Below are 57671 nucleotides of genomic sequence, written 5' to 3'. Positions count from 1 at the left end.
CTATGGTACAAGCAGGCAATCCAATTGCTTATGCTTACAATTTAGATGATTTATATGTAACTGCAAATATTGACGAAAAAGACATTAAAGATGTTGAAGTTGGTAAAGATGTTGATGTGACTATTGACGGTCAAAAAGCTTCTGTTAAAGGTAAAGTTGATAGTATTGGAAAAGCTACTGCTGCTAGTTTTTCATTAATGCCATCATCAAATAGTGATGGTAACTATACTAAAGTATCTCAAGTTATACCTGTTAAAATTACGTTAGATTCAGAACCGTCTAAACAAGTTGTTCCTGGAATGAACGCTGAAGTAAAAATTCATAAAAATTAAGGGGGTCATTAAATGACTACGGCCTTCATTATTAGCTACATTGTTTTAGCGCTCATTATTGTTGGGGTTATCAATTTATTATTAATAAGATCAAGAAGAAAAGCAAAACGCCAACAAAAGGAACAACATTTTGCGACACGTCAATCAAATCAATCTAAATTTAAAGCAAGTGATTTAGACAGAACAACTGATCAATCGTCACAACATTCAGCGCGTGAAGAGGCGCGTATTGACAATAAAGATAATCAGAATCAAATTAGTCTAACTGATCATGCGAAAGGGTCTGAACAAGATCAAGAATTATTCAATGATAATAAGGATGATGAAGCATTTGCTGCTAAAAATCCTGATTCTGAAGAATACAAAGTAAATGAGAAAATTAAAAAAGAACATACAAATTATATTTTTGGTGAAGGTGTTTCACGCGGTAAAATATTAGCGGCATTATTATTCGGTATGTTTATTGCGATTTTAAACCAAACATTATTAAATGTTGCTTTGCCAAAAATTAATACGGAATTTAATATTTCTGCGTCAACAGGGCAATGGTTGATGACGGGATTCATGTTAGTAAACGGTATTTTAATACCAATTACGGCGTATCTATTTAATAAATATTCATATCGAAAATTATTTTTAGTTGCGTTAGTACTCTTTACAATTGGTTCATTAATATGTGCGATTTCAATGAATTTCCCAATCATGATGGTTGGACGTGTATTACAAGCTATTGGTGCAGGTGTACTAATGCCATTAGGTTCAATTGTTATTATTACAATTTATCCACCTGAAAAACGTGGTGCTGCCATGGGTACAATGGGTATCGCAATGATTTTAGCACCTGCAATCGGTCCAACATTATCAGGCTATATTGTACAAAATTACCATTGGAATGTGATGTTTTACGGTATGTTCATTATCGGAATTATTGCAATCTTAGTTGGTTTTGTATGGTTTAAGTTATATCAATATACTACAAATCCTAAAGCTGATATCCCAGGTATCATTTTTAGTACAATTGGTTTTGGTGCTTTGTTATACGGCTTTTCAGAAGCGGGGAACAAAGGCTGGGGTTCTGTTGAGATAGAAACAATGTTTGCGATTGGTATTATCTTTATTATTCTATTTGTAATAAGAGAATTAAGAATGAAAGCACCAATGTTGAATTTAGAAGTATTGAAATTTCCAACATTTACACTAACAACAGTAATTAATATGGTTGTAATGATGAGCTTGTATGGGGGTATGATTTTATTACCAATTTACTTACAAAATTTACGTGGTTTCTCAGCATTAGATTCCGGATTGTTATTATTACCTGGTTCTCTAATTATGGGTCTACTAGGGCCATTTGCTGGTAAGTTGTTAGACACGATTGGCTTAAAACCTTTAGCCATTTTTGGTATTGCTGTCATGACTTATGCAACATGGGAATTAACTAAATTGAATATGGATACGCCATATATGACAATCATGGGCATCTATGTACTACGTTCATTTGGTATGGCATTTATTATGATGCCAATGGTAACAGCAGCTATTAATGCGTTGCCGGGACGACTTGCCTCCCATGGTAATGCCTTCTTAAATACGATGCGTCAACTAGCTGGTTCTATAGGAACAGCGATCTTGGTTACTGTAATGACAACGCAAACTACACAACATTTATCAGCTTTTGGGGAAGAGTTAGATAAAACGAATCCTGTTGTACAAGATCATATGCGTGAATTAGCATCGCAATATGGTGGTCAAGAAGGCGCAATGAAAGTGTTATTACAATTTGTAAATAAACTAGCAACAGTTGAAGGGATTAATGATGCATTTATAGTTGCAACGATATTTAGCATCATTGCTTTAATTTTATGCTTATTTTTACAAAGTAACAAAAAAGCAAAAGCTACGGCTCAAAAGATAGATGCAGATAATAGTATCAATCATGAATAAATAAAATAAATTAATTAATTGAAGTGTGACTAATCAAAAATTATGTTGTGGGGACATGATTTTTAAAGTATCGGTGCCAATATATGGTTATCGATACTTTTTTTATTTGTTGATTTGTAGAATGTTAGAGGAATTATATTAAAATTTGGCATTGACGTAGTAGGTTATTAATAAAGAAAAAGCAGGAAGTGGGTCAACGAAATGAATTTTGTGAAAATAACATTTCTGTCCCAATCCCTACTATATAACATTATTTTAAACGAGGCATGCGATTACGGAAGAATAAGCTTATAACAAGTAAACCGATGCTACAGCCCAGTAAAATGATGCCGTTATGAATAGCGTCAGCTTCTGTTATTACTTGATCTGGTGGTACATTTAAATAATATTTTTTTAAAGCATCTGCAATTTCTTGTGCGAGTGCTTTAATAATATAACTGAAATACAATGTAATGACTAACATAATTGTTAACACTAAAATATTTACCACTTTTAGAACTGTGCGATTAAATACAATTGTCAGTATTGTTATGACTAGGCTAACGATACATAAAATAAAGAAACCGTTAAAGACCAAAATTAAGCGATCGATTCCTTGTTGTAAATCATTGATATTACCCAAATTAATATTTAATTGATGCATTTTTCCAATTGTCTCGTTAAAATTTTTAATGCCATCAAAATCTACAGATTCTTTGGTGAAGACAATATTAAAAATGGGTTGTTTCCACATGCTGTATCCAGCGATTGCGGTTAATATAACAACAATGATTTGAATAATCATGCTTACCAATGAACGTTTTTTCTTACCATATCGCTTACCACGATGAATATTCGGTTGTTGAAATGTCTCATCAAATGGTTCTAATCGTTGATTTGGGTTTGTCATGCAAGGTACCTCCGTATAAAGTTCTTTTCTTTACTTATCAATATGTCTAGTTGTCTGTTATAATGATGAAAAATCACTGTTCAATTGTAGTCTTAAATTTGAAAGTGAAAAAGAAAATATCTTCTACATTATATACTTTTTTTGGCAAAGAATGTAGGGGATAGACAATCATTGGATACATAAAATATATAAAGGTAGGTTAAGACATTGATTAGAAACCGTGTTATGAATAGCGTTGTCAATAAATATTTGCTTCACAATCGCTCGATTATGTTTAAAAATGATCAAGATGTTGAAAGATTTTTTTATAAAAGAGAAATTGAAAATAGAAAAAAACATAAGCAGCCTTCAACATTAAATGTTAAAGCAAATTTAGAAAAATTATCATTAGATGATATGCAAGTCTTTCGCTTTAATTTCAGACATCAAATTGATAAGAAAATTTTATATATTCACGGTGGATTCAATGCACTACAACCATCACCGTTCCATTGGAGATTGTTGGATAAGATCACTTTAAGTACATTATATGAGGTTGTACTGCCTATCTATCCAAAGACACCAGAGTTTCATATTGACGACACTTTCCAAGCGATACAACGTGTTTATGATCAATTAGTATCTGAAGTAGGCCATCAAAATGTCGTAGTCATGGGTGATGGTTCAGGTGGTGCACTGGCATTATCCTTTGTACAATCTCTTTTAGACAATCAACAGCCATTACCGAATAAATTGTATTTAATCTCACCAATTTTAGATGCAACACTATCTAATAAAGATATTTCAGACGCTTTAATCGAACAAGATGCGGTTCTAAGTCAGTTTGGTGTCAATGAGATTATGAAAAAATGGGCGAATGGTCTACCATTAACAGATAAGCGCATATCGCCAATTAATGGCACAATAGAAGGATTACCACCAGTTTATATGTTTGGTGGTGGACGTGAAATGACACATCCTGATATGAAGCTATTCGAACAAATGATGTTGCAACATCATCAATACATTGAGTTTTATGATTATCCTAAGATGGTACATGATTTTCCAATTTATCCAATTAGACAATCACATAAAGCTATTAAACAAATTGCCAAATCGATAGATGAGGATGTAACACAAAATAACTAATAACATACAATTGACCCAGTTACGATTTCATGGAAGATGATATTTGACATGAAAACGCAATTGGGTTTTGTTTTTGAAAATATAGCAAGGATTATATAGACTAATTGTTAATGAGCTTCTGAGTGAAAATCACCAATAAGTGTATTGATATGTGTGATGATAAAGTATTGCCCTTTAATTTGATAAAATTGATCTAAAAAATTATCGAATTGACGTGGAATATCACTAAGTTCTGCAAAGTTAGCTGTTTTATCATAATTGCGATGAGCAACCTCATTTTGAAATTTATCATAATGTTCTAGGAAATGTTGATCTTCAAGCTGTTGTTCCACAATAGTCATAATATTATCGATAGCTTGCTTTTGTCCTTGAACATAAGCCATATGCACGCCACGCTTAAGTAGCTGATTTGCTGGTCCGTTAATGTATAACCCTTTTTGTGCATTTAATTCTGTTAATTCAAACTTAACATCATCTAATAAATCTAGTAATTCGATATGAATCTTTTGTTGTAATGCATCTGTCATTTTAATGCTCCTTTGTGTGGAATTGCTATTTTATGTCCTAATTGTTCAGGCCAAGTGATAGTTGGTTGATTTTTATAATAGTGTGCTATTTGTGTTGAAAATGATTCAGGAAAAGCATCAGAACGACGTGTGTGCTGATTAATTCCCATCATCATTACTTCGTTTGTTGATGCTAGTGTACCATCTTCTTTAGTTAATGTTAAAAATAAATGCAACCGCTTATAATCGTAATCATAAATATATATAGTAACAGTAAATACATCGCCAAGAGACAATTCTGAGAGGTATGTCGTATGTTCTTCTAGTGTAAATAGCGTATATGCTAAATTTTCGCGTTCTTTTAAAGAAAGACCGTGGCTGTAATTAAAACGATTCACGACGTCACTAAAAATGATATTATAATTTGCATCATGCATATGATTGTTATGGTCAATGAATTCAGATGTTACGGTTTGAGTATGTGTAAAAAGTTGTTTGATAATAACCATCTCCTTAGTGACTATCATACTAAAATAAATTAAGACATACACGTTATTTAATTCATGATAAAATAATAGAGAATTCGTTATTTAGGGGGAGTATCGATGGCTTTAACGATACGGTATCAAACTACATATGAACCTTTTAAAGTAGTTGATGATATCAAAGAGATACCAAAAGATGCGACTATTGTTTGGTATGATTTTGATGAACCGAATGAACAAGAAAATGAATGGTTTAAAGCACATTTTAATTTTAATGATTTAGAAGTGGATGATGCAATTAACGGTATGCCACGAGCTAAATATAAATCTTATAAAGATTATCAATACTTAGTATTCCATAGTATTATGGGGTCAAACTATTCACCAATAGCACTAAATATTTTTATACAAGACAACGTATTAGTAACATATCATCATCAAACGTTGGAATCATTAAATAAAGTAGTCTATAAGTATATGAATGCATTAGATGCAGAATTAGATTGTGCAGATGTCGTTATATTAATTTTAGATATGATGGTTGATAAATATTTCAACTTTGTATATGCACTTGAAGATAGTGTTTATCATTTTGAAGACCGCCATGTAGATGATCGCTTTAATAAAATGGTCATGGATAGTGTCTTTAAGTTACGTTCGGATTTGATTAAAGTAAAACGTGTACTGTTTCCTATGCAAGAGCTAATTGATACAATGAAACAAAATGGTGATTTGATTATAGATAATAAACATTCGCTATACATTCAACATATCGATGACCACTTGATTAAGCAACGTAATATCATTCGTACTGCTCAAGAAATGACAAACGAAATACGAGAAAATTTTGAGTCATACACGTCATTTAGAATGAATAGTATTATGCAAGTATTAACGTTAGTATCAGTTATATTTTCACCGTTAACATTCATAGCTGGGATTTATGGTATGAACTTTGTAAATATGCCGGCATTACATTTACATTATGGATATTATATTTGCTTAGCTGTAATGTTTGTTATAGCTGTCGTATTAATCATCTTTTTCAGACGTAAAAAATGGTTTTAAATTAGAAATGACGAAAAGGTAGGTTTAATCATGAGTGATTTCCAAAGAGAACAGAGAAAAAATGAACATGTTGAAATAGCAATGGCTCAATCTGACGCAATGCAATCAGATTTTGATAAGATGCGTTTTGTGCATCATTCTATCCCATCAATTAATGTAAATGATATCGATTTGACATCACAGACGCCTGACTTAACGATGGCATATCCGGTTTATATTAATGCAATGACGGGTGGTAGCGAGTGGACGAAAAACATCAATGAAAAGCTAGCTGTAGTTGCAAGAGAAACTGGCTTAGCGATGGCAGTTGGGTCAACACATGCGGCATTGAGAAATCCACGCATGGCTGAGACGTTTACGATTGCGCGAAAAATGAATCCTGAAGGCATGATTTTTAGCAATGTTGGTGCGGACGTACCAGTAGAAAAGGCTTTGGAAGCAGTTGAATTACTTGAGGCACAAGCGTTACAAATCCATGTTAATTCTCCTCAAGAATTAGTTATGCCTGAAGGGAATCGTGAATTTGTGACTTGGTTAGATAATATAGCGTCGATTGTATCACGAGTGTCTGTTCCAGTCATTATAAAAGAAGTTGGATTTGGTATGAGCAAAGAATTAATGCATGACTTACAACAAATAGGCGTTAAGTATGTCGATGTTAGTGGCAAAGGTGGTACTAACTTTGTAGATATTGAAAATGAACGTCGTGCAAATAAAGATATGGATTACTTATCATCATGGGGACAGTCTACAGTTGAGTCATTACTTGAAACAACGGCTTATCAAAGCGAAGTTTCAGTTTTCGCGAGTGGTGGTTTACGTACACCACTCGATGCAATTAAAAGTTTAGCACTTGGTGCAAAGGCAACTGGTATGTCACGTCCGTTTTTAAATCAAGTTGAAAATAATGGCATTGCACATACAGTAGCTTATGTAGAATCATTTATTGAACACATGAAATCAATAATGACGATGTTAGATGCTAAAAATATTGACGACTTAACACAAAAACAAATCGTATTTAGTCCGGAAATATTGTCATGGATAGAACAACGTAACTTGAATATACATCGAGGATAAATAAAAGAGGAGGCGAAGGCCTCCTCTTTTATTTATGAGTTTGGTGTTTAACTAAACCATTGAATGAATCCCATAATGACTATAACACCAATTAAATCGATTAAGAATGCACCAACAATAGGTACAACTAAATATGCTTTAGGTGAGTTTCCATATTTTTTAGTAATAACATCTAAATTTGCCATGGCATTTGGCGTTGCACCAAGCCCATGCCCGATAAAACCACCTACCATTACTGCAGCATCATAATCTTTTCCTAAACCTCTAAATAAAATTAAAACAGCAAATAAAATCATAACGACAACTTGAACTAAAACGATAATAATAAGAGGTATAGCAAGTTTATAAATTTCGATTAATTGAATGCTCATTAGCGCAAGAGATAAGAAAATACCTAATGCGACATCGCCAATTTGATTAGTAATTTTTAAATCTACAATATTAAAATTAAAACTTTCAGAGATATTTCGGACAATAACAGCTACAAATAATGAGCCAACGTAAATTGGAACATTAATCCCTGTTTGAGCTGTAAACAAATGACTGAAATAACTTCCAACTGCCATACAGAATACAACGATTGTAAATTGAATGAAGAATACTTCAGTGGCATTAAATTTACTATGTAAATGTTCGTTATATGCTACTTGACTATAATCTTTAAATGTATCGTCACTATGTTGAGGCTTTAAGTTATAACGTTTGATTAAAAATTTTACAACTGGTCCACCGATAAGCCCTCCAAATACAAGACCTAAAGTTGCAGCTGCAAGAGCCGCTGTCAGTGCCGAGTCAATGCCTAAATCTTGGATTGTCTTACCATAAGCGGCAGCATTACCGTGACCACCTTCCATAGACATAGAACCAGCTGTTAATCCTAGTAACGGTTTAATATTTAATACTTTTGCTAGTGATACACCAACTATGTTTTGAATGACTGAAATGATAGCACAAAACATAAAGTATAATAGCAAGACTTTGCCACCTAATTTAAATAATTTCAATGATGCACCAAGACCGATTGTCGTAAAGAATGCTAACATGAAGAAATCTTGAATGAATGAAGCATCTAATTTAATCTTAACCATGCCAAATGAATCCAAAGCCGCAACTAAAATAGCAAAGATTAAGCCGCCAATCACTGGTGCTGGTATACAAATGCGTTTTAAAAAATTAACGTGATTAACGATAGCTTTACCAAGTAAGTAAAGTATACAGGCTAAACATAATGTTGTAATTGCATTAAGTTCTATCATTTTCAAATCCCCCTTGTTGAATATCCCTCTCCCTAAATAAGCTTTTATATGTAAGCGTTATAAAAGGGCACTTTTAACATTATACATGCAACAAATCAATATTTCTAGTTTTTGAAAATAATATCAATAATATTAATGCATCTAAATTTAATAATTATAAATAATTCTATTGTTATATTTTATAATTAAGAACAAGTTCAATAAGAGGAGATGAATCAAAAAATATGATGGACACAAAGAAAAACAATCAACCCATCCGTATGTTGACGGCTGATTGATTGACTTATAAGGAGATAGATTTCATTTTCATGATAGTAATCAATGAAAGATGGCATTTATTTCCAAGTATCTTCGGGAAACATACAATCTGATTTACGCATGCGAGACACAAATGGATTACCTTTCACTGTGTAACGTAAAGATTTATGTGTCCAATCACCTTTATTTGGAATACCGATTCGTGGACTAGCAATAATATCTTTAGGATATTTACGATTCTTAGTATCAATAGACAATCTACAGTCATTTAACGTAGCGCCATCGATAGCCCGTGGAATGTTAAATGCCTTAGTCCATTTTCCTGGGCCATTCGTTACCTCGTAGCCTTTCTTACCTCTGTTACGGAACATAGCAGATAAACCGTCTTCTGGTTCAATTGCGCGGATAAGTACGCCTTCAGGTATACCTTCAGATTTTGTTACAAAATTAATGAGTAAATGCGTATGCATGACATGTGCATAAATTGTACCACCACGTTTATATAATGACGTAACTTTAGGTGTTATTTTACCGCCATAGCCATGAGCCGCACGATCATTCAAACCTAAGTATGCTTCAGTTTCCACGATGTAGCCTGTATACGTTTGAGTGGTATCCTGATAAATCACTTTGACACCTAATAAGTTTTTAGCAATTTGTCTTGTATCATTATTAACGAAATCCATAATATTCTCCTCGCAATTATATGATTAATTTAAATAAAAATGAAAAAGATATTTTTATTGTGGTAAATGTTTGATAAAATAGTATTGTTAAGAATTATAAAAATGTAAAGTATATACTTTGTTATGGAATATTTTATTTGCAGAGATTGAGTCTCTTTTGAACGCGAACATTGCAGTGTGACATATTTTTAGTATAGTTAACGAAGCGTTGACTTTCAAATGAGTCTCCATATAGATGCGTACTTGTAGCGGGTTTTCATTTAACTAGTGATGAAATATAAAGTTCATTTTCCAAAGTGAACGACGATTGAAATGAAGTGGCTTGATAATGAATCTTGTATATTATAACGGTAATAATAATTAAAAATATAAATATGATTAATGAAAGGGAGATTACAATGGAACAATTACCTCAAGTAGGTTTTATGAAATCATTCGTATTATTTTGGAAAAATTATGTAAATTTTAAGGGGAGATCAAGACGTAGTGAATATTGGTATATGATGTTGTGGCATTTAATATTTATACTTCCTGCTTTCTTCGTGTTCTTTATGGGAGCAGTATTTGTGGGTATAGGTGATGAAATAGATGCTAAAGTATTATCTATGTTTGGTGTGATGATATTAATACTTACAGTTATATATATGCTTCTTTATTCTTTAGCAACCTTTATTCCCAATTTGGCATTAAGCGTCCGAAGATTCCACGATATATCAAGAACAATGGTATTGCCTATTATAATGTGTGCATTTAGTATTGTATTCTCTATAGTGGTGCAGTTTATCGAATCATATTATGATAATGATTTTATGTTTATGCCAATTGGAATTGTTATTTTGTTAGTACTTCTATATCTTATTTATTTTGGACTTACAGTTACAATGATAGTATTCCTATGCTTTGACAGTAAGCCGGCAAATAAATATGGCGAAAGCCCAAAATACCCATCTTCAATTAAAAATCAACCAGTGACATCTGAAACACCGGAAAAAGCGGGTACATCTGAAACACCGAAAACACCGGAAGAAACAGATAATCAATTGTAAGGATATAAATATCTCGGCACAATGATGCTGGGATATTTTTTTACCAACAAGGCAATAAAGGCATGGAAAATGGGGAGTTAACGCTCATGATACTTAACATGCAAAGAAGATACTATTTAAATATTTCAATTTCAGAAATTTTAAAAATAAATTCACTTTAAAAATATTGCATTTATAGAGAATAGAAATGTTATATTAAGATAAATACATATTGTTTTAGGAGGCAAAGTATGGGACTTGTAATTGAACATGTTACGAAACGTTTTGGCAAGATGACGGCAGTAAATGATATGTCATTAGAGTTAGAATCAGGCAAAATGTTAGGTTTTCTAGGAAGAAATGGTGCAGGTAAAACAACGACATTTCGTATGATTTTAGGCTTAAGTGAACCAACAGAAGGACACATTACGTATAACGGTAAAAAACTAGATAAAACAATGTACAATCGTATTGGTTATTTACCGGAAGAACGCGGTTTACATGGGAAATTGACAGTTGAAGAAGAATTGAAATATTTGGCAACTTTAAAGGGAATGTCAAAAACAGAAATACAACAGCAAATATCGTATTGGCTTGAGCGTTTTGATATTACTGAAAACCGCAAAAAACGAATTGATAGTCTATCAAAAGGGAATCAACAAAAAATTCAGCTGTTAGCAAGTATGTTACATAAACCAGAATTACTAATATTAGATGAGCCTTTCAGTGGTCTAGACCCAGTTAATGTTGAGTTATTAAAAGAAGCAGTTAAAGACTTAAATGATTGGGGCAGTACAATCGTTTATAGTTCTCACCGTATGGAGCATGTTGAAGAATTATGTGATGATGTTTGTATTTTAGATAAAGGTCAACTTGTTGTTTCTGGTGATATCAATCATGTACGTGCATCTAATGGTAACAAGAAAGTTGTCATTGAGTCAGAAACAACACTACCAGATTTAACACACATTAGAGGCATCATTCATAGTGAAAACATGAAGCAAGGTCTTCAGTTGACGATTGAGAATGAAGACGTAGCCAAAGATATTTATCAAGTTGTGGCACATCAAGGTTATGTTAAACGATTCCAAGTTGTAGAACCATCATTACAAGATATATTCATTGAGAAGGTTGGTGGCAAGGATGCATAAGTTTTGGGCGACATTTAGTTTGACATATATCAAAAAAATTAAAGCTAAATCATTTGTAATTTTTATGATTATTATTGCTGCCTTAATGATTGGCCTATCTAACATTGATAAGATTATTAACATGTTTGATGATGGTCCAGATAAAATTGGTGTAGCAGCACCGAATGAACAAATATATAAGGTTTTCAAGCAACAGTCGAATACATTTCATAGTGATGCTAAGTTTACTAAAGTTTCTATAGAAGATGCTGAAAAAGAAGTAAAAAAACATAAACTTGATAAAGCTTATATTATCAAGGTGAATCAAAATCGCACGTTACAAGGGACAATCATTAGTGAGAAGCGAGTAAGTCATGAAGATTCACAAAAAGTACAAGCACTGCTTACAGCTATTCAAACAAATATGGTAGCCGGGGAATTAAATATCAACAAAGAAGACTTACAAAAATTACAAGCACAAAGTAAAGTTGATAATAAGGTGATTTCTAATGATGAAGTCGATAAAGTATCAGAAGGACAAAAGATTTTCAACTATGCTTTAGCTTATGGCATTATCTTTCTAATGTTCTTTATTGTTTTAAATTATGCATCTCAAATAGCTATGGAAATTGCTAGTGAGAAAACATCGCGTGTCATTGAAATGATTATTACAAGTATTTCACCAATCCAACATATTTTTGCTAAAATTTTAGGCGTTATAGCAGTTGCCGTGACTCAGATTATTTTAATTGTATTGATGGCAGTTATATGCATTTTTGCCTTTGACTTAAAAGACTTGCTACAAGGTTTTAACGTGGAAATGAATCAATTGTCTTGGCAAATTATTATTGTCGGAATTATAAGTAGTATTGTTGGAATTATGGCGTATGTATTACTTGCAGCCATTCTCGGATCATTAACATCTAGAATAGAAGATTTAAATCAATCTTTGATGCCAATGACATTACTTGGTATGATTGCATTTTATATCGCGATATTCACGATAAATAATCCTGATGGGCGACTTGCTTTAATCATAAGTTATATTCCGTTTTTAGCGCCATTTCAATTAGTTGTACGCGCTCAAACTTCAGGGCTTCAAATACATGAAGTCATCTTAAGTTCATTAATCTCAATTGTAATGGTAGCTGTCTTGATATGGATTGCAATTAAAACATATAAAGATTCAGTACTTACATTTGAACGTGGCTTATTTAATTCATTGAAACGTGTATTTAAAAAATAAAATTGATGAGAGTGACACACATTTATCATATAAAATGATGATGAAAGCGTGTTACTCTTATTTTTTTATATTTAGCTATAGAATAATGTCTAAAAAAGTGTACAATATGAATGTGAAAACGAACTTTTTAAAATGGGAATGTGAAGTAAGAAGAAATGTAAACAAATGATGTGTAGCCGATAGATTATTGGTAGCAAATGTGTGATGGAGTGATTTCATGTTATATCCGATTTTTATATTTATATTAGCTGGCTTATGTGAAATAGGTGGGGGATACCTGATTTGGCTGTGGCTTAGGGAAGGACAGTCTTCACTTGTTGGGCTAATAGGCGGTGTGATACTCATGTTATATGGTGTCATTGCGACATTCAATCATTTCCATCATTCGGAAGAGTATATGTAGCATATGGTGGCGTATTTATCATCATGAGTTTGATTTTTGCGATGGTCGTAGATAAACAAATGCCAGATAAATATGATGTTATCGGTGCAATCATTTGTATTGTAGGTGTTTTAGTAATGTTGCTACCCAGCAGAGCTTGAACACTTGTGGTTAGAAGGGAGAAGTAAAAATGATAGTTGAAGTTGAGCACCAAAGACAAGGTGTAGATTTAATCAAAATTGATAATGATGAAACTAAAATTATTTTTACGAATTATGGAGCAAGAGTAGTGTCTTGGAAATATCATGATAATAATATTGTTCTTGGAAATGTTGTTGAAGCGGATGAATTTTATCATAGTAATCCTTTTAAATTTGGTGCTTCTATAGGAAGATATAGCGGTAGAATTGATAATGCTAAATTTAAGATGAAAGGTAAAGAATATCAGTTAGAAAAAAACAACGGCGAACATCATTTACATGGTGGATGTCATGGTTTGGACAATAAGTTATTTGATTATGAAATTAGAAATGAAATTGCTCAAATTAAAGTGATATTTAAGACGGTGTTGAAATCAGCTGATGATCATTTCCCGGGTGATATCGATGTGACGATTACACATATTTATGATGCGGATCACCAATGGTCGATTGAATACGAAGCAGTTGCATCAGAAGACACATTGTTTAGTCCTACGAATCATGTGTACTTCAATTTGAATCGAGATAATAATGTCGTTGATAATCATCGCATTTCAAGTAATCAATTAGATATGTATGTATTAGATGAGCGAAATATTGTTACAGGCGATATTCTAGATTTACATGAAGTGTTTGAAGATAACAAGATAAAATTGAGTGATATTTTTACATCACAACATGCGCAATTAAGCCAACAAATGACACGTTTTGGTGGTCTTGATCACCCATTTACAGTTGGTGAACATAAAATGTATGTTGAAAATCATGAATTTATGTTAGAGGTCGATACAGATATGCCTCATGTTGTATTCTTTACTTTTAATCAGCCTGATGAGTGGGATAGTCCATTTAATATTTATAAACCACATTCTGGCTTTACATTAGAAACACAATTTTTACCAAATGATATTAATTTATATGGAGAAAAAGCACCGTCAATTTTAAAAGCTGGTGAAGTGTTCAATTCGAAAACAAGTTTCCGTATCGAAGAAAAAGTAGAAAATGATTAAAAGTATCGGCATTTATATAATATTTATGTTATTTGGCAGAATTTTGAATAGGTTATCAAGAATCGTATCAAATGAAGTGACATCTTTAATATACAGTTTGAAATAAAGAAAATATATAACATTAAAAAGGAATCAATAGCATCAGTAGTTATAGATAAGACTATTATACAAACGATGTGTAAGTTGATTCCTTTTTGTTTTGAAAAGTTCATTTAACACTTATAATGAAAGGTAATTATTTCAATGTTCTGTTATACATTTTTTGAAGTTTATCGCGTCTTGTTGGTGACAGAAATGGATTGTTTAGTGCATATCGTAACATATCTTGATTTTGTCTATCATTATAATAAAGGTCATTAAGCTGTTGTACAGATAAACGATGTTCGATTGGTGCTTCTTGTATTAAGTAAAGCTGATCATTTGGAGATACATAGCCTTGTTTTAATACCCGGAAATAGAAACCTGTTTTACCAGATGTAGACATGCGCTTCACTAAATCAGGAATATTATATTTTGCTTGAATTTTCCAGCACGGTTCTCTAATTTCAGAAACCTCAATTAACGCTTCACCTAAACGATATTGATTACCAAAGTAAACATCAGATTCGTCTAAATAATCAAATGTTAAATTCTCTCCAAACATCGCATGAGTAGGTAGTGAAGGTAAATCATCTTGATACAGTGCATAGTTATGTTTACTAAACCCACAAACTGCTTTATGTGGCCCACCATGATCTTTATAAGCCTGTTCATCACCAGTGAAACCAGTTGAAGATAACCATGTTGTTTGTGAAATCTTAGTTTTATCTAAAGCAGAGCGCATCGGTCTTTTCGAGCTATAAGGCAAATCTTGGATTTTTCCTGTCGAAATTGCGTGAATTGATATCATATCATTCTCCTTAACGTTAAGTTAAAGTATATTGTACTATAAAACATTTTTAGAATTGTAAATTCTGATTGATATGTTTAAAAAAATGTTAGAAATAAGGGTATGTTAATTTATATGAGTCATGTAAAATATGAATTGAATAGATTACATAAATATGGGAGGCTACCTTCATGAAAGATGTCAAAGCACTTAAGTTAATGACATTAAATGATGTTTTAAGTCAAATCAATGGTGACATGACGCTGGGAATTGGTACAGGAAGTACAATGGAATTACTCTTACCTCAAATGGCGCAACTAATTAAAGAACGTGGTTACAATATTACAGGTGTATGCACTTCTAATAAAATTGCATTTTTAGCAAAAGAACTAGGTATTAAAATATGCGAAATCAATGATGTTGATCATATCGACTTAGCCATTGATGGTGCTGATGAAGTAGATCCATCTTTAAATATAATTAAAGGTGGCGGTGGTGCGCTGTTCAGAGAGAAAGTTATAGATGAAATGGCATCGCGTTTTGTTGTGGTTGTCGATGAAACGAAAATGGTTCAATACTTAGGTGAGACGTTTAAGTTACCAGTAGAGGTGGATAAATTTAACTGGTATCACATATTACGTAAAATTGAATCATACGCTGATATAAAAGTGGAACGCCGTGTAAACGAAGATGTCGCATTTATAACTGATAATGGCAATTATATTTTAGATTGTAAGTTACCAAAAGGAATTGACCCATATAAGTTCCATGAGTATTTAATTCATCTGACAGGTGTGTTTGAGACAGGATACTTTTTAGATATGGCAGATCAAGTTATTGTAGGCACTCAAGAGGGTGTTAAAATTTTAGAAAAATAATAATAGTATAGAAAAGCGCTTGCTAGCATCATCTTCTTAAGAGGTACTAGCAAGCGCTTTGTTATTATATGTTTTTATCTGAAGATTGTTCTTCAGTTTTTTCGATATGTTTTTCTGCATCGATTACAACTGATGAACGTCTGTCTTCTTTATAAGTCGCAGGTTCTTTTAATGATTGTATTTCATCTTCATTTGAATCGTTTGTTAAATCGTCACTTTGTGGTGCATGTTTAACTGATTCTGCTGATTCTACTGACTCCGAAGTGATGTCATGATCTTCATCATGATTAGATTCAGTTTGATTATCTATGTGATGTTGAGGTTCTGTTTTTTCAGTACCTTCATGAATGTTTGGTTCGTCAGTCACTGTATTTTCAGTATCATTTTTAGCAATACCGACCGTTGATGCAGTAGCTACACCTGCTTTTTCAGCATCTTTAATATTTGAAGAAGATTTTTCAGCCTCAGTATGATTAGTTTCTTCATCGTCATTGACATGGTCTAAATAATTATTAGGCTCAAGTTCTTCAAGGTTTCGTCTTGTTGTTAAATATGCAATACCTCGGATAATTAAGCTTAAACCAATGTATCCTACTGCAACGATTGCTGTTGAAATGGCGATGACTTTGATTGAAAATAGATCGCCGATTTCTTCGCTAAACAAGAAAATAAGTCCAAATGTCATTGAAGCATGGAATGTCGTTGCAATATAAATTGTACGTCCTTTAGTCGCTCTAATTAATTCACCAAGAATCATAGAGAATGAGAATGTATAAAGGAAGTTATAAGCAGCAAATTCTGTACCATAAGTTGTATTTGCTGAGAAAACTGAATACATCAAACCAACAACAATACTTGCAAAGAACGTGTTCATTTTCGTTTCAACAATATTTTGTAAGTATGAACGGAATCCGAATTCTACTACGAACGCCATTAGAATATGTCCAATCAGAATGTGTGTAATAGGTACTGATAAGCCTGTTGATTGTAATAAAATAAAGCTATCTGCAAATGTATTAAAGCTGTACATACTAATAATTAGAATAATTAAAGGTAAAATTAAAGCTAGCAATAGACGTTCAATTACTTTCAGGCTGATTGAGAATTTTAAACCTGCAAGTTGGACCTTTTTATATTTGAAAACGAGTATACAAATGATTGCAGCAATTAATGGTGCTAGATCTGTAACTTCAAATATAAAGTGTTTGACACCAATTATAGACTGGAAATCTCTGAGCATAATGGATAACGCCATTGTAATGACAAAGAAGACGAAAATCGTCATTGCCCATTGAAAACCAGAAATTTTATTGTTCTTCATTATATGTAACCTCCATTAGGTAACAAGCAAAATATCTTTTAGTAACAATTATACATATTACAAGCCGAGAGATAAATTGTCTATGTCAATATTAATGAAAATGTAATAGTCTTGACGTATTTTATTAACATAAATCAGCTAAGTATTCGTTATTACATAGAAAATAGGGGTAAAAGAAATGTAGTTAACTATTTTTAAGATACGGATTTAACTATGAATTGAATTCAAAATTTCCTATACGTTATACTTTAATTGTTAATAAGCCACATAAATAAGAGGGGGAAATGCTGTGTACAAGCAAGGTGAACCAAATTTATGGACTGGAAGGTTAGATAGTGAAACAGACCCGAAAAAATTTAGACATTTTCAAACAGTAACATTTGAAGATTTGTCTAAGCTGGAAAAGAGTAGTAGGCCATCAGGGGTTGGTATATTAGGCTATGCTGTTGACAAAGGTGTTGCTTTAAACAAGGGGCGCATTGGTGCAAAAGAAGGACCAGATGCGATTAAACAAGCATTTGCAGGTTTGCCGGATTTGAATCAATGTGAAGCTTTAGTCGATTACGGAAATGTTTATCATGATCATGAGGAATTAATTGATACTCAAAAAGAATTTGCTATGCTTGCAGCGAAGTCAATTGCTAATCATAGACAAACATTTTTATTAGGTGGGGGACATGATATTGCGTATGCTCAATATTTAGCAACACGTAAAGTCTATCCAACACAATCTATTGGTGTGATAAATATTGATGCGCATTTTGATACACGTGCTGAACAACAATCTACATCTGGAACGAGCTTTAGACAAATTTTAGAAGAAGATGAAAACACAGATTATTTAGTGCTTGGTATTGCTCAAGGTGGTAATACGCAAAGTTTATTTGATTATGCTAAAGAGAAAAAGATTGATTATGTCTTTGCAGATGAATTATTGAGTCACGTATCACCAACAATTAAAGATATGATTGAACGTTTTGTACATGAACATGATGTCATTATGTTTACGATTTGTATGGATGTCATTGATAGTGCGTTTGCGCCTGGGGTAAGTGCGCCGGCAGTGTTAGGTTTGTATCCACATACTGTTCTTGAATTGGCAAAACGTATTATTCCAAGTGATAAGGTGTCTTCAGTTAGTATTGCTGAGATGAATCCAACATATGACGCTGACAATAGAACTGCGAAGCTCGTTGCTAATTTAGTGCATCATTTTTTAAAATAATTAAAAATATTTATATGTGACGAAATTTGCATTGCAGGGCAGAATGTGAGTATTTCGTAATAGAAGTTATATTAACGTTGATATATTTGAAAAATAATTGCAGTAAGAAGACTCTTAAGTTGTAGTCATCTTACTGCTTATTTATGTTTGTTGGTCTGAATGTAATGATTTATACATGGAAATCATAAAATTGGGTGTGAAATTCTTATACAGTTGACTGCGCAACTGCATAAGAGGCACTAATAACTTAAGTTAAAGGCAAATGATATACAGTTGATTGAGCAACTGCATAAGAGGCACTAATAACTTAAGTTAAAGGCAAAAGGTATACGATGATCTGCGCAACTGCATAAGAGGCTCTAATAACTTAAGTTAAAGGCAAAAGGTATACAGTTGACTGAGCAACTGAATAAGAGGCTCTAATTACTTAAGTTAAAGGCAAAAGGTATACAGTTGACTGAGCAACTGCATAAGAGGCTCTAATAACTTAAGTTAAAGGCAAAAGGTATACAGTTGACTGAGCAACTGAATAAGAGGCTCTAATAACTTAAGTTAAAGGCAAAAGGTATACAGTTGACTGGGCAACTGCATAAGAGACTCTAATTACTTAAGTTAAAGACAAAAGGTATACAGTTGACTGCGCGACTGCATAAGAGGCTCTAATAACTTAAGTTAAAGGCAAAAGGTATACAGTTGACTGAGCAACTGCATAAGAGGCTCTAATAACTTAAGTTAAAGGCAAAAGGTATACAGTTGACTGGGCAACTGCATAAGAGACTCTAATTACTTAAGTTAAAGACAAAAGGTATACAGTTGACTGCGCGACTGCATAAGAGGCTCTAATTACTTAAGTTAAAGAGCCTCTAAAAGTCCATATAAATAATCTTGGCATTGTTGTACGAATGTATGTACTTGTTCGGAGTGTTTGCGCTTTTTATGATAATTGATATAAATTTTTCGGCCTAAGTTTGGACGAATTTTTTTATATTCTAAATTGGACGTGTGAAATGATTGGTAATAAAATCTCGGAATGATAGCGTAACCTAAGCCAAGATGAACAAATCCAACTGCTGATTCGAATCGATCTGTTTCTACAACGACATTTGGACGAATATTTCTTCTATTAAAATAGTCATCTAAGTGTTTGCGCACTTGAGAATTTTTGTTTGGCAATATGAGTGGCAAATTTTCAACATCTACCCAATTTTGATTTTTAAATGTTTCTTTAGGTGCTAATAAAATGTAAGATTCCTCATATAAAGGAATGGATCTTATATCTTCGTGGGTTATTTTTTCATTTGTTATAGCTAAATGAATATTAAAATTCAGTAATTGCTCTATAGATTGATGTTTATCATGTATTTCATATAAACGATATTGCTGTTCAGGGTAGTCGGAATGGTGCTTTCGAATTAAATTAGCAATCCATTGATTCGTAGATTCAAGAGTCCCAATTTTTATCCTTGGTTCTGATGTAACGCTTAAATCATACATTTTTTCCATCGTGGATCGATATTGTTGAACTAATTCGCTCGCATAACGATAAAACTGTATTCCTTTTTCGGTAATTTTGATGTCTTTTGTTGAACGTGTAAATAAGTCATAACCTAAATCTGCTTCCATTTTTTTAATCGTAGCAGTTAAAGATGGCTGGCTAATATGTAAAAATTGTGCAGCTTTAGTAAAACTATTATATTTCACGATAGCCAAGAAATATTCTAACTGAATAATTTTCATGTGTTTTGCTCCTTTTATTTATAGATTCAAGCTATGGATAATTAGTTTATTTATATTTGTTGGCTATATTTTAACATACTATAATGAATATTGAAGATAATAATGTAAGCGTTTTAAATTTAGTGGAATTAACTTCTAAAAAGAACAGGAGCGAATTTTATGAGAAAAATTCAAGCAAAAAAAGGTTTGAGTATTGAGTGTAAAGGTTGGGAACAAGAAGCAGTACTTAGAATGTTATACAACAATTTAGACCCAGAAGTTGCTGAAAGACCAGAAGATTTAGTTGTTTATGGTGGTATTGGAAAAGCAGCTCGTAATTGGGAAGCTTTTGAAGCAATAGAGAAAACGTTACGAGAATTAGAATCAGATGAGACAATGTTAGTACAATCAGGAAAGCCAGTTGCTGTATTTAAAACACATGAAGAAGCGCCACGTGTATTAATTTCAAATTCAGTATTAGTGCCTGAATGGGCAAACTGGGATCATTTTAATGAATTAGATAAAAAAGGTTTAATCATGTATGGACAGATGACAGCCGGTAGTTGGATATATATTGGTTCTCAAGGTATTGTGCAAGGTACTTATGAGACATTTGCCGAGCTAGGTAATCAACACTTTAATGGAGATTTAGCAGGCACTGTTACACTGACAGCAGGTTTAGGTGGTATGGGTGGTGCGCAACCGTTAGCAATTACTATGAATCATGGGGTAGCAATTTGCGTGGATGTTGATGAAACACGTGTTGATAAGCGAATTGATACGAAATACTGTGATGTTAAAACAGCTGATTTAGATGAAGCATTAAAATTAGCAGAAGAGGCGAAAAAACGTGGAGAAGGATTATCAATCGGGTTAGTTGGAAATGCTGTAGACATCCATCAAGCGATTCTAGAAAAAGGATTTAAAATTGACATTATTACTGACCAAACAAGTGCACATGATCCGCTAAATGGATATGTGCCACAAGGATACTCTGTAGAAGAAGCGAAAGTATTGCGTGAAAAAGATCCGAAAAAATATGTTGAACTGTCACAAGCTTCAATGGCAAAGCATGTTGAATTAATGCTTGAATTCCAAAAACGTGGCGCTGTAGCATTTGATTATGGTAACAATATTCGTCAAGTAGCCTTCAATAACGGAGTGAAAAATGCTTTTGACTTCCCAGGTTTTGTACCAGCTTACATTAGACCATTATTCTGTGAAGGTAAAGGGCCATTCCGCTTTGCTGCGTTGAGTGGTGATCCAAAAGATATCGAGCGTGCGGATGAAGAAATGCGCAAACTTTTCCCAGAAAATGAAAAGTTATTAAGATGGCTTGATTTAGCTGAAGAAAAAATTTCATATCAAGGACTACCATCACGTATTGCTTGGTTAGGCTATGGAGAAAGAGCGAAAATGGGCTTAGCTTTAAATCGTCTTGTACGTGACGGTGAAATTTCAGCACCAATTGTTATTGGACGAGACCATTTAGATGCTGGTTCAGTTGCTAGTCCTAACCGTGAAACAGAAAGTATGAAAGATGGTAGTGACGCGGTTGGTGATTGGGCTGTACTGAATGCACTAATTAACACAGCTGCAGGTGGTTCATGGATTTCATTCCATCACGGTGGCGGTGTTGGCATGGGATATTCACTTCATGCGGGTATGGTTGTTGTAGCAGATGGATCAGAGCGTGCTGAAAGAAGATTGGAACGCGTATTGACTACTGATCCAGGCATGGGTGTTGCCCGACATGTTGATGCTGGCTATGACATCGCTATTCAAACAGCTAAAGAAAAAGGTATTCATATTCCAATGATTGATAAAGCAGGTGATAAGTAATGAATGATTTAATAATTAATCATATAGCAGAATTAATTTTACCGAGGTCAACAGATAAACCTTTGAAGGGTAAGGAATTAGATGAATTAAATGTTGTGAAAAATGGTACAGTTGTCATTAAAGATGGCAAAATTGTATATGCTGGACAACATACAGATGACTACGATGCGACTGAGACGATTGATGCTAGTGGAAAAGTAGTTTCTCCGGCATTAGTAGATGCTCATACCCATTTAACATTTGGTGGATCTCGAGAACATGAGATGTCATTAAAACGTCAAGGTAAGTCTTACCTTGAAATATTAGAAATGGGTGGTGGCATATTATCTACCGTTAATGCTACTAGAGAAACATCCGAAGATGACTTGTTTAAAAAAGCAGAGCATGATTTGCTTACTATGATTAAACACGGCGTGCTTGCAGTTGAAAGTAAGAGTGGTTATGGATTAGATAGAGAAAATGAACTGAAGCAATTGAAAGTGTCTAATCGTTTAGCTGAGAAATATGATTTAGACATGAAACATACTTTCCTAGGGCCTCATGCTGTACCTAAAGAGGCAAGTTCAAATGAGGCATTTTTAGAAGAAATGATTGCGTTACTTCCGGAAGTAAAACAATATGCAGATTTTGCGGATATTTTCTGTGAAACAGGTGTATTTACAATAGAACAATCGCAACATTATATGCAAAAAGCCAAAGAAGCAAATTTTAAAGTGAAAATACATGCGGATGAAATTGATCCGTTAGGCGGACTGGAATTAGCAATTGATGAACAAGCAATATCAGCAGACCACTTAGTAGCTTCTAGTGATAAAGGAAAAGAAAAGTTGCGAAATAGTGATACTGTAGCTGTCCTCTTACCTGCAACGACGTTCTATTTAGGTAAAGAAGATTATGCAGATGCAAGAGGCATGCTAGACAATAACGGTGCGATTGCATTAGCAACTGATTATAACCCTGGTAGTAGTGTCACAAACAACTTACAACTTGTTATGGCGATTGCAGCCTTGAAATTAAAGCTATCACCTAATGAAGTTTGGAATGCTGTTACGGTCAATGCTGCTAAAGCAATAGACATTAACGCGGGTACAATTAACACAGGTGATAAGGCTAATTTAGTAATTTGGGATGCACCAAATCATGAATATATTCCATACCATTTTGGTATCAATCACGCAGAAAAAGTTATTAAAGACGGTAAGGTCATCGTAGATAACACATTATCTTTTAAAGCATAAAATAATTAGAAAGCTCTAAGCATTGGTTTACACTAATGTTTAGAGCTTTTTGTGGTTTGTAAAAACAAGTTAATTCGAGAACACGTTTTTTATATAGATTCTTAATTATAAAAGTTAGAATAGTTTGACAATAGTGTTACGATATTATTAAACAATTGTCTATCATTAGCGAAAGTAATTAACAAGAGTACATTGTTGTGAAATCATTGTTTAATAGTCAAAGACGATCATCGTAGGGTAGACAACATATCATTGACTTAAAGAAGGGGGAATGACCGATGGGATTAAAAGATCAAGCTGTTGCCTGGAGAAGGTATTTTCATCAATTTCCAGAACTATCCGATAAAGAATTTAAGACTACACAAAAAATTAAAGATATTTTAACAGAATATCATATTAGAATATTAGACTTACCACTTGCGACTGGGCTTGTTGCTGAAGTGGGACAAGGACCGAGTTGTATAGCTGTTCGGGCTGACATTGATGCTTTACCGATTCAAGAGCTTGTTGAACAGGATTTTAAATCTGAAAATGAAGGTGTTATGCATGCGTGTGGTCATGATATTCACATGGCTAGTATTTTGGCTACAGCTGTAAAGTTAAAAGAAATTGAGGGCACTCTTACTGGGCGTGTTAAATTCATTTTTCAACCAGCAGAAGAACTAGGACATGGCGCTTTTAAAATTATTGAAACACATGCATTAAAAGATGTACAAGCAGTATTGGGTTTTCATAATGACCCATCGCGTCCGGTAGGTACATTTGCAATCAAAATAGGGGCAATTACATCAGCAGTAGATCGTTTTGAGTTTCATATTAAAGGCGTGGGTGGTCATGCTGCAAAGCCAGAACAATGCAACGATCCAGTTATTGTGTTGGCGCAATTGATTAATAGTATTCAATCCATAGTTAGTAGAAATCTATCTGCATTTGATGAAGCGGTAGTAACAATTGGGCAAATATCATGTGGTAATACTTGGAATGTCATTGCTGATCATGCGTATGTACAAGGCACAGTGCGGAGTTTTGACCCTGTGGTGCGAAAGCTTATAGAAAGACGATTACAAGATGTTGCGGACGGGTTAGCTCAAGCATATAATATGAAAATTAATTTAAATTATACACATTTACCTGGCGCTGTGATGAATGATGAGGTATTGACGCATAAAGCAATAGCAGTAGCCCAACATGTTGGATATAAGGTGGAAATGATGGAAAAGCCGCTTACGATTGGAGAAGATTTTTCAGGTTATAGTCAACATTTTCCTAGTGTATTTGCGTTAATTGGTTCTCATAGTGAATATGATTTACATCATCCTCAATATAAACCAGATGAAAGGATTCTGGAAAAAGTACCTGAGTATTTTGTTGAATTTGTAAAGAGACTATTGCATGAGTAATTCGAGCTTGTTTTTATAAAGAAGAAAGTAATTTTTAGTGTAATCATGATTAAGTTCCTAGGAAGATTGGGTAAATAATAACCATTAAGCGAATAAGGAGATGTTAAAAAATGGCAGCTCAAGATCCTAGAACAAAATTTAAAACAACGGATTATGAAAAACAAGAACAAGAGGTACCGGGTTTACAATCTGAAATGACGCCAGCACCTGATTGTGGCGAAGCGTCTTACCAAGGTCATCAACGCTTACAAGGCTATAAAATGTTAGTTACAGGTGGTGACTCAGCAATAGGGCGTGCAGCAGCGATTGCGTATGCTAAAGAAGGTGCAGATGTAGCGATTAACTATCTTCCGAGTGAAGAACAAGATGCACAAGAAGTACGCCAAGTGATTGAAGAAAGTGGTCAAAAGGCAGTGTTAATTCCTGGTGATATAAGAGATGAGCAGTTCAACTATGACCTTGTTGAACAAGCATATCAACAATTAGGTGGCTTAGATAATGTTACTTTAGTTGCTGGACATCAACAGTATCATGATGATATTCATGGATTTACAACTGAGGCATTTACAGAAACATTTGAAACGAATGTCTATCCGCTATTTTGGACAGTTCAAAAAGCTTTGGAATATTTAAAACCGGGTGCGTCAATTACGACGACATCATCTGTACAAGGTTATAATCCTAGTCCTATTCTTCATGATTATGCCGCTTCAAAAGCAGCAATTATTTCATTAACTAAAAGTTTTTCAGAAGAATTAGGACCAAAAGGAATTAGAGTGAACTGTGTAGCGCCTGGTCCATTCTGGTCACCATTACAAATTTCTGGTGGACAACCTCAAAGTAAAATCCCAACATTTGGTCAAAAAACACCTTTAGGTCGTGCAGGTCAACCTGTTGAGTTATGTGGAACTTATGTGCTATTAGCGTCAGAAGAATCAAGTTATACAACTGGACAAGTGTTCGGTGTTAGCGGTGGAGTGCAAATAGATTAGGTTTGTATGAAGCTTTTAATTGAACAACATAATATTAATTTAGCCACTTCAATCAAGTAAATTAAAATGAATTAGTGAAGTGTATTTTAAATAGTCGGTAAAGGTGTGTATCTTTATCGGCTTATTTTAATACTTTGTCATAAGGAGCGTTTGCTCAGGGTGTGGATTATAAGTTTTAAGCAGAATAAACTTTCTTAATGAAGATGTCAGGACAACAACGAAAAAGTTAAAAACTGTTGCGGGATTGGGTTTAGGGACGGTTAGTGGAAGAAAGTTAAATTCATTAACAAGTGAAATGCCTAAGGTTAGATATTAGACGTCAGAATGGACAAAGAATAATAGGATATGTTTTCAATTATATAGCGAAGTATTTATATGTTAAGATGATGTAAATTACATAGAAATGCTGCCCGTAGAAGTACTGATCATAGAAATGCTGATAAACGTAAATTTGCAAACTCGATATTAAACAAAGGGGTTGTTATTATGGCATTAATAGTATCTAGAGCTATCTTAATTTTGATTTTAGCATTAGCTTTTGGAATAGTGACTGTTTTTCCTGAACAAAAGTTGCCATTATATATATTATTCACACTGTTTGTAGTGGTTGCGATTGTTTCGAATGTATGGCTTACACATCAAAACGTTAAAAAGAATATCATTAAGTTTAACAAATACGTCGCATACTTTTTAGCCTTTGTCTCAGGGTTACTTTACATTGGATTTGTAATTTATACATTAACTATAGGGACCTATGATGTTTTACCAATTATTATATTTGCAATAAGTATCGTATTGGTTCAAATATTAGAAAATATACTGGGAATCAGTATAAGAAATACGCGTCCATCAAACAAACAGCTAAAAGTTATTTCTGAACAAAGCGCACAGCAATTTAAAGTCATATCATTAATATTAGTAAGTGTGTCTATCGTGTTCATTTTTATTGCATTAATGCTTAAATGGTGGCTTTTACTTGTTATTAGCATTATTGTTTTGATTATTATTACAGTAGCAATGATTGTTTATGAAAAATATTATACGACTCCTGATTAATTTATGATTGACGTACTAAGGATTATCTTGTAACGTAAACGTAAATAAGCATCACTTATCTAGAGAGGTGGAGGGACTGGCCCTATGAAGCCTCGGCAACATCTCGAATGTGCCAATTCCAGTAACCGTAATGGTTTGAAGATAAGCAGGTAAAGCACATGGAAACCTCTTTCTTCATCGTTTGTGAGAAAGAGGTATTTTTAATTGGAAAGCAGGTAAAAAGGATGGAAGTACATAAAAAGAGCAATGCTTGGGCATTATTCCCCTTGTTATTATTTGTGGCGTTGTTTTTAGGCGTAGGTATTATCACAGGTGATTTTACTTCAATGCCATTAAATGTTGCAATTATGATAACGGTAATTGTGGCGTTATTAATGAATCGAAAAGAATCATTTGCTAAAAAAGTTGAGGTCTTCACGAAAGGTGCAGGCCATTCAAACATTATTTTAATGATGTTGATTTTTATTTTAGCAGGTGCATTTTCAAATACAGCTGAAAAAATGGGTGGCGTAAAGTCGACAGTTAATTTAGGCATATCATTAATCCCTGAAAATTTAATTATTGTAGGATTGTTTGTGATCTGTATGTTTGTTTCTATATCTATGGGAACGTCAGTAGGGACTGTTGCTGCAATAGCACCTGTTGGTTACGGATTTGCACAAGCGACAGATGTACCAACTGCACTAGCAATGGCTACAGTTGTTGGAGGTGCAATGTTCGGCGATAATCTATCAATGATTTCAGATACAACAATTGCTGCGGTTAGAACACAACATACGAAAATGAAAGATAAATTCAGAGTAAACTTTAAAATTGTATTGCCAGGTGCTATTTTAACGATTATTATTCTGTATTTCTTAACGAATGGCATTTCTTTAAATCATGCTAAAAACTATGATTATAATCTAATTAAAGTTGTACCGTATATATTAGTATTAGTATTGGCATTATTAGGTGTAAATGTCATTATCGTATTGATTGGCGGAACATTATTAGCCGGAATCATTGGTCTCATAGATGGTTCATTCGGTTGGATGGGGCTACTAGATGCAGTGTCCAAAGGTATTATAAGCATGGAAGATATTGCTATGATTGCGTTGCTAATTGGTGGTTTAGTCGGTATTATTCAACACAATGGTGGTATTGAATGGTTGTTGCAATTTGTTCGCTCTAAAGTGAAATCAAAGCGTGGCGCAGAATTAGGAATTGCGAGTTTGGTAAGTGTCGCAGATATTGCCACGGCAAACAACACCATCTCTATTATTATGTCAGGTCCTTTAGCTAAAAATATTGCAGATGAATATGATGTAGATTCAAGGAAATCAGCAAGTATTCTTGATATATTTGGAGGCTGCTTCCAAGGTTTATTACCATATAGCCCGCAAGTCATTTCAGCGGCTGGTGTAGCTGGTATTTCACCGTTAATGTTATTCCCATACAGCATTTATCCTATATTATTAGGTGTATGCGGACTTATTGCGATTTTATTTAATTTTCCAAAGCTAAAAAAGAACACTAGTCAAGAAATGAAACATTAATGCTTAACAATATATCGATGTAGCCAAGTAAGGTGGCTTGTTATATTAACAGATCATGTTGTACTCACCGTATAACGCTAATCTTTTAAAAATGATGATCATCTATGTTTGGAACTGAGCAAAAATACGTTAAAATAAAAGTAAGAGCGAAAGTGGGTGGACAACAGTGGCAAAATTTAATGTAGAGAATGAACATGTCGAAGTTGAAATTGAAAAGCTTTATAAATTTTCTCCAGAGTTAGTATACGAAGCTTGGACAAAGAAAGATTTGTTGAAACAATGGTTTATGACATCAGCCAGAACGAATAAAGAGATTGAAGCGGATGTTAAAGAAGGCGGTAAATATCGTATTGTAGATCAACAACGTAATGGCAAAGTAAATGTGATTGAAGGTATTTATGAATCTTTAGTTATGGATGAATACGTTAAGATGACTATCGGTATGCCTGGACTAAGTGAAACACAAGATGTCATTGAGGTAGAATTTTTTGAACGTGAAACAGGTGGCACCCAAATGCTATTTTATTATCGTTCATTAGTTGAAAAAGAAAGACGATTTACTAATTTAGAATACAAGCAAAAGAAAAAAGAATATCATGATGCCATGGTGCATGGTTTCGAATTGATGTTTGATAAGATGTACCACGTTATCGAAACATCAACACAACAATAAAATGATAAAAGGAAGTTATGATAGGCTCAAGGCCATTAAATCATAACTTCCTTTTTTCTAATTTGAAATATCATTATGTAGTAAATACTCATTATATTTTCTTACAAGTGTTTCAAAGAATATATGATAACTGATGAAGCTAGAATAGTCTGTACCATTAGTTAAGTAGAATGTGTTACTGGATACATAGACGTTGTAATTTGCTTTTTGAGCAAGGGTATTATCTTTCATTGTAGTAACAGAAATAAAGTATTTTTGTCTAAGTTGAAGCAAGTTTGTTACTTCTAATAATTCATGTGTTTCACCTGATAATGAAATAATAAAGAATAAATCATTAGGTTCACTCTTGTTCAAAATCATTTTAAGTTCATGTTCATCATGAAGTACAATGACATGATTATGTAACGTTAACAATATACGCTGTGCCTCTGAAGCAACGTTTAACTGTGCACGCCCTGTACCATACAAATATATTGTTGAAGCTGTATGCATTTTTTCAGTAAGAAGCTGGTAATCAACGCGTTCTAAATAACTGAATGTACTATCGATTTCTTGTTTGAAACTATCGATAGAGTTAGATGGTAATTGGTGTGTCTTATTACTTTCAAATTTAAGGTACGATTTAAAATCACTATAACCGTCAAAACCTAATTTGCGTGTAAATCTGTGAATGGTTGCATTCGAGGCATGTGTGAATTGCGCTAAATCTTGTATTTTCATATTTTTACATTCATCTATATGTGTATTGATAAAGTGAGCGATATGTAAATCATTGTCATTAAGTTTATCAAAGTTTCGATTAATGTGTTCATCTAAAAACATATTCAACCTCCTTAAAAATAAATGTGTGATAGATCGTTATTACATTAAAACCTTGTATGTCATTATATATATTTGTGTATTGATATAGGTTTGATTATGCGTTTAAAACGAATGTATTACCAATTCAACGATGTCATACATAGGGTCGTGAAAAAATTTTCACTATATGAAAAGATAATCTGATTATACAAAATACTTTCAAAATACGTCAATGTCGTTGTAGGTGTGTAAGCGTTTACTATATATTATATTTAAATAGTAAGACATCTATTTATAAATGAATCTAATTAGATGTATTGTTAGGAAAGATGATATGGAGGGAATAGAAGATGAATGCGATAAAGCGTTTCGGTAGTGCAATGATTGTACCAGTATTAATGTTCGCTTTCTTTGGGATAGTGCTTGGCTTTGCGACATTATTTAAAAATCCTACAATCATGGGGAGTTTAGCAGATCAACATACGTTTTGGTTTAAATTTTGGTCAGTGATAGAATCTGGTGGCTGGGTTATTTTTACGCATATGGAAGTTGTATTTGTTGTAGGTTTACCACTTTCTTTAGCTAAAAAAGCACCAGGTCATGCAGCACTTGCAGCATTGATGGGTTACTTAATGTTTAATACATTTATAAATGCCATTTTAACGCAATGGCCACATACGTTTGGCGCTAATTTAGAAAAAGGCGTTGAAAATGTACCTGGTTTAAAATCAATTGCAGGTATTGCCACATTGGATACGAATATTCTAGGTGGTATTATTATTTCAGCTATTATTACTTGGATTCACAACAGATACTATAGTAAACGATTACCAGAAATGGTTGGTGTATTCCAAGGTTTAACATTTGTGGTTACAATCTCATTTTTTGTGATGTTACCATTAGCAGCAATTACTTGTGTTATTTGGCCAACTGTTCAGCACGGTATTGGCTCAATGCAACACTTTATCATTGCTTCAGGCTATATCGGTGTATGGTTGTATCACTTCTTAGAACGTGTATTAATACCGACAGGATTACATCACTTTATTTATGCACCAATTGAAGTTGGACCAGTAGTAGTCAATCACGGCTTGAAAGCTGAATGGTTACAACATTTAAATGAGTTTGCTAAGAGTACTAAGCCATTAAAAGAGCAATTCCCTTATGGCTTTATGTTACAAGGAAATGGGAAAGTATTTGGATGTTTAGGTATTGCCTTAGCAATGTATGCTACGACACCTAAAGAAAATCGTAAAAAAGTAGCAGCATTACTTATTCCTGCAACATTAACAGCAGTCGTTGTAGGTATTACTGAGCCATTAGAATTTACATTCTTATTCATCGCGCCATACTTATTTGTATTACATGCAGTTTTAGCAGCATCAATGGATACTTTAATGTACGCATTTGGTGTTGTAGGAAATATGGGTGGTGGTTTGTTAGACTTTATTTCAACAAACTGGTTACCACTTGGGAAAGAACATTGGGGCACTTATGTGGCACAAGTTGTTATAGGCTTAATATTTGTAGCGATTTACTTCTTCTTATTCAGATTTTTAATTTTGAAATTTGATATTCCATTACCTGGACGTAAGAAAACAGAAGAAGAGGTTAAGTTATTCTCTAAACAAGACTATAAAAATAAAAAAGGTGATAGCGTAGATTCTAAACGTGCTTCAACTGGTAATGAATACGAAGACAAAGCTGCGTATTACCTAGACGGTTTAGGCGGCAAAGAAAATATCAAAGATGTTACTAACTGTACAACAAGATTACGCTTAACTGTTTATGATGAAAGTAAAGTTGCGGATACGGAATATTTCACGCATCAACAAATGGCACACGGATTAGTAAAGAGTGGTAAGAGTATCCAAGTTGTAGTAGGTATGACAGTACCACAAGTTCGTGAAGCATTTGAACAAATGGTTGAGGATCAATCGTCCGAAGATAAATAATACAAAAAAAGACACATCACTATACGCAATCATTGTAAATGATCATCGTATAGATGTGTCTTTTATTATGATATACGAGCTTTGCTCATAGATGACGATCTATAATTGGCAGATAGAATGTCTATATTTCTAGTTGCAATCGTATGTAACAATTTAGCGAATATTTCTGGCGTACATATAATATGCGCATGAGACTTATTCAACGTATAAGTGATATCAGTGTGATTTTGGAACATATTCATAATATCGATGACTTTGTCTTTAATGAAAGCATCTTGCAAGCCATCAATATTGATATCGAAACGCTTTGCAGATTGATATAAATTATCAGAATCAAGTAATTCATTTATTTTCTTTGGTGAAAGTACTTGGAAAATACTATACTGATGAAAACTTAAAAATGAAATGAAGTATGGAAGTTGTTGCTTTGGTAAGCTAATTTCTAATACATACTGATTAAACTGTTTGTTTATTGAGAATTGCAACGCATCACAAAATTGTACACTTTTGCATAACTTACTTAATTTTTTTCTAGTAGTACGGTCATTTAAACCGGCGATGTTGATGATGTATGTTTCGAATTTATCAATTAACATGTGAGGACCTCCCGAGGAATACATGGCATTAAATACACGTTTAATATTTATAAAGGTGACTTAATTTTGTTCAAGTTGATTTTACCACGCTTTTTTTCTTTATTCACTAAGACTTTTGAATGAAGTTTAAAATAATTGTTTATCAGTGATAAAATATTTGCAATAAGAAGAGAATGGCTGAATAATCTTAATTTTCAGAAAAGTAATTGTAACCTTACTGGTCTTATGGTAATATTTTTCAATATTATCGACGAGGATGTGTTAACAATGTTTCAAAAATTGAGTAAATTTGCCACGAAGAGTTTTTTGGTATGGATGTTAGTAGCAGCTGTTATTGGATTTATTTTCCCACAACATGTTGCAACATTAGGTAAGTGGGTACCTTATTTACTTGGTATTGTTATGTTAGGTATGGGATTAACAATTACACCTAATGATTTCAAAATGGTCTTTAAAGCACCTAGAGCAGTAATTATTGGTGTCTGTCTACAATTCAGTATTATGCCCACATTAGCATTTATAATTGCAAAGTCTTTTCATTTACCACCTGATATTGCTGTTGGCGTAATATTAGTTGGATGTTGTCCGGGTGGGACATCAAGTAATGTAATGAGTTATTTAGCCAAAGCTAACGTAGCACTTTCTGTTTCTATTACGACGGTCTCTACGTTGCTAGCGCCATTCGTTACACCTGCGTTAATATATCTATTTGCAAATGAATGGTTGGAAGTATCTTTCTTGAGTATGTTGTGGTCAGTTGTTCAAGTTGTATTATTTCCAATTGCTTTAGGTATTGTTTTGCAAATTATTAATCGTAAAATTGCTGAAAAAGCTTCTACAGCTTTGCCGATTATATCAGTTGTTGCTATTTCATTAATTTTAGCAATAGTTGTAGGTGGCAGTAAGCACCAAATCTTAACTACAGGATTATTAATATTTTTAGTAGTTATTTTACATAACGTATTAGGGTATACGATTGGATATTGGTTAGCTCGTCTTTTAAAATTAGATCGACAAGATCAAAAAGCAGTCAGTATTGAAGTTGGAATGCAGAGCTCTGGTTTAGCTGTGTCATTAGCAGCATTGCATTTTAATCCAATTGCAGCAGTACCAGGCGCAGTGTTTAGTTTCATTCATAATATAACAGGGCCTATTTTAGCAAAGTATTGGTCAAAAAAGTTATAATTGCACTAATAGAATGAAGTGGTCATCGGACTGTGTTAAGCTTTGATAAAGAGAAAAAATAGAGGAGTAAATATATGTATAGAGCAGTTATATTTGATTTCGATGGAACAATAATAGATACGGAACAACATTTATTTAATGTTATTAATAAACATTTAGAGATGCATAATGCCGATCCTATAAGCATTGATTTTTATCGTTCTTCTATTGGAGGAGCAGCTACAGATTTGCATGACCATTTAATTAAAGCGATTGGTTCGGAAAATAAAGATAAACTTTATGAAGAACATCATCTTACTAGTACAACATTACCGATGATTGATACGATTAAATCATTGATGGCATTTTTAAAGCAACGTCACATTCCTATGGCGATTGCCACAAGTAGTGTGAAAGCGGAAATAATGCCTACCTTTAAAGCATTAGGTCTAGACGATTATATAGAGGTAGTTGTTGGTAGAGAAGATGTTGAACAAGTTAAACCTGACCCTGAATTATATTTATCTGCAGTACAACAATTAAATTATATGCCGACACAATGTTTGGCTATTGAAGATTCTGTAAATGGTGCTACAGCCGCGATTGCAGCTGGATTAGATGTTATTGTTAATACGAATAAAATGACAAGCGCACAGGACTTTTCTAATGTAGATTATGTAGCAAAAGATATTGATTACGATCAAATTGTAGCGCGTTTCTTTACGAAATAGGAGGCGTATCATGATGGGTTACATTATATTGTTTTTTCTAGCTGGTCCAGTAATTTTAGGCGTTGGAAATTTGGTGATTGGTCCTATATTTAACAAACAGACACCATTTCGCGTGCAAGTAAGATCTTTTGTTGTTGGTTCAATGATTTACTTAATACTCGCAACAATTGGCTATTTTTTACTATTACAAGGTAAACTTTAACGAGAAAACCACCTTACCTCATTAAATGGACGACCATATGTATGTGAAATGGTAGAACGTTCATGTTTATGTATGAGATAGGGTGGTTTAAATAGTTACATATATTTTAATAATAACGTCACGATGATAAGTACAATTAAGATAATATCTATGCCTACCATAATTGTAGCTCTTGTTGCATTACTTCCTTGTTCTTTTGCTGATTTCATAGCACGGTAGTTTGGCACAAAGCTAATAATTAGTAAGATTAATACAATTACACCAATTAATGCTGTTGTCATGATGAACGACCTCCTTTATTTTTTTCAATCAATTCCCAAATAAACGTAGCAATCACACCGATGATTAACCCAGTGATGACACCGATTTGTACCGTTAAAAATATGGCGCCGAAAATGATACCAATAATTAATGCAATCGGTAAAGTCGTACCGAGTTTAATCTTGCGCTCTGGAGAATTAATAATAGTAAATACTGTAAGACAAATGAGTATGAAAGCAAGTGTTGCAATAATAGTTCTTCCAACTAAATATAGGATGTCAGGTTTTTCCATACCGATATAATTTATGATGAAAAATGCTACAGCAAAGATTACCGATATTTTTGTAGCACGTGGCAGTATTTGTTTTAACATTGATATACTCCTTTTTAATATTATTAAAATTATATCATAATTACTTGTAATAGCTGAAGTTGTATGTGACTCAATGTTTCGCGGACGACTTTTTTAATTTTTTAGAAAAATCACAAAATAATTGTTTGCAAAGTTGCAAAAGCCTGCTATAGTAGTTCTGTAAACGATTGCATGGTATGCAAATATTAATGTACCAAAATCGATAATTTATAGTATAATTACGGCAATAAGTTTTTTTATGGATTTATTTAGTATCAATCAGAGATGGGGTAAGAAGTTATGGAGAACAATGAACTACAAAGGGGATTGAGTGCCCGTCAAATTCAAATGATTGCACTTGGTGGTACGATTGGCGTGGGGCTTTTCATGGGTGCGACAAGTACAATTAAATGGACGGGCCCATCAGTTATCCTTGCATATTTAATTGCGGGTATCTTTTTATTTTTAATCATGAGAGCAATGGGGGAAATGATTTATTTAAACCCTACAACAGGATCATTTGCAACATTTGCAAGTGATTATATACATCCTGCAGCAGGTTATATGACAGCATGGAGTAATATATTCCAATGGATTGTTGTTGGTATGAGTGAGGTCATAGCAGTAGGAGAATATATGAAGTTTTGGTTCCCGGAATTGCCAACTTGGATTCCTGGTATTATTGCTATTTTATTATTAATGGCAGCGAATTTATTCTCGGTAAAAGCGTTTGGAGAATTTGAATTTTGGTTTGCTTTAATTAAAGTTGTAACAATTATTTTAATGATTATTGCTGGTTTTGGTCTTATTTTCTTTGGTTTTGGAAATGGTGGCCATGCGGTAGGTATTTCTAATCTATGGACAAATGGCGGATTTATGCCAAATGGTATTGTTGGTTTCTTCTTTGCATTATCAATTGTAATTGGTTCATACCAAGGTGTGGAACTGATAGGTATTACTGCAGGTGAAACTAAAGATCCTCAGAAAAATATCGTTAAAGCAGTGAATGGTGTTATCTGGAGAATTTTAATTTTCTATTTAGGTGCTATTTTTGTTATTGTTTCAGTGTATCCTTGGAATCAATTAGGAGACATTGGAAGTCCGTTTGTTGCAACATTTGCTAAAATCGGTATTACATTTGCAGCTGGATTAATTAACTTTGTTGTATTAACTGCAGCAATGTCAGGATGTAACTCAGGTATTTTCAGTGCGAGTCGTATGATTTATACACTTGCTCATAAAGGTGAAATGCCGAAAATATTTACTAAAACCATGAGAAATGGTGTGCCATTGTACACTGTTGTTGCAGTATCTCTTGGTATTTTAATTGGTGCTTTATTAAATGTAATTTTACCTTTATATATCGATGGAGCGAAGAGTATTTTCGTATACGTTTATAGTGCGTCTATTTTACCAGGTATGATTCCTTGGTTTATGATTTTATTCAGTCACTTACGTTTTAGAAAATTACACCCTGAAGAAGTGGAAGGTCACCCATTCAAAATGCCTGGTGGCGCAGTAACTAACTATTTAACAATCTTATTCTTAATATTAGTATTGGTTGGTATGGTATTTAATGTTGAAACTAGAATATCAGTGCTTATTGGTGTCATCTTCTTAACGATTGTAACGATTTATTACTTTATTAGATATAATAAAAATAATGTAAAAGCAAAATAGTATGATTATAATGTGCGCTTATTTTATGACAAACTTGGCCCTAGCTTATTAAAGTTAAATAGCCAAAGAAATGTTATGAGTAGGCGCATTTTTTATAAATATAGCTTAAATCGAAGTTGTAGTAAGAATTTACCTTTAAAAGGGTATACTATCGATAGTTTTTACTGTGGGCTTTAAAATAAAAAATAGCATTATAAAAATAACAAACGCAATTGATATATGGAATGAATCCGTTAATCAACTGCGTTTGTTTTTAATATAAGAAATAGAATGGCCTTATCAAATCATTGGTCATATGCGTATGTTATACAAGATAAAAGACATGTAAGCTTTGAAAATGATGCATAAATTATTATATGACATGATTAAAAAATTTATATAAGACTGTTAATGTTTAAAGTTAATATTTGATAAATGTTTACGATAGTTATCTAAAGCCATTTTAGATTGTGTTATGAAATCTAATGATGCGTGATAATTTAATGCAACATAACGATAATATAAAATATCAATAGTGAACATTTGAGCAAATAATGAAGTTGTTGCTCCCATATGCATCTCATTTTCATCAGTTTTCCCATAAGTTAAAACAATATTTGATGCCTGTGCTACGGGATTATCCCTTGTACTAGTAATTGTAATTATAGGTATATGGTAGTCATCAATAACTTTAACCATTGATTGCATTTCACTTTGCGTACCATTGTTAGTAATAAGAATAACACTGTCGTTCGAATTGTGAGTTGCTAATAATGTTGCAAAAATATGTGTTTCTTGAACAAGTTGAATATTAAGACCTATTCTTGATAACTTTTGGTATAAGTCGGTAGCAACTACAAAAGATGCGCCAAAACCATATATAAAAATCGTCTCAGAACGTTTTAAACAATGACATATTTGATCAATAGTTTTATCATTTAATTCGTTATTAGCATGATTAAGTGCGCGTGTAGTACGTGTATGGAGTTTAGTTCTTAAAGATTCTGTGCTTTCGTTATTCATTAATTCAACATTGTAAATTGATGATGCTTTAGGAACATATTTAGATATATTTATTTTCAAGTCGTGAAAACCGCCATCAGTAATTTTTTTGCTGAATCGAATGACTGATGATGTACTAATATCTAATAAGCTTGCTAAGTCTTGAGACCTCATTTTAATCACCTTTTGAGGTGAATTCAGAATAAATTTAGCTATCTTTTTTTCATTTTTAGTCATATATGGATATTGACTATCTATTTCTGTTAGTACGTTTGACATATTAATCACTCCACTTTAACGCAATATATTTTATTAGCGTTGGCTATTGTTGTTTAACGCGATGGTATTTACAACTTGTAACGTAAGAGAATGAAAAATAAGCTGAATATGTTGTTTGTTTAATGATATTGAATTATAAAACTGTAAATTTTTTTAAGATGTATAGATAAAAAATAGCATACTCCCATGTGCAAATAATATATCAATATATTGATATATTACCGTAAGTCATACTGTATATTCCCAATTTATACATTATGTACTCATCTATTTAAATCTTAGTAAATGTAGTTATATAAGACTAAATCTACCATCTTAATCATTATGATTATAACTCGATTAATGCATCTTTACAATTTGAAGAAACTTTTTAATTGTATAATTTATGTAATAAAGTGAATTTTAATAAATAACTTGTTTAAATGACATTTTATGAAAAATAGGTTAATGGGCAAATTTAATTGTAAATAATGCGTTAGATAGTTCTGTATGATAAAAATTAAGATATTGAATTTTGTTACCATAGTCGACTTGTCGGAGGGGACGTTTATTAAGTAGTGTTATAATTTCATAATAGGAAACTTGATTTTCGTTTATTATATATGATGTTTCAAAGCCTTTGAACTTATTCAATTCATTAGTAACTATTTGGTTAAATTTATAAATATGCGTTTGAATGTTCCAATCTGTCATTAAAGTATTATATTTAATCGTATCAATGATTTGAATCAAATTAGTAATTTGTTGTCTCATATACTTAGTTTCGTTTATCATGTAGAAGTACCTCCAAAAATCAATTATTAAACAGGAAAGGATATAACAGTGGAAAATGAAAAAAAGAAATACACGTTTAAAGATATAGCATGGAGAGATTTGCTTATAATTCCAATTATAGGTGTATTAATATTTGCACTAAACATTGCAGCTTACATAGGACCAATTTTGTTTGGTTATTATGAAATCGATAGTAATCTGATATTTGTAGCGACTATCACACAAGCTTTAGCATATACGATTGGGATTGGCGCATTTTATTTATTTCATTTAAAAGTGATGCCATCAAGGCTTCGAGCTGGTTTTGCGTATATCAAAAAATATTGGCTTAGATTGTCAATAACGTATATTATTGCTCTCATCTTAATTTATACATATGAATATATGACACAGTTTCTACCTAAACATTTGCAATATAGTGAAACAGCCAATGAACTTGGGCTAAATAAAATGTTTGAAGTGCCTGCATTATTACCTGTAGCATTCTTATTAATTGTGATTGTAGGTCCAATAGTTGAAGAAATCGTATTTAGACATATTTTAATTGGAGAATTAGGTAAGAAGTTTAATTTTATAGCTATGAGTATTGTTTCGGTGTTCTTATTTGCATTTATTCATGTGACTGATGCAAAGTCACCGTTTGAGTTTGGTCCATATCTCATACTATCCATCATATTGGTTTTCACTTATTTAAAATCTGGAAGAAACCTAGGTTCAACAATTGCATTACATATAGCAAATAATTTTGTTTCTTTCGTTATATCAGTAATAAGTATTTATGCATAGATAAAACCCCGTCGACTCCATAGTTTAGGAATCGATGGGGTTTAAAAATTGATGATAGTTATCAATGGATATGTCTCTGGTTTGAATCGTCTTACCGAATGAATACGAAATATCTATAATATTTTCAATTTCGAGTTCGGTAGTTTTGTCTTGAGCAATGTCATAAATGACTGCATGCCAATGTCCATGTTTACACAAAAGGCCAATAAATATAACATTTTCGGCTTTAATATTATCATCAACCCTATGATCTACTAACATCACATTTCGTTCTGTACAATAGATTAAAATGTCGGAAAACAACATTGGGAGTGTTATATGTTGTGTGTCATCAAATTTAATATAAAAGTCCATGCGCTTAAGCAATTTTCTTAAGCGTGTTTGTGGAAGACTTAAACATTGTTTTATAATTGCGTTGATTTCGCTTTTATATGGTAATGTCGAGTACGACTGACTTTCATTAAGCACTAAAAATAAGGCCGATAATTGTGTTTCAGATAAGTTTAATGCAATTTTAGATTGTGCTTGTTGTATTTGGTAACCACCATTTTTCCCATAATGCGCATAAATTTTAACACCTTGATTTTCTAAATCATCAATATCTCTTAAAATTGTGCGTTTGGATACGTTGCAATATTTAGCTAATTCTAAAGCGGTCATTTTTTTATTTTGTTGAATTGCAGTAATTATTAAATTTTGCCTTTCAGCTTTATTCATGACAGCCACCTCCTAAAAGATGATATATTACACAAAGTATAACATAAGAGTGACAATGAGGACATTTTCAATATCTTTTTAAAAAAATCGGAAAAATTTTGTGGAAAACGCTTACATTTTAAAAAAGATTGTGCTATGATATTACTTGTAACAGGGGGAGCGATTAAACAAAGGGGTAGAGCTATATAACAGATAGCTTTTAATCGTTCAAGTTACATCACAACATCTTCAATATTTATTACTTACTTTCCTTTCTATTTGTCGGCTAGCACGTGACTAGCCGATTTTTTTATGCATAAAATGAAGAAGTCTTCAGTTGTATTGTTGATTCTTTTAATATAGGGTAATAATAAAATGATAATGATATGAGAAGTGGTGGACGAAATGACAGATAAAACATTACAACAAATAGATAAGTTAATATGTTCGTGGTTGAAACAAATAGACAATGTTATTCCACAATTAATTATGGAGATGACTACAGAAACGAAGCGTCATCGATTTGATTTAGTTACAAATGTAGATAAACAGATTCAACAACAATTTCAACAATTTTTAGCAACACATTTTCCGGAACACCAACTATTAGCGGAAGAAAAAAGTAATGAAATGATTACGAATGAAATTAATCATTTATGGATTATGGATCCCATTGATGGAACTGCCAATTTAGTAAAACAGCAAGAAGATTATTGTATTATATTGGCGTATTTTTATGAAGGTAAACCAATGTTATCGTACGTATATGATTATCCGCATAAAAAGCTTTATAAAGCAATACGAGGAGAAGGTGCTTTTTGTAATGGAATTAAGATGGAAGAACCACCATCGTTAAAATTGGAAGACGCTATTATATCGTTTAATGCACAAGTAATGAATCTGGATACGGTGCAAGAGTTATTTGACGCCTCATTTAGTTATCGTTTAGTTGGTGCTTGCGGATTAGATTCTATGCGAGTGGCAAAAGGTCAGTTTGGGGCACATATTAATACAAATCCTAAACCTTGGGACATTGCTGCACAGTTTTTATTTGCAGAACTATTGAATCTAAAAATGACGACTTTAGATGGTAAGGCAATTGATCATTTAAAGGGTGCACCTTTTATTATAAGTAATAAAGCATGTCATGAAACGGTACTTAAAATTTTAAATGCAAATGGTGGTTATCAAAAATACAGATAGATATTCTCTAGTGATAAAAAATGATAAAAAATAGTTATACGTCTACAGAAGTATAGTAAAAAAATTATTTTACTATATAATAAATAGAGAAAACAGACAAAGTATGTAAGGAATAGTAAAGGAGTGGTGGGATTGAAACGTTCGTCTAAAAGTAAAATGAGCCTACCGAAAAAAATATTTTTATGGGTATTCGGTATTTTAGTAATCTTAGCATTTGTAGCTGTTGTGTATGTAGCTGCTAAAATTTTTATTACTGGTAATAAGATACACAATCCGTTAGATCGCAATCATTCAGAATTAAGAGATAAAAAAGTGAGTTTAAACGATGGTGATCCATTCACAATCGCTTTGTTTGGTGTCGATTCAGATGCTGATCGTAAGAAAAAGGGTGGCGGAGAGCGTAGTGATAGTATTATGATTTTATCTATCAACCCTAAAACGAAGAAAACTGAAATAGTAAGTATACCGCGTGATACAAGAGCGGAAATTGTTGGCCGTGGTACTACTGAAAAAATTGCACATGCCTATGCATATGGTGGACCAAATATGGCTGTTAAATCACTTGAAAAATTAATGAATGTGCCAATTGATCATTATGCGACAATTGATATGGATGGTTTGCATAATATGATAGATAGCATCGGCGGTGTTGATGTAGTAAGTAATGATACATTCACTGTTGATGGTGTTCGTTTTACAAAAGGACAGCAAACACATGTAAATGGTGATCAAGCATTGAAGTTTATTAGAAGTCGTAAAGAAGAAGGTGCTGGTGGTGACTTTGGTCGACAACAACGTCAGCAAATTGTACTTGAAGCGATGGCTAATAAGATTGTAAGCCCATCATCGATTACACATTTTAATAGTCTAATGAATGAAATTCAAAATAATGTTAAAACAGATTTAACATTAGGTGATTTGAATACGATTAGAAGCAATTATAAAGATGCTAATGACACGATTAATAAACATCAATTGAGTGGTCAAGGTGGCATTCAAAGTGACGGATTGTACTACTTCATTCCTAGTGAACAGTCAAAAGCTGAAAGTACTAAGTTATTAAAAGATAATCTAGAGTAGTAAAATAAGGGAAAATAAGTTATCAAAATTGTACACAAATTAATTAGATAGAATGAGCTGTAAAAAGAATAACGAATAGAATTAATAGCCCCTAAATAGAAGGTGATAACACTTTGTATTTATGGGCTATTTTATTTAATGCCTGATTTGATTTTTATAAATTAATCCATTACAAATTTAATTTAAAGATAAATCTTACCTTCTAAATGACAGTAGATATTTATCAAACTTGGGTTATTAATTTTCAGAAAAAGGGTATTTATAAATGGTATAGCGATTTTTAGGTGAGGTGATTATTAAGTATTGTCATTAATAAGGTTGTGAAAGATATGGCAAAAAGCGTGAAACAGATAATTGGAAAACTAATAATGATAATTATTTTCAATTAAACAAAAAGATGATTTAATTTCGCGCAAAATATTTCAAATAAAAATGATTGCAAAAATAAAAAATACAAAAATACGCTTAACATTATACACTTAAAGTAATACAATTATATTGATTCTATCTGAAAGATGTGTGGGGCATCTTTATTTTAGGTGGAAATTAGGCAATTTATTAAAAGTCATTTACGGAAAAATATATAGATGGGGTGAATAGTATGCAAGAACATTTGGTGGTCACGCTTGATGGTAAAGATTATCTTGTAGAACCAGGTACAAATTTACTTGAATTCATTAAATCGCAAGATACTTTTGTGCCTTCAATTTGTTATAACGAATCAATGGGACCGATACAAACGTGTGATACATGTACTGTTGAGATTGATGGTAAAATTGAACGTTCATGTAGTACGGTGATTGATCGTCCAATGACAGTAAATACAGTGAATAATGACGTGAAAGATGCTCAAAAAGAAGCGCTTGATCGAATTTTAGAAAAGCATATGCTGTATTGTACAGTATGTGATTATAATAATGGTGATTGTGAAATTCATAATACGATGGATGCATGGGGACTTCAGCATCAAACGTATGAATATAAAGAGAAGCCATACGAAAAAGATTACGGCCCATTTTATCGTTATGATCCAAATCAATGTATCTTATGTGGACGTTGTGTAGAAGCATGTCAAGATATTGAAGTAAATGAAACAATTAGAATTGATTGGGATCGTGAGCATCCACGTGTCATTTGGGATAATGATGTACCGATTAATGAATCGTCATGTGTATCTTGTGGTCAATGCGCAACTGTATGCCCGTGTAATGCGATGATGGAAGTTAACATGGAAGGTAATGCGGGTTATATGACTGATACGGAACCTGGTTCATTAGCGGCAATGATTGATTTAACTAAAAAAGCAGAACCTGGTTATGGTCCACTATTTGCAATCTCAGATTCAGAAGCAGAAATGCGTAAAGAGCGTATTAAGAAAACTAAAACAGTATGTACATATTGTGGTGTGGGCTGTTCATTTGAAGTTTGGACTAAAGATAGAGAAATTTTAAAAGTACAACCATCACATGATTCTCCAGCAAATAAAATTGCAACTTGTGTTAAAGGTAAATTTTCATGGGCACATATTAATTCAGATCAACGCTTAACGAAACCATTAGTAAGGAAAAATGGTGAGTTCCATGAAGTAGAATGGGATGAAGCTTTAAATGTCATTGCAGATAATTTTACATCTATTAAAGAAAAGTATGGCCCAGATGCACTATCATTCATTTCTTCTTCTAAAGCGACAAATGAAGAATCGTATTTAATGCAAAAATTAGCAAGACAAGTTATTGGCACTAATAACGTTGATAACTGTTCAAGATATTGCCAAGCGCCTGCAACAAAAGGCTTATTTAGAACGGTTGGACACGGCGGTGACTCAGGTAGTATTGAAGATTTAGAAAAAGCAGCAATGTCTGTATTGATTGGTACGAATACAGCCGAAGCGCATCCGGTTATTGCATCACGCATGAAGCGTGCTCAAAAATTATTTGGTCAAAAAATACATGTGTTTGATATTAGAAAACATGAAATGGCTGAACGCGCAGATCGTTTTTATCAACCGAAACCAGGTACAGATTTGGCTTGGTTAAGCGCAGTGACGAAATATATCATTGATCATGACTTACACGATAAAGCCTTTATCGAAGAGTGGGTTGAAGATTTTGATGAATATTACAAGTCATTAGAAATATTTACAATGGCATTCGCTGAAGAGGCTACTGGTATTCCAGAAGCAGAGTTGATTAAGTTCGCTGAAGAATGTGCCAAAGCTGAGTCCGTTGTCATTTGTTGGGCAATGGGTATCACACAACAAGACATTGGAAGTGATTCAAGTACAGCAATTTCAAACTTATTATTAGTTACTGGAAATTATCGTCGACCTGGTACAGGTGCGTATCCATTACGTGGACATAATAATGTTCAAGGTTGTAGTGATATGGGTAGTATGCCTGATAAAATTACTGGCTATCAAAGTATTGAAGCGGACGATATTCGCGCTAAATTCGAAAAAGAATATGGCGTTAAATTGAATCCTAAAGTTGGTAAAGATAATCATGAAATGGTTGAAGGTGTCCATGATGGGGAAATTCATTCATTATATCTATATGGAGAAGATACTGGTATTGTTGATTCAAATATTAATTTTGTACAAGCTGCTTTTGAAAAATTAGATTTCATGGTAGTCCAAGATGAATTTTTAACATTTACAGCTACATTTGCAGATGTTGTCTTACCAGCAAGTCCTTCATTAGAAAAAGATGGTACTTTTACGAATACTGAGCGACGTATTCAACGTTTATACCAAGCATTGAAACCATTAGGTGATTCTAAACCTGACTGGAAAATATTCCAAGCAATTGCTAATAAATTAGGTTTCGATTGGAATTACAAACATCCAAGCGAAATTATGGATGAAATTGCTAGACTAACACCATTATATGCTGGCGTAAGCTACGAACGTTTAGAAGGATTTAATAGTTTACAATGGCCTGTGCATCCAGATGGTACAGATGAACCAATACTTTATTTAGAAGGATTTAATTTCGATAATGGTAAAGCAAAATTATTCCCATTATCATTTGATAATTACTTTAAGCAAGATGAAGTTTATGATATTCATGTAAACAATGGTCGATTGTTAGAGCACTTCCATGAAGGTAATATGACTTATCAAACACCAATGATTAAATACAAAGTGCCACGTGCATTTGTTGAAATTTCTCCAGAACTTGCTGAAGATAGAGGCATTCATGAAGGTGCAGAAGTTAAGTTGATATCTGAAACAGGAGAAGCGGTATTACAAGTTCACGTGACAGATCGTGTTAAAGGTAAAGAAATCTATATTCCATTAAATAATGATGCGATGGAAAATGGAGATCTAGGCGCAATTAACTTATTAACTAATAGTGATGTTGATCAATACACGGATACACCATCTTATAAACGTACAAGCTGTCGTTTGGAGGTAATTACGAAACGTGGTAAGTCACCGTTGAACCCTAATAATTTCCGTGTCAATAAAAAACGTCATCCGCAGTACAGTGTTCAAGTACAGAAAAAATGGGAACGTCCAGATTATGTTTTCCCGGGAAATCAGGTGGATAAATAATGGCTGAGAGAATATCTTCTAAAATTAGACGCTTAGAAAAATCAGAAGAACAAATTAAGTTAGAAAGTTTAAATGAAGTTACAGAGGCAATTGCTGCAAACAAAGATAGTATATTAAAAGCAATCAAACTTATTAAAGTGTTAGATGATGCTAAAATATTAGATGCTTTAAATGGCGCAGTTAGAGGACGTCAAGTGATTATTAATAAATTTGCTGTTGAGCTCAACAAAGATATCTATACTGGTTTGCTCACAAATATGGCTTCAATGGTATTTTTATTAGGTGAATTAAATGTATCAGATTTAAGTGACTTCCTAAATAAAGTTAATAAAGGATTACATGTTGCAAATCAAGCGAGTCCTAATGCGAAGACATCTGTAAGAAGTCTGTTAGGCGTTTTAAAAGATGACGACATGAACCGTAGTTTAACATATATGCTTAATATGCTAAAAGGTATGTCTCGAGAAGATTAATATGGGTCTATAATAAATCGGATTGATGCAAAAGTTTTTTACTTTTCATCTTTCCGATTTTTTTGTCTTTGAATATAACAGTGTTCCTGCATGTCAGTGTAGGAGCACTGTTTTAAGTTATATTGAAATATTTTTTGTATCCGAGTCTTCATCAAACTTTAAACAATATTTTTGAGAGTCGAGAAAATATTGTGCTATTGATAATCAACCATCGACAGGGCTATGAAACATCATGTATTATTATGATTATGTAAGTTATTTAAATAAAAAGGGTGAGTGCATATTAATTCGAGAATGTTAAAAACGTCAGCTGTAATTTCTAATACATTATTAGTCATAGGTTTAGTCTGTTTATTTATGATGAAATTAGTGTTAGCTATTACTTTTTTTGCTGTTTCATTATCAATTAGTCTAGTTGTCTTTAATATGATGTTCAGAGATAGAACAACGATGAAAGTAATCGTTAACGCTTCTTTTTTAATCGTAATATTAGCGATTGTAGTGGCATATTTTTTATTGTCTAAGTAAGAAAAATGAGGTTTTGTCTATATGAAGAAGAATTTCAAGTTACGCATTTCAACGCTACTATTGATAGTTATTTTAGTTGTTTTTGCTGTATTACTCATCGTGAATGAAACTAAATTGTTTAAAAATGATGTGAATTACTCTTTTGATGAGGCTGTTTCAATGCAACAAGGGAAAGGTATTGTACAGACAAAAGAAGAGGATGGTAAATTTGTTGAAGCAAATAATAATGAAATTGCTAAAGCAATGACTATTTCACATAAAGACAATGATATGAAGTATATGGATATCACAGAAAAAGTGCCGATGTCGGAATCTGAAGTTAACCAATTGCTAAAAGGTAAGGGGATTTTAGAAAATCGAGGGAAAGTTTTTCTAGAAGCTCAAGAAAAATATGAGGTTAATGTCATTTATCTTGTTAGCCATGCATTAGTAGAAACAGGTAACGGCAAATCAGAATTAGCAAAAGGCATTAAAGATGGAAAAAAACGCTATTACAACTTTTTTGGTATAGGAGCATTCGATAGTAGTGCTGTTCGTAGTGGGAAAAGTTATGCTGAAAAGGAACAATGGACATCACCAGATAAGGCGATTCTTGGTGGTGCAAAGTTCATTCGTAATGAATATTTTGAAAACAACCAACTGAATTTATATCAAATGCGATGGAATCCAGAAAATCCTGCGCAACATCAATATGCGAGTGACATTCGCTGGGCAGATAAAATTGCCAAATTAATGGATAAATCCTATAAGCAGTTTGGTATAAAGAAAGATGATATTAGACAAACATATTATAAATAAGACATCGGTGCATAAAGGGGCTGGAACAATTTATTGTTTCGAGCTCCTTTAGCGCATTCTGAGTGTGTTAGTTAAATGGATTTTAACCTAACAAAAAACGCGGGAGTGGGACAGAAAAGATAAAGAGCCACTAATGATTTATTATGTAGTGGTTCTTACACATTAGCCACAGCTAATGTGTACTTAAAAATAGGAATACATGAGTAAAACTCATGCATAAGAAATACTAATTTCTATAGAAAAAGTATTTCTTTATCGTTGTCCCACCCCAACTTGCACATTATTGTAAGCTGACTTTCCGCCAGCTTCTGTGTTGGGGCCCCGCCAACTTGCATTGTCTGTAGAATTTCTTTTCGAAATTCTCTGTGTTGGGGCCCACACCCCAACTCGCATTGCCTGTAGAATTTCTTTTCGAAATTCTCTGTGTTGGGGCCCTGACTAGAGTTGAAAAAAGCTTGTTGCAAGCGCATTTTCATTCAGTCAACTACTACCAATATAATATTATAGACCCTAGGACATTGATTTATGTCCCAAGCTCCCACATCATTGTTGCAAATGTACATTATGTAAATGAATATTGCTGTCTAAATGTGCATGTAATATACAATGGTGCAGATAATACACTTAAGTCTTTAAAAATGAAACGTTAGTTCCAAGAGTCATTTTTAAACAATAGTGCATGTGATAAAATAGAAAAGAATGAAAAATATAGAGGTGACAATATGAAGATAGCAATTATAGGTGCAGGCATCGGTGGATTAACAGCTGCTGCATTATTACAAGAACAAGGTCATACTATTAAAGTCTTTGAAAAAAATGAGTCAGTTAAAGAAATTGGCGCTGGGATTGGTATCGGAGATAATGTGCTTAAAAAACTAGGTAATCATGACTTAGCTAAAGGTATTAAAAATGCTGGGCAAATCTTATCTACAATGACAGTGTTAGATGACAAAGATCGTCCGTTAACTACTGTTAAATTAAAAAGTAATACATTGAATGTGACGTTACCACGCCAAACATTAATTGACATTATTAAATCTTATGTAAAAGATGATGCAATATTTACAAATCATGAAGTCACGCATATAGATAATGAGACAGATAAAGTTACCATACATTTCGCGGAACAAGAAAGTGAAGCATTTGATTTATGTATTGGTGCTGATGGAATTCATTCTAAAGTGAGACAATCTGTAAATGCTGACAGTAAAGTATTATATCAAGGGTATACATGCTTTAGAGGTTTAATTGATGATATTGATTTAAAGCATCCGGATTGTGCAAAAGAATACTGGGGAAGAAAAGGAAGAGTAGGTATTGTTCCGTTATTAAATAATCAAGCATATTGGTTCATTACAATTAACTCGAAGGAAAACAATCATAAATATAGTTCGTTTGGTAAACCTCATTTGCAAGCATACTTTAATCACTATCCAAATGAAGTTAGAGAGATCTTAGACAAACAAAGTGAAACAGGTATCTTATTGCATAATATTTATGATTTGAAACCACTCAAATCTTTTGTTTATGGTCGTACTATTTTACTAGGAGATGCAGCACATGCGACAACGCCTAATATGGGGCAAGGTGCTGGACAAGCAATGGAAGATGCTATCGTATTAGTAAATTGTTTTAACGCATACGACTTTGAAAAAGCATTACAGCGTTATGATAAAATACGTGTCAAACATACTGCAAAAGTAATTAAGCGTTCTAGAAAAATCGGTAAAATTGCCCAATATCGTAGTCGTTTAGTTGTTGCAGTTAGAAATCGTATTATGAAAATGATGCCAAATGCATTAGTAGCTGGACAGACTAAATTCTTATATAAATCGAAAGAAAAGTAATACAACAATATGAAAACCCCCGTATGTTGAAAAGAGAGCTCAACATACGGGGGTTCTTGTTTTTATAATGTCATTATAATAAATTCAATTATTAGTTAACGACAAATTGTGGTTTCTCACCTTGAACGGCACTAATTGCAGCATTAGCAACAATTTTAGACATCATGTCACGTGCTTCAAATGTAGCATTACCAATATGCGGTGTTAATACTACATTATTAAGTGATTTTAAGTCATCGGTAATATCTGGTTCAAATTCATATACATCAAGTGCAGCACCTTCAATTTCATTATCTTTCAATGCTTGCACTAGTGCTTGTTCGTGCACGATAGGACCACGAGAGGCATTGATTAAATACGCCGTAGATTTCATCATTTTAAATTGTTCTGTATCAATTAAATGATGCATTTTAGGATTATAAGCAGCGTTGATAGTGATAAAATCTGCATTCTTTAATAGTGTATCTAAATCTACATATTTTGCACCGATTTCTCGTTCTTTTTCTTCTTTGCGATTAGGTCCTGTGTATAGTACATCCATGTCAAATGCTCTTGCACGACGAGCTACTGCACTACCAATTTCACCTAAACCGATAATGCCGATTGTTTTCCCAGATACTTCTCTACCTCTGAAAAATAAAGGTGCCCATCCGTCAAATCCAGTTGTACGTGATAATTGGTCGCCTTCAACAATACGACGCGCTACTGCAAGTACTAATCCAATTGTTAAATCAGCAGTCGCGTTTGTTGATGCTTTAGGTGTGTTTGTAACATCTATACTTTTTTCTCGGGCATACTCGATATCAATATTATTAAAACCAGCGCCATAGTTTGCAATGATTTTTAAGTCTTTACCAGCATCGATAACATCTTTATCAACATTTGTAGATAATAAACTAATTAAGGCAGTCGCGTTTTTAACACCTTTAATTAAAGTGTCTTTATCGACTAATCCTTTACCTTCATACATTTCAACTTCAAAATGTTCTTGTAAAAGTTTTAAACCTACTTCTGGTATTGCACCAGCAACATAAACTTTTTCCATAAAAGCTCACTCCTTTTATCTTAGTATAGTAGAAGATTAGACAGTATACAACTATGTCATGATGTCTTGTGTATCAATGATGTAAGCGTGTACTTTTGATGGAGGTGATATAACTTGGCACTGTAGAACTATTAATATTGTAATGTGGAAAAACTGGATCAATTAAATTAGATAACGTAGTTTTAAAGTTAATAGTATTGAAAAAAATTAATATTATGAATATGGGAGAAAATATATATAAGTAGGTGGCAACGAAAAATAGCAAAAAAAGAGCTTCTCCTATAAAGGAAAGCTCAAAGTTTTTTGATGACATATGTACTAGAATTAAGTTTCAAGACAATATGTATCATCGTGTTTATATTAAATATGGATGTAGTTGTAGTTACCTGCTTCACTTGCAGAAATAGTTCTAGAACTTACTGAGAAAGGTCCGCCACTATAATTCATTTCTGAAATTGTAACTGAACCATCACTGTTTACACTTTCTACATATGCAACGTGACCAAATGGTCCTTCAGAAGATTGTAGGATAGCGCCTTTAGAAGGTGTATGGTTTACTGTGAATCCAGCACCTTGTGCAGCAGCAGCCCAATTATTAGCATTTCCCCAAGTAGAACCGATTTCTCCGCCTACTTTATCATATACATACCAAGTACATTGTCCTGCAGTGTATAAGTTACCAGAATGTGAAATTGATGATGTAGTTGTCGTAGTTGTTGTAGTCGTTGTAGTTTGAGTCGTGTTGTAGTTATAGTTGTTGTAATTTGTATAATTTTCAGCAGCATCTGCATGATGTGCTTGACCTACTAATGCTGTACCGATTCCTGCTGTTAACGTAGTTGCTGTTACTAATTTTTTCATGAATAAAGTCCTCCAAAGTTCTATATCTTTTTTTATAAATAAAACGTAGCGACTGTTTTATTCTCACATCTCGAATTGATGACAATAGTTACTTTAACAAAATTAATGCTTCTTGTGGGGAATGTTATTGATTTGTAAAAGAATAAAAAAACTTTGACTAATTTTGTAATAAAAATTAGTCAAAGTTACAATGAGATTAACAGATAATTAATAGGAAATATTTATTTGTAATATGTTTAAATAAATCGAATTGTTAAAGGTATTACATATTCTTGACCATTATAATATTTGACACACGCAATAATTGTGAATACAAAAGATAATATTGAGAAAGCGAATATGGATAAAATACCGATAAATGTAATGATGAAACCTATAATGATAATGAAATCAATATCGGTAGCAATTAGGAAAACGCCTATTAAAGTGATAACGACTAAAACGATAGACCAAATAATATATGAAATCGTATAGTTAAGATAATTTTTTCCAGCACGATCAACTAGTTTCGATTCATCTTTTTTCAATAACCATATAATCAGTGGCCCAATAATAGATGTGAATAAACTTAATAAATAGATAAGCATCGCCATAATGTTCTCATCATTGGATTTGCGATTCGGTTGATGATGTGTTATGTCGTTCATTTCAGTTGTCATATTAGACACTCCTTTGAAAATTGTAATATTATCTTTAACTATAACAAAATATAATCAAAAATAAACATGTTTATTAAACAATTATTAAAAATAAAAATAATTGGTGGACGTCGGCGTTTAAATAGGTTAATTTAAGGTTATATATACTTAACATTTATAATGATGCGTAATGAATTCGCATCATTTTTATATTGTCTTACGTATAATTTGTTTTTAATTTTAACCAAAGATAGAAAGAGGGTTGTTTATGAAAATAGCAATTGTAGGATCAGGAAATGGCGCAGTTACGGCAGCAGTAGATATGGTGAGCAAAGGCCACGATGTTAAATTATATTGTCGTAATCAATCTATAAGTAAGTTTCAAAATGCAATCGAAAAGGGCGGATTTGATTTTAATAATGAAGGTGATGAACGTTTCGTAAAATTCACTGATATTAGTGATGATATGGAATATGTTTTAAAAGATGCTGAAATTGTTCAAGTGATTATTCCATCTTCATACATAGAGTATTATGCTGATGTAATGGCAGAGCATGTAACTGATAATCAGTTGATATTCTTCAACATGGCTGCAGCAATGGGGTCAATTCGTTTTATGAATGTTTTAGAAGATAGACATATTGAAACAAAACCACAATTAGCGGAAGCTAATACGTTGACGTATGGTACGCGTGTCGATTTTGAAAATGCAGCAGTTGATTTATCTCTAAATGTACGTCGTATCTTCTTTTCAACATATGATAGAAGCTGTCTAAATGATTGTTATGACAAAGTTTCAAGTATTTATGATCATTTAGTAAAAGAGGAAAGCTTAATTAAAACAAATCTTGAAAATGGTAATCCTGAAGTGCATCCAGGGCCAACATTATTGAATGTCGGTCGCATTGATTATGCTGGTGAGTTCGCTTTATATAAAGAAGGAATTACTAAACATACAGTTAGATTACTTCATGCAATCGAATTAGAACGTTTAAATTTAGGCCGTAGATTAGGTTTTGAATTATCAACAGCTAAAGAATCACGTATTGAACGTGGTTATTTAGAACGTGATAAAGAAGATGAACCATTAAATCGTTTGTTTAATACAAGCCCGGTATTTTCACAAATTCCAGGACCAAATCATGTAGAAAGCAGATATTTAACTGAGGATATTGCATATGGTTTAGTATTATGGTCAAGCTTAGGTCGTGTTATTGATGTACCGACACCAAATATAGATGCAGTAATTGTAATTGCATCAACTATTTTAGAGAGAGACTTCTTTGAGGAAGGCTTAACAGTTGAAGAAATTGGTTTAGATAAGCTTGATTTAGAAAAATATTTAAAATAAATGATGGCTTGAAGATAGAAAAGGATATAGTATTATGCAAAAGCAATAAATTGAAGAAAAGAGGTTTCTCATCAATAAGCGAAGGGGACGATAGATGATGACAAGAAAACCAACCTTTTTAGAATCAATTTCGACAATGATTGTAATGGTTATTGTTGTTGTAACAGGCTTTGTGTTTTTTGATATTCCAATTCAAGTATTATTAATTATTGCCTCAGCATATGCCACATGGATTGCAAAACGTGTAGGCTTAACATGGCAAGATTTAGAAAAAGGCATTGCAGAACGTTTAAATACTGCAATGCCTGCAATTTTAATTATACTAGCGGTAGGAATTATAGTAGGCAGTTGGATGTTTTCTGGCACAGTGCCAGCCTTGATTTATTATGGCTTAGATTTATTGAATCCAAGCTATTTTTTAATATCAGCCTTTTTTATAAGTGCTGTTACATCTGTAGCAACTGGTACAGCATGGGGCTCTGCATCAACTGCAGGGATTGCACTTATTTCTATTGGTAATCAATTGGGGATTCCTCCAGGGATGGCAGCAGGTGCTATTATAGCAGGGGCTGTGTTTGGCGATAAAATGTCACCATTATCAGATACAACTAATTTAGCGGCGCTTGTTACTAAAGTTAATATATTTAAACATATACATTCGATGATGTGGACGACGATACCAGCGTCAATCATAGGTTTATTAGTATGGTTTATTGCTGGATTTCAATTTAAAGGGCATTCAAATGATAAACAGATCCAAACTTTGTTATCAGAGCTTGCACAGATTTATCAAATTAACATATGGGTCTGGGTTCCCTTAATTGTGATCATTGTTTGTTTGCTATTTAAAATGGCTACAGTGCCAGCTATGCTAATATCAAGCTTTTCTGCCATTATAGTGGGGACTTTTAATCATCATTTCAAAATGACAGATGGTTTCAAAGCAACATTTAGTGGTTTTAACGACTCAATGATACATCAGTCTCATATTTCATCCGGTGTGAAAAGCTTGTTAGAACAGGGTGGTATGATGAGTATGACCCAAATATTAGTAACGATATTTTGCGGATATGCATTTGCAGGTATTGTAGAAAAAGCAGGATGTTTAGAAGTCTTATTAACTACTATTTCTAAAGGCATCCATTCTGTAGGAAGTTTAATATGTATTACTGTTATTTGTTGTATTGCGCTTGTATTCGCTGCAGGTGTTGCTTCGATTGTAATTATTATGGTCGGTGTGTTAATGAAAGATTTGTTCGAAAAATACCAAGTCTCTCGTTCCGTTTTATCAAGAACACTTGAAGACTCAAGTACGATGGTCTTACCTTTAATACCATGGGGAACATCAGGTATTTACTATACGAATCAACTTCATGTCTCTGTTGGAGAATTTTTCATATGGACAGTACCATGTTATTTATGCGCAATTATAGCAATTATCTATGGTTTTACAGGGATAGGTATTAAAAAGTCATCGAATTCACGTTTAACTTAATGTGAGCGTGGAATATATATAATATGTTGAAACACTTTAATCATTTATAATTGTAGCGGTTATAATTTGAAAAGGTTTTAACTTAGAAAAAATATCCTCTATACATATACTGAATATGTTTTGTAGCGGAACATGTTAATATATGTAATGTAAGTTTTATGTCATGATTTGTAATGACTAAATTAATTGAGAATTTGAAGGCAAGTATATTTGTAAGTACTTTAACTAAAAATTTATCAATGTATAGCCGATTTGACGCGCCTAAATTTGGGTGTGTCAATGGCTGTATGTTGTTTATTCTTTATTACAGAGTGAATCGGATTGGTGAAAATCGAAATTTTGAAATTTTTACCAATCCGATTTTTTCATAGAAATTAAAAAAGCCAGCAAGGTTATTGAAAACCTTGTTGGCTTAATTCACTTTCATCACAAATTAGTGAATGAAGTTATAACCAGCAGCTTGGCTAGCTGAGATTGTACGTGAAGTTACAACTCCTGGGCCATAACCATAGTTCATTTCAGAAACTCTTACTGAACCATTGCTGTTAACACTTTCAACGTATGCAACGTGACCGTATGCACCTTGAGTTGTTTGCATAATTGCACCAGCTTTTGGTGTATTGTTCACTGTGTAACCAGCTCTTGCAGCTGCGTTAGCCCAGTTACTTGCATTGCCCCAAGTTGAACCGATTTTACCACCTACACGATCAAATACGTAGTATGTACATTGACCAGAAGTGTATAAGTTACGTCCTGAAGTATAACCACTTGAGATTGAACGGCCATTTGATGATGGGGCCATAGTTGTAGTTACTTGAACATTGTTGCTTGAAGTGCTGTAGCTTGCACCTAAACCACCAGTACGGTAGCTGTTTGTGTTGTAACTATTGTAGTTATTGTAGTTATATGATTGATTATTATTTGAGTAGTTGTTGTAACGGCTGTAGTTATTGTAGCTATAACCATTGTTGTAATTGTTGTAGTTATAGTTATTGTAGCCATTGTAGTAGTAATAGCTGTAGTAGCCATTATCTTGGTTTAATTGACTTGGATGCCAGTTACCTTTCCATGTGTAATGGTAGTTACCTTGTGCATCAATAGTGTAAGTATAGCTATATGATGTTGGATCATTTGGATTATAACCATAGTTATCTTGCTCAGAAGCATGAGCTTGATTTCCTGATGCAATTGCGATTGTAGCGAATCCTGCAGTTGCGATAGTAGCTGTAGCGATTTTCTTCATTTTAAAAATATCCTCCTAAAAATTTTAAATCTAAAATATTTTCGTAATGTCCGTGTGACAAAATTAATGTTATAAGTTATCTCTCGTAATTAAACGACAAGAAAGACTATAACAGAAATTAGTGTCCTTGTGTGCTTTGTTAACGTTTTGTAATTTTTTGCTAATATCTTGACACAATAGAATTTTAAAAGTATAGAAATTTGCATTTTGCAAAACTTATAACTACGGCATTCTTTATGAAAACTGAATGTTTCGAAAATAAGTATGTTACAAATTTGTAATATTACTGAAAATTCTAAATGTATATTTTGTGCATAATATAGGACTTTTAATCAGAAAATGCATAAAAATTCGACACGAACGATCAAGTTTCTTTGATTATGAAAGCTTTGGTATTTGGATAAAAATGTATATTTAATGGATAAAATATCCTAATTTAGCATAAAAAAACGTTTTAATAAAAGTATTATTTGATATAATCGATTTATGTTTTGTTACTGCTAAAAAACATGTGGCGATATAATTGGTAGTGAATATTAGGTGTTGACAATTGATTTGAGAAAGACAAACAGGAGTAAATCAATATATTTGTATATGTGAGGATGTAAGATGACAGATAATTATTCACTACATATTTTTAAAAGTATGAAAATGAGTAGTGTGAAGGAAGCAAACTTAAAAATTATATATTGGCTACAAGGTACAGGTGTAGTTTCAATCAATCTACAACAATATGATGTAAAAAGAAATGATGTCACCGTTATTATGTTGAATGATTTGTATCAGATTGATGGTCATGATGATAGTGTATGTTGTGTTGTTGAAGTAAGTGCAAAGACATTTTTGAAGTTTATGAATGCAAACTATATGATGCGTGGCAAGATATTAACAAATGAGGTTGCTAGCACTTTTAGAATCTTGAT

The 57671-nt window shown here is 32.9% G+C and carries 54 protein-coding genes, 2 pseudogenes and 1 riboswitch (2 of these 57 only partly in view); of the genes and pseudogenes, 37 read left to right on the top strand and 19 right to left on the bottom strand.

The window, feature by feature from the left end:
• Together ACXQH5_RS07590 and ACXQH5_RS07585 are read left to right on the top strand one after the other, a co-directional pair.
• Positions 1–332, top strand: partial view of an HlyD family secretion protein gene (locus ACXQH5_RS07590; protein ID WP_000738244.1) — the 3' portion only. Its footprint begins 316 nt before the window's first position; 332 of the gene's 648 nt are visible here — the last part of the coding sequence; its start codon lies off the left edge, out of view; it ends in the stop codon at positions 330–332.
• 12 nt (positions 333–344) lie between these two features.
• Entirely contained in the window at positions 345–2276 is a 1932-nt protein-coding gene (locus ACXQH5_RS07585) for a DHA2 family efflux MFS transporter permease subunit (protein ID WP_000205257.1), read from the top strand.
• Positions 2277–2526: 250 nt separating this feature from the next.
• Here the strand turns inward: ACXQH5_RS07585 and ACXQH5_RS07580 are convergent, their stop codons facing one another.
• Positions 2527–3165 (bottom strand): hypothetical protein, encoded by a 639-nt coding sequence (locus tag ACXQH5_RS07580; RefSeq protein ID WP_000184226.1) that lies wholly within the window; start codon positions 3163–3165, stop codon positions 2527–2529.
• Between the two features lie 207 nt (positions 3166–3372).
• Between ACXQH5_RS07580 and ACXQH5_RS07575 the strand changes: the two genes are divergently transcribed.
• Positions 3373–4293, top strand: a complete 921-nt coding sequence (locus tag ACXQH5_RS07575; RefSeq protein ID WP_000620864.1) for an alpha/beta hydrolase fold domain-containing protein — start codon at positions 3373–3375, stop codon at positions 4291–4293.
• Positions 4294–4400: 107 nt separating this feature from the next.
• Here the strand turns inward: ACXQH5_RS07575 and ACXQH5_RS07570 are convergent, their stop codons facing one another.
• Positions 4401–4820 carry a hypothetical protein gene (locus tag ACXQH5_RS07570; protein ID WP_000128656.1) on the bottom strand — a complete coding sequence of 140 codons (420 nt, stop codon included), beginning with the start codon at positions 4818–4820 and terminating at the stop codon, positions 4401–4403.
• Positions 4817–5308 carry a thioesterase family protein gene (locus tag ACXQH5_RS07565; protein WP_000234724.1) on the bottom strand — a complete coding sequence of 164 codons (492 nt, stop codon included), beginning with the start codon at positions 5306–5308 and terminating at the stop codon, positions 4817–4819. The genes ACXQH5_RS07570 and ACXQH5_RS07565 overlap by 4 nt, the downstream gene beginning before the upstream one ends.
• Positions 5309–5404: 96 nt before the next feature.
• On the opposite strand from ACXQH5_RS07565, the gene corA reads away from it, so the two are divergent.
• Together corA and fni are read left to right on the top strand one after the other, a co-directional pair.
• The gene (gene corA / locus ACXQH5_RS07560) at positions 5405–6352 is read left to right on the top strand and encodes a magnesium/cobalt transporter CorA (RefSeq protein ID WP_001229246.1); all 948 of its coding nucleotides are present in this window, start codon (positions 5405–5407) and stop codon (positions 6350–6352) included.
• Between the two features lie 30 nt (positions 6353–6382).
• Positions 6383–7432, top strand: coding sequence for a type 2 isopentenyl-diphosphate Delta-isomerase (gene fni, locus ACXQH5_RS07555; RefSeq protein WP_001279386.1), 1050 nt, complete (start codon positions 6383–6385; stop codon positions 7430–7432).
• A 47-nt stretch (positions 7433–7479) separates the two neighbouring features.
• Here fni and gltS read toward each other — a convergent pair whose 3' ends face one another.
• Both gltS and ACXQH5_RS07545 read right to left on the bottom strand, forming a co-directional pair.
• The gene (gene gltS, locus ACXQH5_RS07550; RefSeq protein ID WP_000571584.1) at positions 7480–8688 is read right to left on the bottom strand and encodes a sodium/glutamate symporter; all 1209 of its coding nucleotides are present in this window, start codon (positions 8686–8688) and stop codon (positions 7480–7482) included.
• 335 nt (positions 8689–9023) lie between these two features.
• The gene (locus ACXQH5_RS07545) at positions 9024–9632 is read right to left on the bottom strand and encodes a DNA-3-methyladenine glycosylase (protein ID WP_000348297.1); all 609 of its coding nucleotides are present in this window, start codon (positions 9630–9632) and stop codon (positions 9024–9026) included.
• Positions 9633–10030: 398 nt separating this feature from the next.
• On the opposite strand from ACXQH5_RS07545, the gene ACXQH5_RS07540 reads away from it, so the two are divergent.
• From ACXQH5_RS07540 to ACXQH5_RS07515, 6 genes and pseudogenes are all read left to right on the top strand, one after another.
• Positions 10031–10678, top strand: coding sequence for a DUF805 domain-containing protein (locus ACXQH5_RS07540; protein WP_000436827.1), 648 nt, complete (start codon positions 10031–10033; stop codon positions 10676–10678).
• 230 nt (positions 10679–10908) lie between these two features.
• Positions 10909–11808, top strand: coding sequence for an ABC transporter ATP-binding protein (locus tag ACXQH5_RS07535; protein ID WP_000524841.1), 900 nt, complete (start codon positions 10909–10911; stop codon positions 11806–11808).
• The gene (locus tag ACXQH5_RS07530; RefSeq protein WP_458067063.1) at positions 11801–13033 is read left to right on the top strand and encodes an ABC transporter permease; all 1233 of its coding nucleotides are present in this window, start codon (positions 11801–11803) and stop codon (positions 13031–13033) included. The genes ACXQH5_RS07535 and ACXQH5_RS07530 overlap by 8 nt, the downstream gene beginning before the upstream one ends.
• Positions 13017–13202, top strand: a complete 186-nt coding sequence (locus ACXQH5_RS07525) for a hypothetical protein (RefSeq protein ID WP_001789152.1) — start codon at positions 13017–13019, stop codon at positions 13200–13202. Before ACXQH5_RS07530 ends, ACXQH5_RS07525 begins: the two co-directional genes overlap by 17 nt.
• A 48-nt stretch (positions 13203–13250) precedes the next feature.
• Positions 13251–13576, top strand: a pseudogene (locus ACXQH5_RS07520) (YnfA family protein).
• Positions 13577–13605: 29 nt separating this feature from the next.
• The gene (locus tag ACXQH5_RS07515) at positions 13606–14625 is read left to right on the top strand and encodes an aldose epimerase family protein (RefSeq protein WP_000634692.1); all 1020 of its coding nucleotides are present in this window, start codon (positions 13606–13608) and stop codon (positions 14623–14625) included.
• Positions 14626–14860: 235 nt separating this feature from the next.
• Here ACXQH5_RS07515 and ACXQH5_RS07510 read toward each other — a convergent pair whose 3' ends face one another.
• The gene (locus tag ACXQH5_RS07510; protein ID WP_000623445.1) at positions 14861–15514 is read right to left on the bottom strand and encodes an MOSC domain-containing protein; all 654 of its coding nucleotides are present in this window, start codon (positions 15512–15514) and stop codon (positions 14861–14863) included.
• A 170-nt stretch (positions 15515–15684) separates the two neighbouring features.
• Here ACXQH5_RS07510 and ACXQH5_RS07505 point away from each other — a divergent pair, with 170 nt between their 5' ends.
• Positions 15685–16371, top strand: a complete 687-nt coding sequence (locus ACXQH5_RS07505; protein ID WP_000655867.1) for a ribose 5-phosphate isomerase A — start codon at positions 15685–15687, stop codon at positions 16369–16371.
• 64 nt (positions 16372–16435) lie between these two features.
• Here the strand turns inward: ACXQH5_RS07505 and sdpC are convergent, their stop codons facing one another.
• Positions 16436–17692 (bottom strand): CPBP family intramembrane glutamic endopeptidase SdpC, encoded by a 1257-nt coding sequence (gene sdpC / locus ACXQH5_RS07500; RefSeq protein WP_057504565.1) that lies wholly within the window; start codon positions 17690–17692, stop codon positions 16436–16438.
• Between the two features lie 289 nt (positions 17693–17981).
• On the opposite strand from sdpC, the gene hutG reads away from it, so the two are divergent.
• Positions 17982–18917 (top strand): formimidoylglutamase, encoded by a 936-nt coding sequence (hutG, locus tag ACXQH5_RS07495; RefSeq protein WP_000277975.1) that lies wholly within the window; start codon positions 17982–17984, stop codon positions 18915–18917.
• A gap of 852 nt (positions 18918–19769) precedes the next feature.
• Here the strand turns inward: hutG and ACXQH5_RS07490 are convergent.
• Positions 19770–20654, bottom strand: coding sequence for a LysR family transcriptional regulator (locus ACXQH5_RS07490; RefSeq protein ID WP_000691839.1), 885 nt, complete (start codon positions 20652–20654; stop codon positions 19770–19772).
• 159 nt (positions 20655–20813) lie between these two features.
• Between ACXQH5_RS07490 and hutU the strand changes: the two genes are divergently transcribed.
• The 7 genes from hutU (at position 20814) to ACXQH5_RS07455 (ending at position 29372) form a co-directional block, all read left to right on the top strand.
• Positions 20814–22475, top strand: coding sequence for a urocanate hydratase (gene hutU / locus ACXQH5_RS07485; protein WP_001226828.1), 1662 nt, complete (start codon positions 20814–20816; stop codon positions 22473–22475).
• Positions 22475–23713: an imidazolonepropionase gene (gene hutI / locus ACXQH5_RS07480; protein WP_000998762.1), complete on the top strand. Its 1239-nt coding sequence runs from the start codon at positions 22475–22477 to the stop codon at positions 23711–23713. The genes hutU and hutI overlap by 1 nt, the downstream gene beginning before the upstream one ends.
• Positions 23714–23991: 278 nt before the next feature.
• Positions 23992–25113, top strand: coding sequence for a M20 peptidase aminoacylase family protein (locus tag ACXQH5_RS07475; protein WP_057504566.1), 1122 nt, complete (start codon positions 23992–23994; stop codon positions 25111–25113).
• A gap of 110 nt (positions 25114–25223) precedes the next feature.
• Positions 25224–26105 (top strand): SDR family oxidoreductase, encoded by an 882-nt coding sequence (locus ACXQH5_RS07470; RefSeq protein WP_000730035.1) that lies wholly within the window; start codon positions 25224–25226, stop codon positions 26103–26105.
• Positions 26106–26591: 486 nt separating this feature from the next.
• The gene (locus ACXQH5_RS07465; protein ID WP_001185206.1) at positions 26592–27161 is read left to right on the top strand and encodes a hypothetical protein; all 570 of its coding nucleotides are present in this window, start codon (positions 26592–26594) and stop codon (positions 27159–27161) included.
• 52 nt (positions 27162–27213) lie between these two features.
• A riboswitch (SAM riboswitch) is annotated at positions 27214–27309 on the top strand.
• 76 nt (positions 27310–27385) lie between these two features.
• The gene (locus tag ACXQH5_RS07460) at positions 27386–28699 is read left to right on the top strand and encodes a Na+/H+ antiporter NhaC family protein (RefSeq protein WP_458067057.1); all 1314 of its coding nucleotides are present in this window, start codon (positions 27386–27388) and stop codon (positions 28697–28699) included.
• Between the two features lie 166 nt (positions 28700–28865).
• Complete coding sequence (locus ACXQH5_RS07455) at positions 28866–29372, top strand: SRPBCC family protein (protein ID WP_001051556.1); 507 nt, start codon at positions 28866–28868, stop codon at positions 29370–29372.
• Positions 29373–29429: 57 nt separating this feature from the next.
• On the opposite strand, the gene ACXQH5_RS07450 is transcribed toward ACXQH5_RS07455, so the two are convergent.
• Positions 29430–30194 carry a MurR/RpiR family transcriptional regulator gene (locus ACXQH5_RS07450; RefSeq protein ID WP_000477990.1) on the bottom strand — a complete coding sequence of 255 codons (765 nt, stop codon included), beginning with the start codon at positions 30192–30194 and terminating at the stop codon, positions 29430–29432.
• 329 nt (positions 30195–30523) lie between these two features.
• On the opposite strand from ACXQH5_RS07450, the gene ACXQH5_RS07445 reads away from it, so the two are divergent.
• Positions 30524–32128, top strand: coding sequence for an alpha-glucoside-specific PTS transporter subunit IIBC (locus ACXQH5_RS07445; protein WP_000991506.1), 1605 nt, complete (start codon positions 30524–30526; stop codon positions 32126–32128).
• Positions 32129–32193: 65 nt separating this feature from the next.
• Here ACXQH5_RS07445 and ACXQH5_RS07440 read toward each other — a convergent pair whose 3' ends face one another.
• The gene (locus ACXQH5_RS07440) at positions 32194–32724 is read right to left on the bottom strand and encodes a hypothetical protein (protein ID WP_000904065.1); all 531 of its coding nucleotides are present in this window, start codon (positions 32722–32724) and stop codon (positions 32194–32196) included.
• Between the two features lie 267 nt (positions 32725–32991).
• Between ACXQH5_RS07440 and ACXQH5_RS07435 the strand changes: the two genes are divergently transcribed.
• From ACXQH5_RS07435 to ACXQH5_RS07425, 3 genes are all read left to right on the top strand, one after another.
• Entirely contained in the window at positions 32992–33909 is a 918-nt protein-coding gene (locus ACXQH5_RS07435; RefSeq protein WP_000486823.1) for a bile acid:sodium symporter family protein, read from the top strand.
• 74 nt (positions 33910–33983) lie between these two features.
• Positions 33984–34619, top strand: a complete 636-nt coding sequence (locus ACXQH5_RS07430) for an HAD family hydrolase (RefSeq protein WP_000285450.1) — start codon at positions 33984–33986, stop codon at positions 34617–34619.
• 10 nt (positions 34620–34629) lie between these two features.
• The gene (locus ACXQH5_RS07425; RefSeq protein ID WP_000971980.1) at positions 34630–34821 is read left to right on the top strand and encodes a hypothetical protein; all 192 of its coding nucleotides are present in this window, start codon (positions 34630–34632) and stop codon (positions 34819–34821) included.
• A 95-nt stretch (positions 34822–34916) separates the two neighbouring features.
• On the opposite strand, the gene ACXQH5_RS07420 is transcribed toward ACXQH5_RS07425, so the two are convergent.
• Both ACXQH5_RS07420 and ACXQH5_RS07415 read right to left on the bottom strand, forming a co-directional pair.
• Positions 34917–35102 (bottom strand): hypothetical protein, encoded by a 186-nt coding sequence (locus ACXQH5_RS07420; protein WP_000205307.1) that lies wholly within the window; start codon positions 35100–35102, stop codon positions 34917–34919.
• On the bottom strand, positions 35099–35455 hold the full coding sequence (locus tag ACXQH5_RS07415; protein ID WP_000917675.1) for a hypothetical protein: 357 nt from the start codon (positions 35453–35455) through the stop codon (positions 35099–35101). Before ACXQH5_RS07415 ends, ACXQH5_RS07420 begins: the two co-directional genes overlap by 4 nt.
• A gap of 279 nt (positions 35456–35734) precedes the next feature.
• Here ACXQH5_RS07415 and ACXQH5_RS07410 point away from each other — a divergent pair, with 279 nt between their 5' ends.
• On the top strand, positions 35735–37114 hold the full coding sequence (locus ACXQH5_RS07410) for an amino acid permease (protein WP_000429671.1): 1380 nt from the start codon (positions 35735–35737) through the stop codon (positions 37112–37114).
• Positions 37115–37501: 387 nt separating this feature from the next.
• Here the strand turns inward: ACXQH5_RS07410 and rpiRc are convergent, their stop codons facing one another.
• Positions 37502–38374, bottom strand: coding sequence for a pentose phosphate pathway transcriptional regulator RpiRC (gene rpiRc, locus ACXQH5_RS07405; RefSeq protein WP_000073195.1), 873 nt, complete (start codon positions 38372–38374; stop codon positions 37502–37504).
• Between the two features lie 444 nt (positions 38375–38818).
• Positions 38819–39148, bottom strand: coding sequence for a hypothetical protein (locus ACXQH5_RS07400; RefSeq protein ID WP_000606727.1), 330 nt, complete (start codon positions 39146–39148; stop codon positions 38819–38821).
• A gap of 48 nt (positions 39149–39196) precedes the next feature.
• Here ACXQH5_RS07400 and sdpB point away from each other — a divergent pair, with 48 nt between their 5' ends.
• Entirely contained in the window at positions 39197–39934 is a 738-nt protein-coding gene (gene sdpB / locus ACXQH5_RS07395; RefSeq protein ID WP_000426704.1) for a CPBP family intramembrane glutamic endopeptidase SdpB, read from the top strand.
• Positions 39935–39958: 24 nt separating this feature from the next.
• On the opposite strand, the gene ACXQH5_RS07390 is transcribed toward sdpB, so the two are convergent.
• Complete coding sequence (locus tag ACXQH5_RS07390) at positions 39959–40651, bottom strand: helix-turn-helix transcriptional regulator (protein WP_001030120.1); 693 nt, start codon at positions 40649–40651, stop codon at positions 39959–39961.
• 384 nt (positions 40652–41035) lie between these two features.
• Between ACXQH5_RS07390 and ACXQH5_RS07385 the strand changes: the two genes are divergently transcribed.
• The 7 genes from ACXQH5_RS07385 to ACXQH5_RS07355 all read left to right on the top strand — a co-directional run bounded on the left by ACXQH5_RS07385 (position 41036) and on the right by ACXQH5_RS07355 (position 50115).
• Entirely contained in the window at positions 41036–41833 is a 798-nt protein-coding gene (locus ACXQH5_RS07385) for an inositol monophosphatase family protein (protein ID WP_000130455.1), read from the top strand.
• Positions 41834–41965: 132 nt separating this feature from the next.
• On the top strand, positions 41966–42913 hold the full coding sequence (locus ACXQH5_RS07380) for an LCP family glycopolymer transferase (RefSeq protein ID WP_000831051.1): 948 nt from the start codon (positions 41966–41968) through the stop codon (positions 42911–42913).
• Positions 42914–43514: 601 nt separating this feature from the next.
• The gene (gene fdhF, locus ACXQH5_RS07375) at positions 43515–46469 is read left to right on the top strand and encodes a formate dehydrogenase subunit alpha (RefSeq protein WP_001155258.1); all 2955 of its coding nucleotides are present in this window, start codon (positions 43515–43517) and stop codon (positions 46467–46469) included.
• Positions 46469–46942 (top strand): helical membrane plugin domain-containing protein, encoded by a 474-nt coding sequence (locus tag ACXQH5_RS07370; RefSeq protein WP_000840815.1) that lies wholly within the window; start codon positions 46469–46471, stop codon positions 46940–46942. The genes fdhF and ACXQH5_RS07370 overlap by 1 nt, the downstream gene beginning before the upstream one ends.
• A gap of 294 nt (positions 46943–47236) precedes the next feature.
• Positions 47237–47470, top strand: coding sequence for a hypothetical protein (locus tag ACXQH5_RS07365; protein ID WP_000921246.1), 234 nt, complete (start codon positions 47237–47239; stop codon positions 47468–47470).
• Positions 47471–47491: 21 nt separating this feature from the next.
• The gene (locus ACXQH5_RS07360; RefSeq protein ID WP_000739226.1) at positions 47492–48268 is read left to right on the top strand and encodes an N-acetylglucosaminidase; all 777 of its coding nucleotides are present in this window, start codon (positions 47492–47494) and stop codon (positions 48266–48268) included.
• 722 nt (positions 48269–48990) lie between these two features.
• A complete protein-coding gene (locus ACXQH5_RS07355) occupies positions 48991–50115 on the top strand; it encodes an FAD-dependent monooxygenase (RefSeq protein WP_000684155.1) in 1125 nt (374 codons plus the stop codon).
• A gap of 91 nt (positions 50116–50206) precedes the next feature.
• On the opposite strand, the gene ACXQH5_RS07350 is transcribed toward ACXQH5_RS07355, so the two are convergent.
• The 3 genes from ACXQH5_RS07350 to ACXQH5_RS07340 form a co-directional block, all read right to left on the bottom strand.
• Positions 50207–51160, bottom strand: coding sequence for a 2-hydroxyacid dehydrogenase family protein (locus tag ACXQH5_RS07350; RefSeq protein WP_000417016.1), 954 nt, complete (start codon positions 51158–51160; stop codon positions 50207–50209).
• 360 nt (positions 51161–51520) lie between these two features.
• Positions 51521–52021, bottom strand: coding sequence for a CHAP domain-containing protein (locus ACXQH5_RS07345; RefSeq protein WP_000737705.1), 501 nt, complete (start codon positions 52019–52021; stop codon positions 51521–51523).
• Positions 52022–52257: 236 nt separating this feature from the next.
• The gene (locus ACXQH5_RS07340) at positions 52258–52680 is read right to left on the bottom strand and encodes a DUF4870 domain-containing protein (RefSeq protein WP_000206098.1); all 423 of its coding nucleotides are present in this window, start codon (positions 52678–52680) and stop codon (positions 52258–52260) included.
• Positions 52681–52927: 247 nt separating this feature from the next.
• Between ACXQH5_RS07340 and ACXQH5_RS07335 the strand changes: the two genes are divergently transcribed.
• From ACXQH5_RS07335 to ACXQH5_RS07325, 3 genes and pseudogenes are all read left to right on the top strand, one after another.
• Complete coding sequence (locus ACXQH5_RS07335) at positions 52928–54010, top strand: NAD/NADP-dependent octopine/nopaline dehydrogenase family protein (protein ID WP_000684567.1); 1083 nt, start codon at positions 52928–52930, stop codon at positions 54008–54010.
• A gap of 94 nt (positions 54011–54104) precedes the next feature.
• Positions 54105–55505, top strand: a complete 1401-nt coding sequence (gene nhaC / locus ACXQH5_RS07330; protein WP_000989004.1) for a Na+/H+ antiporter NhaC — start codon at positions 54105–54107, stop codon at positions 55503–55505.
• Positions 55506–55678: 173 nt separating this feature from the next.
• Positions 55679–55914: pseudogene (locus ACXQH5_RS07325) on the top strand (hypothetical protein); the annotation flags it as partial.
• A gap of 24 nt (positions 55915–55938) precedes the next feature.
• Here the strand turns inward: ACXQH5_RS07325 and ACXQH5_RS07320 are convergent.
• A complete protein-coding gene (locus tag ACXQH5_RS07320; RefSeq protein ID WP_000717388.1) occupies positions 55939–56748 on the bottom strand; it encodes a CHAP domain-containing protein in 810 nt (269 codons plus the stop codon).
• 609 nt (positions 56749–57357) lie between these two features.
• Between ACXQH5_RS07320 and ACXQH5_RS07315 the strand changes: the two genes are divergently transcribed.
• A protein-coding gene (locus ACXQH5_RS07315) for a helix-turn-helix domain-containing protein (RefSeq protein WP_234720426.1) crosses the window boundary here: on the top strand, positions 57358–57671 show its 5' portion. The gene runs 1642 nt beyond the window's last position; 314 of the gene's 1956 nt are visible here — the first part of the coding sequence; it begins with the start codon at positions 57358–57360; its stop codon lies off the right edge, out of view.

The organism is Staphylococcus sp. SA22, from assembly GCF_054165785.1.
Note: the sequence above shows the minus strand (reverse complement) of the source record. Positions and strands in the feature narration are given on the sequence as shown.

What these genes read in the sequence shown, in the direction of transcription:
- ACXQH5_RS07585 (WP_000205257.1), top strand. Translation starts at nt 345, where the DNA reads ATGACTACGGCCTTCATTATTAGCTACATTGTTTTAGCGCTCATTATT.
- ACXQH5_RS07580 (WP_000184226.1), bottom strand. Translation starts at nt 3,165, where the DNA reads ATGACAAACCCAAATCAACGATTAGAACCATTTGATGAGACATTTCAA.
- ACXQH5_RS07570 (WP_000128656.1), bottom strand. Translation starts at nt 4,820, where the DNA reads ATGACAGATGCATTACAACAAAAGATTCATATCGAATTACTAGATTTA.
- ACXQH5_RS07565 (WP_000234724.1), bottom strand. Translation starts at nt 5,308, where the DNA reads ATGGTTATTATCAAACAACTTTTTACACATACTCAAACCGTAACATCT.
- corA (WP_001229246.1), top strand. Translation starts at nt 5,405, where the DNA reads ATGGCTTTAACGATACGGTATCAAACTACATATGAACCTTTTAAAGTA.
- fni (WP_001279386.1), top strand. Translation starts at nt 6,383, where the DNA reads ATGAGTGATTTCCAAAGAGAACAGAGAAAAAATGAACATGTTGAAATA.
- gltS (WP_000571584.1), bottom strand. Translation starts at nt 8,688, where the DNA reads ATGATAGAACTTAATGCAATTACAACATTATGTTTAGCCTGTATACTT.
- ACXQH5_RS07545 (WP_000348297.1), bottom strand. Translation starts at nt 9,632, where the DNA reads ATGGATTTCGTTAATAATGATACAAGACAAATTGCTAAAAACTTATTA.
- ACXQH5_RS07540 (WP_000436827.1), top strand. Translation starts at nt 10,031, where the DNA reads ATGGAACAATTACCTCAAGTAGGTTTTATGAAATCATTCGTATTATTT.
- ACXQH5_RS07535 (WP_000524841.1), top strand. Translation starts at nt 10,909, where the DNA reads ATGGGACTTGTAATTGAACATGTTACGAAACGTTTTGGCAAGATGACG.
- ACXQH5_RS07530 (WP_458067063.1), top strand. Translation starts at nt 11,801, where the DNA reads ATGCATAAGTTTTGGGCGACATTTAGTTTGACATATATCAAAAAAATT.
- ACXQH5_RS07515 (WP_000634692.1), top strand. Translation starts at nt 13,606, where the DNA reads ATGATAGTTGAAGTTGAGCACCAAAGACAAGGTGTAGATTTAATCAAA.
- ACXQH5_RS07510 (WP_000623445.1), bottom strand. Translation starts at nt 15,514, where the DNA reads ATGATATCAATTCACGCAATTTCGACAGGAAAAATCCAAGATTTGCCT.
- ACXQH5_RS07505 (WP_000655867.1), top strand. Translation starts at nt 15,685, where the DNA reads ATGAAAGATGTCAAAGCACTTAAGTTAATGACATTAAATGATGTTTTA.
- sdpC (WP_057504565.1), bottom strand. Translation starts at nt 17,692, where the DNA reads ATGAAGAACAATAAAATTTCTGGTTTTCAATGGGCAATGACGATTTTC.
- ACXQH5_RS07490 (WP_000691839.1), bottom strand. Translation starts at nt 20,654, where the DNA reads ATGAAAATTATTCAGTTAGAATATTTCTTGGCTATCGTGAAATATAAT.
- hutU (WP_001226828.1), top strand. Translation starts at nt 20,814, where the DNA reads ATGAGAAAAATTCAAGCAAAAAAAGGTTTGAGTATTGAGTGTAAAGGT.
- hutI (WP_000998762.1), top strand. Translation starts at nt 22,475, where the DNA reads ATGAATGATTTAATAATTAATCATATAGCAGAATTAATTTTACCGAGG.
- ACXQH5_RS07475 (WP_057504566.1), top strand. Translation starts at nt 23,992, where the DNA reads ATGGGATTAAAAGATCAAGCTGTTGCCTGGAGAAGGTATTTTCATCAA.
- ACXQH5_RS07470 (WP_000730035.1), top strand. Translation starts at nt 25,224, where the DNA reads ATGGCAGCTCAAGATCCTAGAACAAAATTTAAAACAACGGATTATGAA.
- ACXQH5_RS07465 (WP_001185206.1), top strand. Translation starts at nt 26,592, where the DNA reads ATGGCATTAATAGTATCTAGAGCTATCTTAATTTTGATTTTAGCATTA.
- ACXQH5_RS07460 (WP_458067057.1), top strand. Translation starts at nt 27,386, where the DNA reads ATGGAAGTACATAAAAAGAGCAATGCTTGGGCATTATTCCCCTTGTTA.
- ACXQH5_RS07450 (WP_000477990.1), bottom strand. Translation starts at nt 30,194, where the DNA reads ATGTTTTTAGATGAACACATTAATCGAAACTTTGATAAACTTAATGAC.
- ACXQH5_RS07445 (WP_000991506.1), top strand. Translation starts at nt 30,524, where the DNA reads ATGAATGCGATAAAGCGTTTCGGTAGTGCAATGATTGTACCAGTATTA.
- ACXQH5_RS07440 (WP_000904065.1), bottom strand. Translation starts at nt 32,724, where the DNA reads ATGTTAATTGATAAATTCGAAACATACATCATCAACATCGCCGGTTTA.
- ACXQH5_RS07435 (WP_000486823.1), top strand. Translation starts at nt 32,992, where the DNA reads ATGTTTCAAAAATTGAGTAAATTTGCCACGAAGAGTTTTTTGGTATGG.
- ACXQH5_RS07430 (WP_000285450.1), top strand. Translation starts at nt 33,984, where the DNA reads ATGTATAGAGCAGTTATATTTGATTTCGATGGAACAATAATAGATACG.
- ACXQH5_RS07425 (WP_000971980.1), top strand. Translation starts at nt 34,630, where the DNA reads ATGATGGGTTACATTATATTGTTTTTTCTAGCTGGTCCAGTAATTTTA.
- ACXQH5_RS07420 (WP_000205307.1), bottom strand. Translation starts at nt 35,102, where the DNA reads ATGACAACAGCATTAATTGGTGTAATTGTATTAATCTTACTAATTATT.
- ACXQH5_RS07415 (WP_000917675.1), bottom strand. Translation starts at nt 35,455, where the DNA reads ATGTTAAAACAAATACTGCCACGTGCTACAAAAATATCGGTAATCTTT.
- ACXQH5_RS07410 (WP_000429671.1), top strand. Translation starts at nt 35,735, where the DNA reads ATGGAGAACAATGAACTACAAAGGGGATTGAGTGCCCGTCAAATTCAA.
- rpiRc (WP_000073195.1), bottom strand. Translation starts at nt 38,374, where the DNA reads ATGTCAAACGTACTAACAGAAATAGATAGTCAATATCCATATATGACT.
- ACXQH5_RS07400 (WP_000606727.1), bottom strand. Translation starts at nt 39,148, where the DNA reads ATGATAAACGAAACTAAGTATATGAGACAACAAATTACTAATTTGATT.
- ACXQH5_RS07390 (WP_001030120.1), bottom strand. Translation starts at nt 40,651, where the DNA reads ATGAATAAAGCTGAAAGGCAAAATTTAATAATTACTGCAATTCAACAA.
- ACXQH5_RS07385 (WP_000130455.1), top strand. Translation starts at nt 41,036, where the DNA reads ATGACAGATAAAACATTACAACAAATAGATAAGTTAATATGTTCGTGG.
- fdhF (WP_001155258.1), top strand. Translation starts at nt 43,515, where the DNA reads ATGCAAGAACATTTGGTGGTCACGCTTGATGGTAAAGATTATCTTGTA.
- ACXQH5_RS07370 (WP_000840815.1), top strand. Translation starts at nt 46,469, where the DNA reads ATGGCTGAGAGAATATCTTCTAAAATTAGACGCTTAGAAAAATCAGAA.
- ACXQH5_RS07365 (WP_000921246.1), top strand. Translation starts at nt 47,237, where the DNA reads ATGTTAAAAACGTCAGCTGTAATTTCTAATACATTATTAGTCATAGGT.
- ACXQH5_RS07360 (WP_000739226.1), top strand. Translation starts at nt 47,492, where the DNA reads ATGAAGAAGAATTTCAAGTTACGCATTTCAACGCTACTATTGATAGTT.
- ACXQH5_RS07355 (WP_000684155.1), top strand. Translation starts at nt 48,991, where the DNA reads ATGAAGATAGCAATTATAGGTGCAGGCATCGGTGGATTAACAGCTGCT.
- ACXQH5_RS07350 (WP_000417016.1), bottom strand. Translation starts at nt 51,160, where the DNA reads ATGGAAAAAGTTTATGTTGCTGGTGCAATACCAGAAGTAGGTTTAAAA.
- ACXQH5_RS07345 (WP_000737705.1), bottom strand. Translation starts at nt 52,021, where the DNA reads ATGAAAAAATTAGTAACAGCAACTACGTTAACAGCAGGAATCGGTACA.
- ACXQH5_RS07340 (WP_000206098.1), bottom strand. Translation starts at nt 52,680, where the DNA reads ATGACAACTGAAATGAACGACATAACACATCATCAACCGAATCGCAAA.
- ACXQH5_RS07335 (WP_000684567.1), top strand. Translation starts at nt 52,928, where the DNA reads ATGAAAATAGCAATTGTAGGATCAGGAAATGGCGCAGTTACGGCAGCA.
- nhaC (WP_000989004.1), top strand. Translation starts at nt 54,105, where the DNA reads ATGATGACAAGAAAACCAACCTTTTTAGAATCAATTTCGACAATGATT.
- ACXQH5_RS07320 (WP_000717388.1), bottom strand. Translation starts at nt 56,748, where the DNA reads ATGAAGAAAATCGCTACAGCTACTATCGCAACTGCAGGATTCGCTACA.